Raw genomic sequence first — 56,824 nt, forward strand, 5'->3', positions numbered from 1 at the left:
TACATCCGGACCGCACGCTCACGCAACTCCAGCGGGTACTTCCTCGGTGCAGGCATCGTCTGGGCTCCTCTCGCAAAAACCCATCTGACCCTCTGCCTGTGGCGGGCCTGTCGCAGAGGCCTTTCGAAGGCTTCGAGCGCGGCGCATGGGTCAGCTGCCCGGATCTCCCGGACAGCCAGTCGTAGCTCATGACCGTGTCGTGCGGGTTTTTGCCGGCGGCCCGCTCGCCGGGCACGGTCTCGGGGGGCAGCGGCCAGACACATCCGCCCTCCGGGACCGCCCGGCCGGTGCCGCCGGTCATCACAGAACTACGGGCGGACCTGTTTTTTGACAGTCCTCATGAGGGCTTCACGTGGCGTTGTCCAGACCGACGAACAGCTTCGCGATACGCCACTGGTGTGCGGTGTGCTGCAGCGTGAACGTGTAGAAGCCGGTCGTGACCACGCTCGCGTTCCCGCCTGCGTTCGACGTCAGCATCAGGTAGGCCCACACCACTGCCGTGCCGGCGTCCGCACGGCGCAAGACGATGTTGACCAGGTTGTGCCTTCGCTGATCGGTTTGTTCTTTTGTTGCCTCTCGCACCAGGTCGACAATCGCCGTGCGTCCGACGAATGCCTGCTCGACCTCACCGGCGATCGACAGCGTCATGGTGGCGTCCTGAGTCAAGACGTCCTCCAACTCCACCAGATCTCCGTGATCCAGGGCGAAGGTGTAGCGCGTCAGCGTCTGCTGGAGGGCGAGCTGCTCTGCGGGGCCGAGGTCAACCTCTCCCACAGGTGTTGTGTTGAGGTGGCTGCTTCCCCAGCCGAAAGCCGCAGTTGTTGTCATGTCAGGCCTCGCTTGTGCTGTGGATGTCGGGTGAAGGACAGGGGCGGAGCGTGTGACGTGAGGCAGGCGCCGGCCGGCGCTGTATGCGGCGCTGTCGGGTATCAGAAATGTGATCGTTTTGGCGATGTCCTGCCGGGGACGAGCCGGCCCGTCCGGCCGGCTCGGTTCGCCGCGGCCGGCATCGTGATCACTGGTTTCCGGACGCGTCACCAGGTCTTGGCGGTGGTGTCCCGATGGTTACCGGTGTCCTGGGGTCGGGCGCCGCACGCGTTGCGCGGGAACGGCTCGTTCCTAATCGACCGTGAGCACGATCTTGCCCTGGATATGTCCCTGGGCGGCGCGCTCGTGCGCGGCTCGGGCGTCCGCGAGCGCGAAGGTGCTGTCGATCGCGACGCGGATCTTCCCCGCGTCGAGCAGGCTCTGCAGTTCGGCGAGCTGCGCGCCGCTCGAGCGGACCTGGGCGGCCGTGACCGTGACACCCAGCTTCGCGTTCTCCTCGTCGTCGAACTGACCGAAGTACACGGGGTAGAGGGACCCGCCGCGCTTGAGGGTGCGCAGGAAACGCCTGCTGTCGGGACCCCCGACGGTGTCCAGGACAAGATCGATGTCGCGGACGGCTTCCTCGGGCCGCTCCTTGGTGTAGTCGATGAACTCGTCGGCGCCCAGCTCGCGCAGGAACGTCTCGTGGGCGCCGGAGGCCACGGCGATGACACGGGCTCCCTTCCACTTGGCCAGCTGGAGAGCGAGGTGTCCCACGCCGCCGGCAGCGCCGTTGATGAGGACCGTGCTCTCGCTGCTGAGTGCCGCCGGGCGGTGCTGGGCCTCTTGGAACGGTGAGGGGTGGCTGTGCCCGAGCTCGATCAGGAACTGCCACGCTGTCAGCCCCGACATGGCCAGGGCGGCAGCGTGGACGTGGTCGATGCCGGCCAGTTTGCGGGTGAGGTCGGACGCCGGCGCGGTGACGTACTCGGCGTACGCGCCGCTCTGGAGAACGGTGGGGAAGCGCAGCAGGCCGACCACTTCGTCTTTGACCGTGAAGCCGTTGACGTCGGCGGCGACGGCTTCCACGACGCCTGAGACGTCGGTCCCGGGAATCAGGGGGAGAGGCATGGGGGGCTTGAGCTCGGCGGGCACGTTGGGCATTCCCTCACGTGCGTACCAGTCCGGGGGGTTGAGGCCGATCGCGTGCACGCGGACGAGCACCTCGCCCGGCCCCGGTTCGGGAACCTGCACCTCCTCATGACGAAGCACTTCGGGACCGCCGAACTCGTGCAGCCGGATCGCCCTCATCGTGTGTGTCGGCATTGTTTTCTCCTGCCCCTGCCCGGGGATAGACTTATTCGGATCAGCGGTCCAGGTATCCGAACCACTGACCCGAATATATGAACCACTGATCCGGATAGTCAAGAAGGGACAGGGACAGATGCGGGCCGACGCCAGGAAGAACCGCGACCACCTGCTCGTAGTCGCGGGCGCCGCCATCACCGAGCAGGGCGTCGACGTATCGCTGCGCGACATCGCACGCAGGGCCGGTGTAGGGCTCGCCACGCTGCTCCGTCACTTTCCGACGCGCGAGGCGCTGCTCGATGCCCTGCTCCGCACGAGCTTCGACGATATGACGGCAAAGGCAGCCGAACTCGAGACGTCGAGCTCGCCCGAGGACGCTCTCGTTGCGTGGCTGCGCGACTGCGTCGCGTGGACGACCGAGTACCGGGGCGTGACCGTGCTGATGGCAGCCGCCATCGACGACACCGAATCCGCACTCCACGCCTCGTGCGTCACCCTGCGTGCAGCCGGTGCGCGGCTCCTCACCCATGCCCAGGCCGCGGGCGTGGCGCGAACCGATATCGATGGCGCCGATGTGTTCGCGCTGATCTCCATGCTCGCCTGGCTCGGCGATCAGCCTTCGCTCGCGCCACGCGCCGATCACCTCTTCGAGGTTGTCGCGAGCGCGATTCTGACGAGCGCAGGCAGCAGCCATGCCGAGGGGGAGCGCCGCCCTCAGAGCCGTAGCGAACATGGCCACCGGGTCCGGCCCCCACAGCGCGCCGCCACCGCGGCCACCACTGCCGACGGCCCGTGAACCGGAGCCGGGTCCATCAGCCACGCGTCGCGTCACGAAGCGTGTCCCCGGACGCGGCGGACGCTTCCCATGCCCACCCCGCGTGTGCCGTACCGGAGGCAGAGGAGCGCGGCGGACCACGAGCCGTCAGCCGTGTTCGTCCCGCTCGCCGGTCAACTCGGGTACGTAGGCGCCGACATCGTCCTCCGCGTGGCCACCATCGGCAGGGACGGCCCCTGGGCCCTTACGCCGCGTCGTCGAAGTAGTGGCCTTCCTCGATGTCGGCGAGCAGCCCGGGGTGCGCGGGCACCCAGCCGAAGCGCTCCCGGGTCAGTGCGCTCGACGTCGGGTTGTCGAGCGACACCAGCGGGGCGAGCAGACCGAAGTGCCGGCCTGCCTCCTCGGCCGTCAGACTCACCGCCGGAAGCCTCAGCCGGCGGCCGATGGCCTCGGCGATGTCCCGGAACGGTATCCCCTCCTCCGCGACCGCGTGCACCGGCGTACCGGGCGAGGCAGACTGCACGGCCAGCAGGAACAGGGCCGCCGCATCAAGCCGGTGCACCGAGGGCCAGCGGTTCGATCCCTCGCCGACGAAGGCGGACACACCCGATGAGCGGGCGATAGCGATCAGCATCGGGACGAAGCCACGCGCGTCCTCTCGGCCGTGCACGGTCGGCGCCAGCCGCACCGACGACGCACGCACCCCGCGCCCGCCCATGGCCAGGACGGACGTCTCGACCGGGAGCCGGAGAGCGGCGGCGTCGGGAACGACGGGGGTCTCCTCGGTCAGCAGCCGTCCCGGCGTGCGGCCGATGACTCCTGAGGTGACCACGAAGGGCTTGCCGGTCTGCTCCAGCACCGAACCGATCGTGTCCACGGCGTTCAGTTCGACCCGCGCGCGGGCAGCCGCGTCGGTGGTCTCGGAGATGTGCTGGTTCGCGGCGAAAACCACGCCGTCCGCCCCCGCCGCACCAGCCCGCAAGCTGCCCAGGTCCCCGAGGTCGCCTCGGTGCACGGCGACGCCGGCCCTCGCCAGAGCCGTGGCGGAGGCATCGGAGCGGGCGAGACCCACGACCTCGTGGCCCGCTCGGAGCAGCTCGCCGACGATGGCCGATCCGACGTATCCCGTTGCTCCTGCGACGAAAATCCGCACAATGAAAATCCTCCGTCAGCTATCGGGTCGACCCGGCACTCCACCGGGGCGGGCTGATACGTCGACGGTAGGCACCGGAGGAGCGCGGCGTCCAAGATCTGTTCCGCACCGCCTGATACGGATCAGGTATCACGGGCTACGATGCGGGAGTGTCCGTCGTTCACGTGGCCCCAGTCGACTTCGACCTTCGCCTGGTGCGGTATTTCACGGTCGTGGCCAAACACGGCAACTTCCGCCGTGCGGCGGCCGAGTTGCGTCTTGCGCAACCCTCGTTGAGCCGGCAGGTCCAGAGCCTCGAAAAGCGGCTCGGCGTCCGCCTGCTCGACCGCACCACCAGGGGCTGCCACCTCACCGGAGCCGGACAGGCATTCCTGCCCCAGGCGGAAGCGCTCCTGCGCTCTGCGGAACTGGCCGCGGCGACGACCCGTGCGGCCGCGGAACCCGGCGCCGTCACCCTCGGGTACGTCGGTGGACTCATCATCACCGCCGCAGTGCGCGAGTTGCGCACAAGCCATCCCCGCGCCGAGGTCGGCACCCTGCACCTGGACTGGAGCGATGTCCACATGGCACTGCTCGACCACCGTGTGGACGCGGTCGTCGCCCGGGAGCCGTTCCCGGCCGACCGGCTGCGGGTGACGCGCCTGTACCAGGAGGGCCGGGTGCTCCTGGTACCGGCGACGCACCGCCTCGCGGGCAAGGAGTCGGTCACCCTCGACGACTTCGCCGACGAACCCCTCATCCGCTACCCGGACCCCGTCTACGACGCCTTCTGGCGCCTCGACCCCCGCCCGGACGGACGCCCGGCGCCCGATGGCCCGCTGGTCGGGGCGCACGCCGACAAACTCGAAGCCGTGGCCGGCGGCCAGGCCCTCGCCCTGGCACCGGCCGGCGAGGGGAACAGCACGCCCAGGCCCGATCTGGCGGCCGTTCCCGTCCGGGGGATCGAGCCGTGCAGCGTCGTGATCGCGACCCGTACCCGCGAACGCAACCGTCTGGTCACGGCCTTCCTGGAAACAGCCGGATCACATCTCACCGGTCGCGAGGAAAAGGGCACTCCCCGAAGCTGATCACTGATCGGGCTTCTGCCGCTGCCCGACCGCCCGATCAGGCCGCCCCGCGTCCGCGACTGCCTATCCACAGCTGGGTCAGGCGACCGGTCACGGGTCGGCGCATACTCGGGTCCATGAACGGAAAATCGCCGCTCGGGGACTTCCTGCAGACGCGGCGCTCCCAGCTTCGCCCGAGGATGTCGGGGTGCCCACCTACGGGAGCGGCGGCGTGTGCCGGGGCTGCGGCGCGAGGAGTTGGGCGATTCAGTGCTTCACCCTGGAGCATAACAACGGCGCGCTCTTCGACAAGTACCACGACACGACGACCATGCGTACGGTGCTGGACGCCCAAGCAGCGACCGACCTCGGCACGCTGCTGACCCACGCCTCGGCCGAGGTGCGGGAGTTGTGGCAGGCACACCGCCTCGACTCGGCGGAGGGCCATCCGGTGTGGCTCGCATCGCGCTCGGCCTCCCCGGCGGCCAAGATCCCTGCGGACCCGTCGGGATGGAGCGCGACCGGCCTGCACACCGGCGCACCGGGTACAGTCGGATGTGGCGACCGCAGCGACTGGAACGCGTTCGACCCCCTGAGCGACCCGCTGCGCGACGTGCCGGTACGGGTCCGCCAGTCACCTGCCCGTCGGCCCTTCTCCTCCTTGAGGACCTACCGATCCCTGGCCGCAGTCCTGCACACCGAACGCGGCGACGTTCACCTCGCCCTGCGTCCCGACGAGACGGCGTTCGTGTTCCAGCCGCTTGAGCGCCTCGCGGACGGGGGTGCGCCCGAAGCCGAGTTCGGCGGCGATCCGGTCGTCGTCGACGGGTTGCCCGGGACGGATCCGGAGGGTCACGAGGCGGTCCGCGATGGCGCGATAGGCCTGGTCGGCCAGCGTTCCGGGTCGCCCGGCGGCGGAGGTCGTCGACGTCACGCTCACATCCTCCCTTGACGCGGCCCGATCCATCCTCCTAGCGTATCGCGACGCGGCAGTTGATATATCAGTCTCCTTTCAGTCTCCCATCAGTCGACGACCAGTGGCCGTCCGGCCTCGTTCGAGGGAGTTCCCATGACTGTCCACACCCCCGGCCCGCACCTCTCGGCACAAGAAGGTCCTCGGTGACGCGCCGGTACGCCGACGTTCCCGCCGCGCCCGGTGACGTCCCTCCCGAGCTCCCGGTCTTCCTGTGGCGCAACCCCGACCCCAGGCCGTCGTACGACGTGGTCGTCGTCGGCGCCGGCGGGCACGGCCTGGCCACCGCCTACTACCTCGCCAAGAACCACGGCGTCACCGATGTAGCGGTCCTGGAGAAGGGCTGGCTGGCGGGCGGCAACATGGCCCGCAACACCACCATCATCCGCTCCAACTACCTCTGGGACGAGAGCTCCGGCATCTACGAGCACTCGCTGAAGCTGTGGGAGACCCTCGAGGAGGACCTCGACCACCCGATCCTGTTCAGCCGGCGCGGCGTACTGAACCTCGCCCACAGCCTCCAGGACGTCCGCGACAGCAAGCGCCGCGTCCACGCCAACCAGCTCAACGGCATCGACGCCGAGTGGCTGGAACCGGCGGAGGTCGCCAAGGTCTGCCCCATCGTGAACGTCTCACCGGACGTGCGCCACCCCGTCCTCGGCGCGACCTACCAGCCGCGGGCCGGCATCGCCAAGCACGACTACGTCGCCTGGGGCTTCGCGCGCCGCGCCGACGAGTACGGCATCGACCTGATCCAGGACTGCGAGGTCACCGGCATCGACGTCGACCACGGCCGGGTGACCGGCGTGCGGACCACCCGAGGCCGTATCTCCGCCGGAAAGGTCGCCCTCGCGGCAGCGGGCCACTCCTCGGTGCTGGCCGCCATGGTCGGACTGCGGCTGCCGGTGCAGAGCCACCCCCTCCAGGCGCTGGTCTCCGAACTCCTCGAACCGGTGCACCCCACCGTCGTCATGTCGAACGCCGTCCATGTCTACGTCTCCCAGGCGCACAAGGGCGAACTCGTCATGGGCGCCGGCATCGACAGCTACAACGGCTACGGACAGCGCGGCTCCTTCCACATCCTGGAAAGCCAGATGGCCGCGGCACTGGAGCTCTTCCCCGTGTTCGCCCGCGCCCACATGCTGCGCACCTGGGCGGGCATCGTCGACGTCACCCCGGACGCCTCACCCGTCGTCGGCCTGACCCCCGTCGAGAACCTGTACCTCAACTGCGGCTGGGGCACCGGCGGTTTCAAGGCCACCCCAGGCGTCGGCTGGACCTACGCGCACACCATCGCCACCGGCGAACCGCACTCCTACAACGCCCCCTTCACCCTCGACCGGTTCACCACCGGCGCCCTGGTCGACGAGCACGGCGCGGCCGCCGTCGCCCACTGACCGCCGTCCCGGCCAAGGAGACCGACATGCAGCTCATAGCCTGCCCCTGGTGCGGTGAGCGCGAGGAGACCGAGTTCCACTACGGCGGGCAGGCGCACATCGCCTACCCCGAGGACCCCCAAGCGCTCGACGACGAGCAGTGGGCCCAGTACGTGTTCTTCCGCGACAACCCCGAGGGACCGTTCGCCGAGCGGTGGGTGCACGCGGCCGGCTGCCGGCGCTGGTTCGACGCCGTGCGCGACACCGCCACCCACGAGTTCCTCGCGGTCCACGGCAGCCGCGCCCGCCGCACCCTCACCGGGACCACCGGCACCGCACCCGCCGCACGCCGGCGCAAGGGCCAGGAGACCAGCCGATGACCAACGCGTTCCGCGCCCGCGGCCACGGTCACGTCGACCGCGACACCACCCTCTCCTTCACCTTCGACGGCCGCACCTACAGCGGCCACCCCGGCGACACCCTCGCCTCGGCGCTGCTCGCCAACGGGGTGCACCACGTGGCGAACAGCATCACGTACGGAAGGCCGCGCGGTGTCCTGGCCGCCGGCGTCGAGGAGCCCAACGCCCTCGTGCAGATCGAGGCCCCCTTCCCCGAGCCCATGCTCACGGCCACCACCGTGGAGCTCCACGACGGCCTCGTCGCCCGTGGCCTGTCCGGTCGGGGCCGCCTGCGCGCCGCGCCGGACCCGGCCCGCTACGACACCATGCACGCCCACTGCGACCTGCTCGTCGTCGGCGCGGGCCCGGCCGGACTCGCCGCCACCCTGACGGCCGCCCGGTCCGGAGCCCGGGTGATCCTCGTCGACGAACTCCCGTGGCCCGGGGGTTCGTTGCTCGGCAGCCGGGAACTGCTCGACGGCCGGCCCGCGACCGAGTGGGTCGGCGACGTCGTCGCGGACCTCGGCACCTGCCCCGACGTGCGGGTACTGCGGCGCACCACGGCCTTCGGCCACTACGACGACGGACTCGTCCTGGCCCTGGAGAAGCGCACCGACCATCTCGGCGCCGCGGCGCCCGCCCGTGTCTCGCGCCAGCGCGTCTGGCGCATCCGGGCCCAGCAGGTCGTGTACGCTACCGGCGCCTACGAGCGTCCGGTCGCCTTCGACGACAACGACCGCCCCGGGATCATGCTGGCCGGTGCGGCGCGCACCTACCTCAACCGCTTCGGCGTGCTGCCCGGACAGCAGGCCGTCGTGTTCACGACCAACGACAGCGCCTACCCGGCAGCGCTCGAACTGGCCGACGCCGGGGTGCGCGTCGGCGCGGTGATCGACGCCCGTGACGCCGTGCCCGCGCACTGGCGCACCGCCTGCGCCGAGCGCGGCATCGAACTGCGCGCGGGTCATGCCGTCACCGGAACCAGCGGCGTCGCACGTGTCTCCCGGGCCCATGTCGCCCCCTTCGGGCAGGGCCGGCCCGGCGTCCGGCAGGGCATCGACTGCGATCTGCTGCTCGTCTCCGGCGGCTGGAACCCGGCCGTGGCCCTGTTCGGCCAGGCCCGCGGCACCCTCCGATATGACGCCGGGATCGGCGCCTTCGTCCCTGACCGGGACCTGGACGGCGTCCGCGCTGCGGGATCGGCCACCGGGACGTTCACCCTGTCCGGGTGTCTCGCCGACGGCGCGGACGCCGCCCGGCGGGCCATGTCGGCGCTCGGCGTGACGGCCCGGACGGTCGGCCTGCCGGCCACGGCGCCGCTGCCGCGGGCAGCGCCCACCCGGGTGATGTGGCGGGTGCCGAGCCCGCGGGACGGGCGGGACGGCGCCCACCAGTTCGTCGACCTTCAGCGCGACGCACTGGTCTCCGACGTACTGCGGGCGATCGGCGCGGGCCTGAGATCGGTCGAACACGTCAAGCGTTACACCACCATCGGCACCGCCCACGACCAGGGGCGCACCTCCGGTGTGATGACGTCCGGCATCGTCGCCGAGGCACTCGGTGTGGACATCGCCGACCTCGGCACCACGAGCCCGCGTCCGCCCGCCGTCCCGGTGGCCTTCGCCGCCTTGGCGGGCCGCAACCGCGGGGAGCTGTTCGACCCGGTCCGCGTGACCGCGCTGCATCCCTGGCACGTCGAGCGGGGCGCCCTGTTCGAAAACGTCGGCCAGTGGAAGCGACCCCGGTACTACCCCCGGGCGGACGAGTCCATGGAGGAGGCCGTGCTGCGCGAGTGCCGGGCCGCCCGCACCGGCGTCGCCGTCATGGACGGCTCCACCCTCGGCAAGATCGACGTGCAGGGCCCGGACGCCGGCGTGCTGCTGGACCGGCTCTACACGAACGTGATGAGCAACCTGAAGGTGGGCCGGATCCGCTACGGCGTGATGTGCGGTGTCGACGGCATGGTCCTCGACGACGGCACCGTCACCCGCGTGGCCGAGCAGGAGTTCCTGCTCACCACGACCACCGGCAACGCCGCCAGGATCCTCGAGTGGATGGAGGAGTGGCTCCAGACGGAGTGGCCGGACCTGCGCGTGCACCTCACCTCCGTCACCGAGCACTGGGTGACCATCCCCCTGGTCGGCCCCCGCTCGCGCGAGGTGCTCGCCCTGGCGGCCCCCGGGCTGGACGTCGACAACGACGCCTTCCCGTTCATGTCCTGGCGCGACGCGGACGTCGCCGGCGTCCCGGCGCGCGTGTGTCGCATCAGCTTCTCCGGCGAACTCGCCTACGAGATCAACGTCCCCGCATGGCACGGCATCGGCGTCTGGAAGGCCCTGCTCGAGGCGGGCGACCCGTTCGGCATCACCCCCTACGGCACCGAGGCCATGCACGTGCTGCGCGCCGAGAAGGGCTACCCGATCATCGGCCAGGACACCGACGGCACCGTCACCCCCCAGGACCTGGGCATGTCATGGGTGGTGTCCAGGAAGAAGCCGGACTTCATCGGCAAGAGGTCCTTCACGCGCCGGGAGAACCAGCGCGAGGACCGCAAGCAACTGGTGGGACTGCTGCCCACCGACGAAGGGGTCCTGCTGCCCGAAGGCGCCCAGATCATCGCCACCAGCGACATCCCGGCGCCGCCGGTGCCCATGCTGGGCCATGTCACCTCCAGCTACCGCAGCGACGCCCTGCGGCGCACGTTCGCCCTGGCCCTGGTGCGCGCCGGAACCCGGCGTATCGGCGACACCCTCTACGTCCCGCTGGACGGCCGGACGATCCCGGTGACCGTGACCGACCCCGTGCTCTTCGACAAGGAGGGAACCCGCCGTGACGGTTGAGACGCCCACCCGCTCCAGCCCGCTCGCCGCGTGGCGGGACACCCTGGCGCAGCTGCCCACGGGAGTGCGGGTGCGCGAACTGCCCTTCCTGACCCAGCTCACCCTGCGGGTGGAGCCCGGCAGCAGCGCGGCCCGGACCGTCGAGGCCGCCCTGGACATCAGGTTGCCGGGCCCCGTGCGCGCCGAGACGGCCGACGACGTCACGGCACTGTGGATGGGCCCGGACGAATGGCTGCTGATCGCGCCGGACGGGTCGGCCGGCGACCTCGTCGGCCGGCTGCGCGCGGCGATCGGCGACGAGTTCGTCACCGTCACCGACGTCTCGGCGCAGCGCACGACGCTGGCGCTGTCCGGGCACCTGGTCCGCACGGTGCTGGCCCAGGGCTGCGCCGTCGACCTTGATCCGCGGGTGACGCCCGTCGGCTCGTGTCTGAACACGCTGCTGGCGCAGGGACCGGTCACCCTGGTCGTACGCGGCGAGGCGGCCTCCGGCGTCTGGCTGCTGGTCCGCTCGTCGTACGCGTCCTACCTGGCGGCCTGGCTCGTCGACGCCTGCACGGAATACCGGGGTTCGACGGATCGGCAGCAGCGCACCGGAGCCGCATGAAGGACCCGTGTGCCGTTCCTGCCGGGGCATGGCCGCGACCTCGAAAACCGATGGACCGAAAACCGGTGGAACACCGCCACTGTGCTCAACTACCGTGCGGCTGAACCCAGTCGTCTGATGAAGGACATGCCGTTGTACACCCTGTGAGACCTCCCGAGAGCTGACTCGTCGCGCGTCGCGCCTGTGCGCCGCGCTGCTTCCTGCTGCGGACTTCTCACTGAAACCGGTGTACCTTTGTGCTCAATAGCTGGGTGGTCATGCCGACCTGCCTGCCGACCGTTCTCCGCCGTTGCCCTGCATGCGCGTCCGCGCGCTTCCGGGCGAACGGAAAATTCCGCGTCAACGCGAACCACAAACTCCTCGATGCCTGGCTCCTCGTGCTCTGCACCGGGTGCGGGGACACCGCGAAACTCACGGTCATGGAGCGGGTGCACGTGCGCTCCGTACGACCTGAGCTGCTGGACCGGATGCATGACAACGACCCCGGGCTGGCAGCCGAGTTGCTCCAGGATCCGGCCGTGCGGCGCCGCAACCGCATCGCCCTGGACTGGGCGGGCGCCTGGCGCCTGGACACCGGCGGAGCGGAACACCTGGACCGCGAGGTGATCGACGTCTCGGTCCGCTTCGCGGCGCGGATCCCGGTCCGGCCGGTGCGCCTGATCGCCGAGGGCTGCGGTCTCTCGCGGGCCGAGGCCGAGAGACTCGTCACGGAGGGGAGGCTCGTTGCGGCGGTGCGGCTGAGCGGCAGGCTCTCCGGCGACTTCACCTTCACGCTCAAGCGCTGAGCCCTTCTCGGGCACCGGGGCCCGTCCGGCAGGATCCGCTGGACGGGCCCCGGGGCGCATGGTGATCGAACGCGGTGGCGAACGGCCGCTCGTGACGTCCGGCGGCGCAGGGATCAGAGGTTCAAGCGGGTTTCGATGCCGTCGAGCAGAAAGGTCAGGCTGGTCTCGAACTGCTCGTCCATGTCAGGTCCGGACGGTGACCTCATCCAGCGGGCGAGGAGTTCGTGGCCTCCTTGTTCCGCCAGCCCCCGGGCCGCGGTGACGGCCTCGGTGAGCCGCTGGGGGCTGTCGAGGCCGAGGCGGCGCCGCATGGCGTGCTCCTCGGCCACCTGTTGCGCGCTGCCCAGGACGTGACGATCGAGCAGCGCCACGCAGGCGAAGGCCTGGTCCAGCTCGGCCCCGTGTTCCACGAGGGCACGGAGTTGGCACTCGGTGCGGCGCATCATGTGCGGGCCCAGCGGGGGGCGGGTCGGGGCGAGCCGCGCGTACCACATGTGCCGTTTCGCCATCGCCCAGGTCTCCAGCGCGACAGCGCGCAGGTCCGCCCGCCAGTCGGCTCCCGGTGCGTGCGGCAGCGGGATCTCCGCGGTGGCCGCGTCGAGCATCAGGTCGACGAGTCCGTCCTTGCTCAGCACATGGCGATAGAGCGCCATGGGCGTGTACGGGCCGAGCCGCTGGGCCACCGCGGACATCGTCAGCGCCTCGGTGCCGCCCTCGTCGGCGACGGCGATGGCCGCCCGCACGATGTCCTCGCGCTCCAGCGGGCTCTGCCGGCGCCTCGGCGCGGCATGGGTCCAGATCAGCGGTACGCCGGACGTCCCGGCCGACTGTCGTGCCTCTCCTTCTTCCACCCGTTCAGCTTACGCCATCAGCTACAGTTTATGACGTATACGCAAGCAGAGGCGAGGAGAGTGCGATGGAACACGACGCCGCACCGGCCGGTATCCGGCTCGGCATCGGCCGGGGAATCAGCTATGGACTGTTCGGCGAGCCGGACGCCTTCGTGCCGCAGATCCGGGCGCTGGGCGGCGCGGTGGTCCGGGTCTACGTGTACTGGGGGCAGGTCGAGCCGGAGCCCGGCCGCTACGACTGGACGGCGGTCGACGCGATCCTCGACCAGCTGGACCCGGCCGCCGAGACCTGGATCACCGTCTGCTCCAGCTCGCCGTGGGCCACCCGGACCCCGTCCAGGTTCCTGCCGTCGTCCCCGGCGCACGACGACGCGCGGTACGCACGCTTCGTCGATCGTCTCGTCTCCCGCTGCCGGGGCCGGGTCGCGTACTGGCAGTGCAACAACGAGCCCAGCAACACCGGCCTGCTCTGGCATGGCACCGCACCCGAGTACGTGGCCCAACTGGCCGTCTTCGCCCGGGCCGTGCGGGCGGCCGACCCCGCTGCCCGCGTCGTTCTCGGCGGCTGCGGCTACGACGTCCTCTCCAGTCCGCCGGACAGCCCCGCCCGGGCGTTCTTCGACCATGTGGTGCAGCACGGCCGCGACGACTTCGACCTGTTCTCCGTCCACCTGTACGGCGACCCGCACGACATTCCCGCCTACGTCGAGGACGTTCGCGCGATGATGCGCCGCCACGGCTATGAGCGACCCGTACTGGCAGGCGAGTACAACGGCCCGACGCTCTTCGAGTTCCCCGACGCGCAGGCGGCGTTCCAGCAGGAGATGACCGCGGCCTTCACCGCGCCGGCCCCCTCGTCCCCGGGTGCCGAGGCGGAGCCGCCGGACCGCCGCACCATGCGCGCGCTGTACGACCGCGCGGACGACCTCCCGGACACTCTGCGGATGTTCCTGGACGACTGCCCGCCGGAGCTCGCTGCCCGGCGGGACCGTATCAACTGCCGGCAGATCGTCACCCGCAACATCCTCGCCCTGGCCGCCGGTGTCGGCCGCACGGTGTGCTGGAACCTCGCCCCCGAGATCCCGGGCTACCGCGACCGGCTCAACCTGATGGGCTTCCTCTTCGGCAAACTCGCACTGCTCGACTACGACGGACCTGAACTGACGGTTCGTCATCCGTCTGCCCAGACCTTCGCGCTCCTGGCCGCACAGCTGCGCGAAGCGGTCCAGGTGCGCCGCCTCGCCGCCGGACACCCCCGCGACCTCCACGTCTTCGAGGTGGAGCGGCGGGGGCGCGCGGCCCTGGAGGTCCTGTGGCGGGCCGGCGACGTGTTCACCGGCGAGGAGCGGCCCGCCACTCCCGTCGAGCGCCCCTGGCCGCATGCCGACGTGCATGCGCTCGATGCCTTCGGCACACCGGTGCCGGTGGAACGCGACGGCGCGCTGGTCCGGCTGCCGGTCTCGGTGACACCGGTGTTCCTGTCCGCCGAGCCGGCAGCCGAGCCGTCCGCGTAGAGCAGGTCAGGCGAGTCCGGGGAGCCGGTCAGAATTGTTCGACGAAGTACGGTTCGACCGTCATCCAGCCGTTGCCCGCGGCCCCGTTCAGCCTGCCGGAGGAATTCTTCGACAGGGTGTACCAGGAGTCCACGTAGTCGGGGTCGTCGGTGAACCAGGAGTCGGGCATCGCGTTCAACAGCGCGTTCACCAGGGGTATGTAGGTTCCCTGATCGGTGACCGTGAGCAGGGCCGTGGTGAGCGCCTGGGCCAGCGCCTTGTAGTTGGTGCCGTCGTCGTCCTCCATCAATACGACGTCGGCGAGGTTGTACTTGTAGTTCGACCAGTTGACCAGGATCTGGTTCGGGTAGTAGACGGTGCCGTCGTCGTCCAGGTACGGCATGTCGACCGAGTCGACGCGTGCTTTGCCGTCCAGTCCGAAGCCGGTGACGAGGGAGAACATCTCCGCTCCGCCCTTGAACCAGGGCTCCTCGTCGTCCTTCACCTCGATGCCGGTGACCTTGGTGGCCCACCAGCCCGCCGTGTCGAGGCCGCTCGGCTGTCCGTCCGGCAGCCGGTCGAGACCGCCGGCGGACAGCGTGTTGCGCAACACCGTCATTCCGGCCCGGTGAGCCTTGGAGACGTCGATGTCCAGGACGTAGAGCGGCTGTTCCGGCACCCGGGCGGTGTCCACGGTGTGTCGGTTGCCCTCACTGTCGTAGGCCGTGAGGGCGGTGGCGTGGTCGTCGGCCGCCGCGACGGCGACCCAGGGCACGGTGTCGGCGCTCAGACGCGCACGCATCGACGGCGCGCCCAGCCGCACCCGCAGCAGCGATCCCGTCGACTCGGGCAGCCCCTTCAGGGCCGTGATGCGCCGGTCGGCGGCGGAGACCGAGGCCCGCAGACGGCCGCCGTCCGCATCCGCGGCCCGGCCGGCCAGCGCCTGCAGATCCACCTCGCGCGTGGTCAGCGTGGCCGAGCGCACCTGGGCCCGCCACCGCGGATCGCGGAGCGAGGAGGACAGTGAGCGCGCGACCGCCTCCTCGACGCCGTGCACCTGTGCGGGCGAAGAGGGCGAGGCCTGGTCGGCGGGGCTGGCGGCCGGCGTGGCGACCGCCGGCTGGACGGTGCCCGCGAGGACGGCCGCCAGCATCCCGCTGACCAGGATGCGGCGCCGTCTGCATGCTCTGCTCATCATGCTCCTTCTGCTGGTTCGGCGTGTCATGCATGCGATGGGCGCATGTGTGACACGGACATGACATTCCTGGGTGCAGGCGGGACCGGAAACGGTTGCGCCTGTGTGCGGGGTGGGCTGGGTGATCTCCTGCGGGGAGTCGTCGCCTATGCGGAGTCGTCGTGGGCCGAGCGCGCCCCGGCGCACTTCAGTGAGCCCAGCGTGATCTCCTCGGTGTCGCGCAGGTACGCTTCGGCCGCGCGCCGCGCCTCCTCGTTCTGCCGGCCCGCCACGGCGTGCACCACCGGCGCGAGCCGCCTCGACGCCTCCGCCGCGTCCTCGAACGGCGCCCGCAGGGCTTTCCGCACAGGGAGGTAGGCATTGAACAGCGTGTTGGTGAGCAGCGGATAGACCCGGTTCCCGGTGGCCCGTGCCAGTTCCCGGTGCACCTCCGCATCGGCGAGCTGTGCGGTGTCCGCGTCCGGGGCCGCCCCCACCCGGCGCAGCAGTTCTTCCAGTCGCCGGGCCTGCCGCGCCGTGCGCCACACCGCCGCCCGACCGGCGATGAGCGTCCCGATGTGCCGTCGTACCTCGAAGATCTCCCTCAGCCACGCGGGGTCCTGTGCCGCCAGCAGCGGGAGCAACTCGGCGCCGCCGAGCCGCAGATAGTCCAGGATCCGGGTGCCGATGCCGTGCCGGGTGCTCAGCAGCCCCGTCTTCTCGAGCCTGGTCAGGGCGTGTTTCAAGGTGGTGCGTGTGACGCCGTACCCGGCGGCCAGTTCCCGCTCGGGGGGCAGCAGCGAGCCGGGTTCGCGCGTGCCGCTGAGGATGTCCTCGCGCAGCCGGGCCTCCAGCAGATCGACGACGGATCTGCGGGGAATGCTCTCGACGGCCACGGGGACCTCCAGACCTGCGGTCGGCGGTGCGACGACTGGTTGGTTCAGTGGCTCAGCCACTGCCTCAGTGAAGCAGCCTTGTGGTTGTCCGGTCAACGCCCTTGCAACGGTGGTTAGTTGCTCACCTCCAGGGTCGTTCCGGCGTCCGGTCCGGATGCGCGACCTTGTCGTCGCCGACGCCCGGCTTGCCGTCGTACCGCGCCGCGACATCGACTCCCGCCAGCGTCTCGACGTCCGCGAACCCCAGGAGCCCTGGGCGCGCGGCCCGCACGGGTGTCGGCAGCTATACGATCCAGCCCTGCAAACACTCCGTGATCGCGGAGAGAGCAGCTCCGGCTTTGACCTGACGCGTCAGATCACGGACTTGTTCAGGATTGATGGCGACCTTCAAGCCGCACGCCACCAGGTAGGAGTAGGCTGCCGCTGTGGCGAAGAGTGCGTTGTTGCGCTCCAGGGCCGGTACATTGACAAGCTGCTGCAAGAGGACTGCCGCACGCTCGACAGGGGTTGGGTACACGGGTACGCCGAAGATCTCTGCCTCGATGCGGCTCACCGCGGCCGTCAGTGATCCCCAGTCGGTGACCTGCGGATCCCCAGGTGTCTTCTGCTCGGCGATCATGAGAAGCCAGGCGAGGTCGATGAGGATCGGGCTCGTCGTTCTGGGCTCGGCTGCCGGTTCGGATGCTACGGCCGGTTCGGGGCTTGGAGTACTGGGGCCGGTGTCGCGTCCGAGGCGGATCAGCAGTGACTGCCCGACGTACGCGAAGGGTTGTGGCCGGGCCGCAGGCGTGGGTTGCCGGGAGGATGCCATCAGCCAGGCGGGAAAGTCGGGCGAACGACCCACCAGATACTCCATGTGCTCGCCGACACGGCGGCTGCACGACAGCAGTTCTGTCGTGGGAACCGTGTCCAGCAGTAGGTCCTTGGCCTCGGTGGTGAAGTCGAAAAGGCGATGCCTGATGTCGGCCGACGGCTGCGCCGCATCGGGAACGGGGGCCAGCAGGCCGCTGAGGAAGACTTCGGCCAGGGCGGCGGTGTGGCGGCGGCCGGGGAGACAGGAGTGGACCAGTTGCATGACGGGCACGGTCAAGGGCGCCATCGCTGAGAGGTAGGCGGCGAGCCGTACGGATTGGGGGGAGGCGGTGCGGGTGAAGGCGAGCGGCGAGGTGGTGGAGTCGGCGCTCGGAGAGGTGGGGGTGCCACTGCGGGGTTCCCAGATTCTCAGCGGCACGGGTTGGCCGAGGGTGGTGACCGCACCGGCCCATGAGGCGAGTCCGGGTGGGGTCAGTTCGAGCACGGGGATGGGGACTGTGGTGAATCGCGAGACCGCTGGTGGCAGGATCGGATGGGTCACCTGCCAGTCGGTGTTGGGGGCTCCGGCGCGTGGCGTTGCGATGTGCCAGGTGTCTGCCGTGATGCCGGTGCCCGCCCACAAGGAGCGCGGCAGGACATGGATCAACGCGGTGGGACCCGCGGTGGCCCAGCCCTGCAGTACGGTCTGCATCCGGCCGTCTTGCCAGGCCGGGGCTGTTCCGTCGGTGACGACAATGACCATGGTGCGTCCGGAGGGATCTGTCACGCACTGTGGGGACAGCGTCTGAGCGTCGCAGCCGGCCCATGGGCGGGTGAGAGAGACGGACCGCGAAGACTGCGAATGTCCGTGGCGCACCTGATGGACTTCGATCCGTCGGAAGGCGCCGCTGCGTTCGAAGAGGGCGCGGAGTTCGCCGAAGTGGCGTTCCCACAGCAGCATCGAGTCCGCGCTGTCGATGATGAGCGCCAGCCGTAGCCAGCGTTCTGGCCGGGGGCGTAGGACGACTTGAGGTACGTGGGTCTCGGCCTGGGCTTCAGCGGTGGCTTCTTCGGCCAGCTCGGTCGCCCAGGTGCTGGGAATGCGGCGCTTGAGCGGGCGCAGCGCACGACCGAAGGCGAGGTCGCCGCCGAGGGCTCTCAGCCCGGGGACTCGCAGCTCAGGGTCCTTACTGTTCCCGGTGGGCCGGGCGCCGGTCAAGGGTACCGGGCTTGCCCGGTCCGTACGTGTCTCCGTGCCGGGGGATGGAGGATCGGCAGCGGGATTGCTCGCTGGGGACGGCGGGGTGGGCGAGATGCGGTCACCGGGGGCGGCAGGAAGGCGTTCGGTGGAACAACCCGCGGGTTGCCGCTTGGCCCACTGCTCGGCCAGCAGTGTGTCCGGGCCCTGTGGCAGGCGGGAGAGCAGCCACAAGGTGTCCAGGAGTTCCTCGTCGCCGAAGGGGACACCGGCGCTGCTCAGAATCTGTTGCAGCTCCCGGAACATTGCTCACCCTCCCGCATTGAGCCTGTGCAGCACGGTCTTCAGCAAACCTTCCGGATCGTCGAGGCGCAGCCCTCCCAGACGAAGGAAGACGGCGTTGAGCAGTTGGTCGGTGGCGAGTTCCCCGACCGCGCGCCGTGCTATGAAGGTCTCCACCAGATCGCCCGCGGCGGCCAGTGCGTCCTCGCCGAGATGATGACGGATGATCTCCATGAGCTGCGTGTCGTTGGGATCGGCCAGGTGCAGGGGCAGGCAACGACGCCGAAAGGCCGGCGGGAAGTCACGCTCGCCGTTGCTGGTGATCACCACGACGGGAAACTGCGTGCACGTGATGTAGCCCCGCTCCACGGTCGCGCGTCCACCGTGGTCCGCGGTAAAGACTTCGACGGTCGGCTGTGTTTCGGGCAGGCGGGACAATTCGGGGATCTCGAAGCTGCCGTCCTCGAACGCCGTGAGGAGATCATTGGGAAGGTCTACGTCTCCCTTGTCGAGTTCGTCGATGAGAAGGACACGGGGTTTGCCGGCCGGCACCAGCGCAGTGCCGAGCGGGCCAAGTCTCACGAAGTCGCCGATCGGCGGCGGCACCTGGCTGTCGGTACGGGGAAGATTGCTTTCCTGGAGGCGGCCGATGGCGTCGTAGCGGTACAGCGCGTCCTGGAGTGTGGAGCGGCTGTTCACCGACCAGCGAAGGACCTTGCCCAGATCCAGTTCGTCCGCGATGGCCTGGGCGAGTGAGGTCTTGCCGACGCCGGGATGGCCGGTGACCAGCAGCGGGCGGCGCAGGTGCAGAGCGGCGTTGACCACTTCGGTCTCGGGGCGCCCGATCACGTAGCCGGTCCGGCGATCCGGTGGGGTCTCGCTCTCCTCGTCAAGGGTGGCGGTTCGGGCGGCACCGAAGCGGCGCCAGGGTGGCGCCGCGGGAAAGGAAACGCCGGTACGGTGCTCGCCGGTGCCGCGGAAGATCTGCCATGGGGTTTCCTCGACCGGGGCGGAAAGGTCGCCGCCATCGGAGTCGGGTTCGGCCTGGCTGGTCATCGCATACTCGCTTCGTCGCTTGCGGACTGAGGGGGCACTGCCGAGGCAGGAGGCATGTGCCGTTCGGGGTCGTCCAGGAGGAGAGCCGGCCGTACCGGGTGCCCTACAGGGTCTTCACAGACTTTCGCCCAGTACCTGCGGACACGCTCGGGCAGCTCAGGAATCGTGCCTTCGGGGTCGAGCGGCCCAAAGTGGGTTTCGGAGACGGCCTCGGAGGCGTCGTGATCCCACAGGATGACGGGGTAGCCGAGATGCAGGGCCAGCTGGATCATCCGCGCGCCGTCGTCGCGGCCGGCGCGCACGACCACACGGGCGACGTCGTGATCCTCTTCCAGCCTGCCGTAGGCGCGCTGCCCCTGGGCATGTTCCTGATCAAGGTAGACCGCCTTGCCGTCCGCACGGCCGTTCCAGCGTCTTTCCAGCCTGGCGCGGCGGTCGTCTTCGCGCGCAGCGCTGGCCAGCGGGGCGCAGCGCAGGGCGATCCGGCGGCGCACGGCGAGAAGCAGAGGAACTACATGATGTGTGTCGGCACCGTTCCAGGTGTGCACGGGAACGGAGAGCATGTCCCCGGCCTCCAGCACGATTTCCACCACCGGTGCTTGCGCGTCGCTGACCGACAGCGATCTGATGGCGTGTTCGATCAGCCGGACGGCTTGGGCCGGGGCGAGCGGGATTCCGTTGTCGTCGTGCGAGTGCCGGGCGAGTTCCCCGGTCCCCGGGTCGGACCATACGACGCAGGTGAACATCTGTGTGGCAGGCTCGGGGTAGATCTGCACCACGACGCGCGGGCCGGTACGGGATTCCTTGAGCGATCGGGCCCATGAATGAGCCCTCGCGCGAAGTGCGTCGAGAGTCTCGGCATCCACTCCGAGCCGTTGTGCGACGTGCCGGCCCCACGCATCCAGTTGCCGGCACCATCCGGGATATTGCTCGAAGACTGCGGCAAGGTGCTGGGTGAAGCGGATGACGGCAGGGGTGGTGCGTGTTCTCCGATCGGTGTGGCTGTTTCCGCCCGGATGTCTTTCGAGGTTCTCCACATACGCCAGGAGCTGTGCTCCGCCCATCGTGCCGACGGTGTCCATCTGCACTCCGTTGCCGCCGGGCAGGATGTGCTGGGTGATCGCGGCCACCGTGGCTGGAGACATCTCGGGGGCCCTCGTCAGCAGTTCACGCAGGTCTGCGTACTCGCCCACGGACAACAGGCCCGGAGGAACATGGGCGAGAGCCAGACCACGGAACGGCTCTGCGGTCTTGGATTCGCCATCTGCCGACAGCATGGCGATGAAGGTGGCCATTGCGCGGGGGGTGCTCAGCAGCACCTCGGCAAATGTTTTGATGGAGTAGCCATCAGCGAGTCGAGCAGCCCCGCATGCCCGCGCCACCCGCGCAGCATGCACCTTGAGCTGTCCCCTCTCGGGGAACATGGATTCCAAGACTCCCATGACTTCCAGCCGGGCTGTGGGGTCGATGGGTGCCGCGTAGGTTTCCGTGTCGTCCTCGGTGCCGTCGAGTGTGAGGTAGCGGCAGGTGACCGGGGTCTGCACGGGTCCTCCGGCCGCACACCGCTGCGCGAAGTGCAGTCTGACGTCGTGGTGAAGTGCAGACAGGTCCGGGCGCAGATCAGTCGCGTTCTGTTCCAGCCACTGCAGCAGCATCGTGGAGAACGCGCCGCTTTCAGTCAATTCGTCCTGCTCGGCTGCCTGCCCGTCGCGGGAAGCGTGCAGCAGGAACTGCTGAGCCGTCTCACGGCGCGGTGGAGGGAACGGCACGACGACCGGAGCACTCTCCCCACCGTGCTCCTCCACGAACGTGGCACAGGCGTCGAAGAAAAGGACCTGCTGTCCAAATCCGGAAGAGGCCATCTGCGTGAGGGAGAGCCGCAGTTCCTCCACATTGAGACAGAGCTTGTCCTCGGCGGAGGCATCGGGGTGGAAGAGCAGTCGGCCGCCCTCTCCGAGAACGCCATGACCGCCCCAGTAGACGTACAGCAGACTGCCGACCGCCTGCTTGAGATCTTCGATGAAGACTCTTCTCACGTCATTGAGCGAGGCCACCAGGCGGTAGTCGAACCCTGCTCTGGCGGCAGCCGCCTCGAGGGATGCCCGGCTTTCCTCCATAGGTGACAAAAGAAGCCTGATGTTCTGCGGCGGCACCCCTCCACGGTGCAGCCACCGTGCGAAGCGCAGAGCGTCCTTGCCGGCCCCGGGCAGACTCCAATCGCGCGGGGCCCGCGGGTAGCGCTCCAACCCGACCACGACAGCGTGGATGTCGGTGGCCTCGACGCGGTTCAGCCCAGCCATGTGCGGACGGCGTCCCAGACCGTGCTGTTGGTCCAGTAGGCGCTGTGTGCGAAAGGGAAAGGCTGGCCGTTGCTGACTTCCATGTCACTGGCATGCAGCGGAAACACCTTCGCCGCACGGTAGGCCAGCAGATCCCACGGATCGTAGATGTTCAGCCAACGGCGCGGGAAGTGCTCTGGCAGGGTCTCGGGGTGTTCAACGGAGGCCAGAGCACCGCACTCGTAGAAGAACGGCGCCTGGGAACCGACCGTGATCAATTGATCGACCCGTCTGCCGAGGTCTTCCATGGCAAGCAGGTCCACACACGCCACACCCCCCAGACTGTGGGCCAGCACCGTGACCGACTCCCCGGGTGCGTGCTCGATCGTGCGCCTGATGAGCTGTCGTACCCCGTCCCCGCGAGCTTGATAGCGGAGGATGTCCCCGGTCATCGGCAGCACGCCGTCGCTGAGAGAACCACGCTGGTTCGCGGCTCGCCGCGTCAGGGCCCGCAAGGCGGGTTTGACGGCAGCTTGCCGAACCTTGCCGGGTAGTGCCCGGCTCTGTGCATGCAGGTCGGAACTGAGCATGGAGAGCAACGCATCACGGGCAACGCCGTCCACCGCATCAGCTCCGCGGTCGGCCGCCATCGACAGAGCAGCGGCCACGATCGCACGGGCCACTGCATGCCTGTGCTCGTAACCGCTTTCGTCGACTGTGGCCGCAGCGTCACGCAGCTCGGGTGACGCCTGCACTGCGCGCAACGCCTCAGCAAGATCATCGAGCAATCCGAATCCGCGGAAAACCGCCACGGCATCGGTGGAAGGGCGAAAAGCCTGAATCGCATCGAAGAACCTGCGGGAGGGCGGAGTTCCTCGTCCCATGCCCGACCTGGAGGCCGGCTTCAGACCAAGCAGCCGCAACTCGTAGCCGAAGTCTGCGTAGAGTACTCCCCATACAGCGATGTCCTCGTCATCGGCTTCAGTCTTGCCGCCCCCCGAGACCCTGTAACCGGGAACCGAAGCGCCGCCGCAGACGAACTTCGCGCCCTCCGCGGCCCCCCAGAAGCAGCCACGCACCTCGCGGTCGGGCTTGTCGAGTGCGGCCCGCACCACGTCGAGTGTCGCGTTGTACGACGTGGCACGCACCCCTGTGCCGTGCACGAAGACGATCGAACGCTCCATGGGCCCCCGTCCCCACGTGTGATGGTCACGCTCAGAAGAGCACCACACCACCGCCTGATCCGATGGTAGCCACTTCGCTCTCGAAATCAGCCAACTCCTGCAGACCCGTTCTCGTCCTACCGAATTCCGCACCATGCCGGGCTGACCGGACCCGATGCACGGCGCCTGCGGCGACCGCGCGATCACTGCCCCGCCACGCGTACGACCGCCGGGCGTCCCGATCCAGCGGAGCGCGTACGCCCCGGCCCGCACCGCGGGCCTCCTGGTGATCGCCGGAGCTACCGGGACATCGCATGGACAGGTGATGCCCGTGCCGGTGTGAAGAAGGCGTCGCCCGAGTAACGGTCCGACGGCCCCGGACGCATCGCTCGATCACGTCACCATCACGACGCGAGATGTCCGGAGGCCAGGCACCGCCGTGAATCACTCGGTGCGGCCGTTGACCCGCCGAAGTGGGCCGAGAAGAATTCATGAGCAGGCGAAAGCGGCCGGCGCCGGAAATGACGGACCACTGCAATCCCGGAGCGGGGCAGAATGATGAAGCCCTTCGTGCCTGAATTCAAATTCCGTCCGCAGCCGCAGCCCAGCCTGTGGCTCACCCGACACCGTCTTCTGCGGAGGCTGGATGCCGCCTCCGCACCGATCGTGGTCGTCTCGGGGCCGGCCGGGTCGGGCAAGTCGTCGCTGCTGGCGGAGTGGTCGCGGGACGCTCGGGCCCGGGGCGAGTGCGCATGGCTCAACCTCGACGCCCGGGACAATGAGCCGGAACGTCTCTGGGCGGGCGTCACACGGGTTCTCAGCGAGACGCGTCCCACCGTTCCCGGGCCGTCCGCCCTCCCTGCCGGAGTCGCGGCCGCAACCGCATCCGCAGCGGCGGACCCGGGGCCCGGCGCCCCGGTGCGCGGCCTTCCGTGGGACGTCACCGACGGGATCTCGACCCTGATCCTCGACGGCCTCGAACTCCTCACGGACGAGGAGACACTGCGGACCGTGGCCGACTTCGTCACCTGGCTTCCCCCGGGACTCCGAGTCGTCATCGCGACCCGGCGGGTGGCCGGCGGTCCGATACCGGCCCTGCGCGCCCGGGGCAGCGTCGCCGAATTGGGACCCGACGATCTGCGTTTCACGCCGGAAGAGGCGGAGCGACTTCTCGGAGGTGGGGGAGCGGGCGTCGATTCGCCGGTGCCGCCCGGGCGGCTCGCGGACCTCTACGCCGTCACCGAGGGGTGGGCGGCGGGTCTGGGCCTGGCGGCGCACATGATGGCCCGGCCAGGAGCGGTTCCGGGGGGAACGGAAGCATTCACCCGGGTGGAAGGAGCCATCTCGGACTATCTCCGGGCCGAGGTCCTCGACCGCCTGACCCCACGGCAGCGGGAATTCCTCGCGGACGTCAGCGTGCTCGACGAACTGGCTCCCGGACCGTGCTGGGCAGTGACCGGCGAGGCCGGGGCCGGCGCCCTGCTGCGGCAACTCGCCCAGGCGGTTCAGTTCCTGGTGCCCCTCGGGCCCGGACGGGAGAGCCATCGGCTGCACCCCGCTCTGCGCTCCGTCCTCGCCGAGACCGTGGACGCCGAACGGCCGAGTGGACCGCTGCACCTGCACCAGGCCGCCGCACGCTGGTTCGAACAGCAGGGGCAGACATCGCGCGCGGTCCGGCACGCGGTTCTCGGCGCGGATCCCACGACCGCGACCTCGGCGGTTCTGCGGGCATGGGAGGGCGCGGTGGCCGCCGGGCGCCACGCGGACGTGGGGCCCTGGCTGGAGCAACTGCCCAAGGAGCTGATCGCGGCGGACCCCAGGCTGTGCGTCGTCGGCGCCATGACCGCGCTCGCCGCGGGAGACGTGGAGTCGGCCTGCCGGTGGCTCGATCTGGCCGACGCGCGCCGTCCCGGGACCGTCACCTTCGGTGCGGCCTCCGCAGGGATGGACACGACGGCCATCGTGCGGTCGGCGGTGTCGTGCTCGCGAGGGGAGATCCTCACGGCCGCCCGGCTGACCGAGTCCGCCGCCACCCAGTTGCGGGGGCCGGGTCCTGTGACGAGCTGGCGGGCGCTGGGATGCGTCACCCGTGGTCTTGCCCTGATGTGGCACGGAGACTACGAGCAGTCGCAGAGCTGGCTCGGCGAAGCGGCTCGCAGCGCACGGGCCTCGGGTCATGCGCTGGTGCTGGTGCGGGCACTGGGGGCCCAGGCCGCCTGCGCCGGACTCTCCGGACGGCCGGCACACGCCAGGACCCTCGGCGCACAGGCCCTCGAAGCGGCGGAGGCAACAGGTCTGAGCGGCCACTTCGTGACCGCACTGGCGCATGTCGGCAGCGGGGGCGCGTCATTCCGCGCCCACGCCCTGGACGAGGCGGACCGATCGCTGACCCATGCCGAACGGGCCCTCGCCGGCACCGCGCGGCCGGGCGGCGAACCGCACGCCCGCGCCCTGTGCCACCTGCTTCGATCACGACTGGAGGACCGGCGCGGGGACCGCGACGCGGCACGGGCGGCGATGCGCAGCGCCGTGCTCACCGCCACGGGGTGCGAGTCCCCGGGGGTGCTCGGCACGCTGCTGTCCGCGCCGTCGGACGCCCCGAAGGCCGTGGTCACGGCATCGAAGGTGTCCGGGGACCAGGAGCCGCAGGAACTGTCGGCCGCCGAACGCCGCATTCTGCGGGCGTTGTGCGGTCCGCTGACCCTGCGCGAGATCGCCGCGGAGCTGTACCTCTCCCACAACACCGTGAAGACCCAGGTCAGGGCGGTCTTCCGCAAGCTGGACGCGCACAGCCGTCCCGGTGCCGTGGCACGGGCCCGTGAACGAGGGATCATTTAGCGCCGCAGCGTGGGGCGGGGCCCGGAGACCACCGCGTATCACCCGGGTGATTGCCCGGCCGGGGCGCGCCGGTCACCCCGTCGGCGTCCACCATCGGGTCGTTCCCTTCCCGACGACCGGAACGACCCCGACGACCTCGAGGAGCCTGACGTGCTGCGAACCGGCAAGGACTACCTGGCAGCCCTCAACGACGGCCGCAAGGTGTGGGTGGGCGACGAGCTCATCGACAACGTGGCCACCCATCCCAAGACGCGGGCGTACGCACAGCGCATCGCGGAGTTCTACGACCTGCACCACCGCCCCGACCTGGCGGACGTCATGACGTTCGTGGACGACGAGGGCCGGCGCCGGTCGATGATGTGGTTCCAGCACCGCTCCAAGGACGACCTGCGGCGCAAGCGCCGTTACATCGAGACGGTGCTGCGGGAGCTCGGGGGCGGATCCACGCCCCGTACCCCGGATGTCAACAACTACGTGCTGATCACCTACGTCGACGACCCCGAGCCCTGGAGCAGCCAGTCCGTCGGCACGGACGGCCGGGACCTGACCGAGGGGATCATCGACTTCTGGAACCTCGTCCGGGACGGAGACCTGAACACCACGCCGGCGTTCGTCGACCCGCAGACGGACCGGTCCCGGGAATCGGCCCAGGCCGAGTCTCCGGCTCTTCGTGTCGTCGCCACCTCGGAGGAGGGCATCACGGTGCGGGGCGTGAAGGCCATCAGCACCGGAGCGGCCTTCGGCGACTGGATCCACATCGGAGTGTTCTTCCGGCCGGGCATCCAGTCGGAGCAGGTGATCTTCGGCGCCGTCCCCACGAACGCCCCGGGCGTGACCGTCATCTGCCGTGAGAGCAATGTCCGGGACGGCGAGGAGCAGGAGCACCCCCTCGCTTCGCAGGGAGACGAACTCGACGCCGTCCTGCTGTTCGAGGACGTGTTCATTCCCTGGAACCGTGTGTTCCACATCGGCAACCCGAAGCACGCCTCGCTGTACCCGCAGCGTGTCTTCGACTGGCTGCACTACCAGGCGCTGGTCCGGCAGATGGTGCGGGCCGAGCTGATGCTGGGGCTGGCCCTGCTGATCACGGAGCACATCGGCACCTATCAGCTGCCGCCGGTCCAGACCCGGCTGGCGAAGTTCGCCGAGTTCCACCAGACCCTGAAGGCCCATGTCGTCGCCTCCGAGGAGGAGGGCTTCACGACTCCGGGCGGCCTCTACAAGCCGAACGTCCTGATGTTCGACTTCGGCCGCGCCTTCTACCTGGAGAACGTCGGCACCATGGTGAACGAGATCATCGACCTGGCGGGCCGGGCGTCGCTGATCTTCCCCACGGAGGGACAGTGGCAGCGCCCCGAACTCGGGCCGTGGCTGCGGGCGCTGCAGACGGGCCCGGTCGGGCGGCCGCACGACCGGATGAAGATCAGCCGGGTGATCCGGGACCTGTTCCTCTCCGACTGGGGCAACCGGATCGCCGTGTTCGAGAACTTCAACGGCACTCCGCTGCTGGCCATTCGGACTCTCACCATGAAGCGGGCCGAGCTGTCCCCGAACGGGCCGATCGCCGACCTGGCCCGCCAGGTGTGCGGGATCGAGCTGCCCCGGGAGGACACGCAGGACACCGAGTACATGGCGCAGGCGGACTACGCACGCCGACAGGACGCGTCCTGACCGTAGCAGCGCGCCCGGGGCCGGGACCGACACCGTCGGTCCCGGCCCCGGGCCGTATGGTCCTGCCGGGCACCGCCCGGTCGCCGAGGTCGCCCCAGGCTCCTCCGGGTCGACGCGCGCGACGGGGGAGTGCTGCGTCGTGCCGGGGTGAGCACCGGACCGGCCGCACCGATTCACCCGGGTGATCGGCGGGTCAGGCCTTCGGCGGGTCCCCGGCCTCGCGCTCCACGAGCAGCCGGGTCAGTTCGACCCTGGTGTTGATGCCCAGCTTCGTGAAGATGTGGCGCAGATGGGTGTTGACGGTGTGGACCGACAGATACAGGCGTTCGGCGATGGCCCTGTTGGTGAGTCCCTCCGCGACCAGCGGCGCGACCCTCAGTTCCGACTCCGACAAGCTGTCCCACCCGGACGTGGCCGCCGGGCGGTGCGGTCCGGGAGCGGCCCGCACACCGAGGTCGCCCAGCCGCCGCCGTACCCGGTCGTGGTCGCGGGAAGCCCCGCATCGCCGCAGCAGGACCTGTGCCTCCCGCAGCTCCTGGACGGCCTCGTCGACGGCGCCCTCGCCGGCGAGGGCCTGGCCCAGGTCCTCGTGGGCGGCCGCGAGGGCCGGGACCCGGGGTCCCTGCCGGTAGTCCCGGACGGCGGCCCGGAGCAGCTCGGGGCTGCCCTCGACGAGGCCCTGGACATGAGCGTGGACGGCCCGGGTGACGACGTGTGTGCCTCCCTCGGCGGCGATGCGTCGCGACACCTCGAGGATCGCCTCCGCCGCCTCCCGCTCGCCGCCCCGCAGCGCGATGCGCGCCAGCCGGGGCCAGTGGCCGGGCGGTACGGACGGCAGCCACGCCGGACCCGTGCCGAATCCACGGGTGAGCGCGGCCGCCTCCCGGGAGCGGTTCTCCGCGTCGAGCAGAGCGGCCTTGGCCAAGGCCAGCCAGGGACCGTGCGGGGGGTTCGCGATGCCGGCCGTCGCCTCGGCGGTCCGCAGCTGCGTCCGGGCCTGGGACAGGTCTCCGCGGCGCACGGCGACATCGGCGAGCACCGCCCGCGCCAGCGGGACCGCGCGGGTGATCTCCAGTTCGTCGGCGACCGCCAGGCACGCCTCCGCCTCGACGGCCGCGTCGTCCAGGGCACCGCGTTCGAGCAGCACGAAGGCGCGGTGGACGTACCAGTGCGGAAAGGACCAGCCGAGCCCCATCGCCTCGGCCTGGCGTCGGCCTTCGCGCAGGGTCCGTTCGGCCTCGTCCAGGCGGTCCGTGGCGGTCAGGACCGTGGCGAGCCACAGCGCCGGTACCCGCGGCGGGCGCAACCGTATGGTGTGTGGTTCGGCGTCCGACCGCTGCCGGGCCTGCTCGGCGAGATCCACGGACTCGGACAGCCGGCCGCGGTAGAACGAGATCTGGGACTGGAAGACCATCGCGCTGACGACCACCGCGGTGTCCCGGCTCCTGCGGGCGCCCTCGACGAGCATGCCGCCGATCGCCTCGGCCGAGACCAACTCGCCCGTCGACACCAGTCCCGTGCCCTGCGTCTTGAGCAGCTGGGTGCGCAGGTCCTCGCGCAGGCCGGGCAGCGCGAGCGCGAGGCGGGTGTGCGCCATGGCCGTCGCGTCGTCTCCCGTCGCCTGGTGGATCTCGGCCGCGACCAGATGCAGGGCGGCCTGCTGTGCGGCGGCCAGGTCCTCGGAGAGCGTGCTGTTCACCAGGTGGAGGGCTTCGAGGATCCGGTGGGTCCCGGTGAGCTGGTACGCCGCCTCGGTCAGTAGCTCGATCCTGCGCGGGTCGCTCGGCGGCAGCCGGTCCGCGGCGTCGAGCGCGAGGTCGGCGGCGGCCTCGGGCACCGTCGCGGCGATGTCGCGCACCGCCCGCAGCAGTGTCCGCATCGCCTCCCGGTCCAGTGGCCCCCCGCCCAGCACGACGTGCCGGATCACCTCGGCCGACGGCGCGCCCGCGGTGCCCAGAAGCTCTCCGGCCTCCCGGTGCAGAGCCGATCTCATGGGCCGGGGCAGCTCCTCGTACACGGCGCGGCGCACCAGCTCGTGCCGGAAGGCCACACGGTCGCCGTCCTCCGCCAGCAGTTCGGCGCTCAGCACGGCGCCGACCGCGGGCAGGAGCGTCGCGACCCGGCGGTCGAGCATCCGGGCGGCCGTCGTGAGGTCGAAGCTCCTGCCCAGCACCGAACCGATCTGCAGCAGCCGCATCGCGTCCTCGGGCAGTTCCCCGAGTCGCCGGTGGACGGTGCGCCGGAAATCGGCGGGGACGGGTGGGCCGCCGGTGAGCGGAGCCTGGCCTCCGCTCCGCTCCAGCGCTCCCAGGAGCTCGACGACGAGGAAGGGGTTGCCGTGCACGTCCCGCAGGAGCGGAGCGAGCCCGGACTCCGGGGCACGTCCGAGAAGGTCTGCGGCGATCTGCGTGATCGCCTCCGTGCCGAGGGGCCGCAGGACGAGCCGCGTGGCCCCGTTCTCCTCCCAGTGGTCGCGTGCCCGGCGCGCCAGGGACCGTTCGCTGGCGGTCTGCATGCCGAAGATCCACAGAATCCGTGAGCCGGCCAGCCGCTTCGGCAGCGCGCGCAGCGCGGCCAGGGTGGTGGGGTCCGCCCACTGCACGTCGTCGACCACGACCGAGACCGGGGCCCGCCGGACCAGGCGCTCGAGGATCTCCGCGATGCGGTCGAGGACCCAGAACGGCTCCTCGGGGACCGCCTGTTCCAAGCCGTCGCGGTCGGCCTCGCCGGTCTCCCGCAGCGCGGCCAGCAGCGAGGACTGCGAGGCGTACTGGTCGAGTTCGTCGGCCTGGACACGGACGACCTCGAAGCCCTCCGCGCGACCGATCCGCACCGCTTCCCGCAGCAGCCTCGTCCTGCCAACACCCGGGGCGCCTTCGACGAGCAGGCACCGGCCACCGCCGTCGCGCACGGCGGTGTGGGCCTGACGCAGGACCGCGAGCTCGCGGTCCCGGCCGCGGAGGGGGGAGGCCGTCATCACCCTCGGCCCGTGCTGTCGGGAGACCGGTCGGTGATCCTTTCGTTCCGCATGGGTCCAGCATGCCGGATCCACCGCGCCGGGCGCTGCACACCGTCCCGGCTTCACCCGGGTGACAACGCCTCGCCGGCACCCGCCCGAGCGAGGGTGCGGGCCGTTCCGGAGGCGTGCGGCGAGCGCACCGCCGTCCCCCGCGAATCACCAGTTCATGCGATGTGACCGGGAGCCGCCTTGCCCACACTGGCGATGTCGGGCGATGTGCGTCGGTCCCGTAGGACATCGAGCCCGCCCTCTTCCGTTCCCGAATCCCTTCAGAGGTGCCCATGTCTCTCGTACTCGACTCCGCGGCCCAAGACCTTCTGTTCCGTGACGCACGCACGGCCAACGCGTTCACGGACGAGCCGGTGACGGACGAACAGGTGCGTGCCATCCACGACCTCGTGAAGTTCGGCCCGACCTCCATGAACCAGCAGCCGCTGCGTGTCGTCCTCGTCCGGTCGGACGAGGCCCGCGGACGCCTTCTGGAGCACATGGCCGAGGGCAACCGGGCCAAGACCGCTTCGGCACCGCTCGTGGCCATCCTCGCGGCGGACTACGAGTTCCACCAGGAACTGCCGAGTCAGTTCCCGCACTTCCCGCAGGCCAAGGACGTCTTCTTCGCCGAGCGGCCGGCGCGGGAGGAGTCCGCGCGGCTCAACGCCGCCCTCCAGGTGGGGTACTTCATCGTGGGGGTCCGCGCCGCCGGACTCGCGGCCGGACCCATGACGGGCTTCGACGCCGAGGGGATCGACAAGGAGTTCTTCCCCGACGGTGAACACGGGGTCCTCGCCGTGGTGAACATCGGCAAGCCCGGCGAGAACGCGTGGCAGGCGCGCCTGCCCCGACTCGCGTACGACGAGGTCTTCACCACCGTCTGATCCTCGGCCGGTGCGGCCACGCACCAGCCGCGCCCAGGACAACACGGCATGCGGCCGCCGCCTCGAGGGAGGCGGCGGCCGCATGCCGTGTCAGGACGCGTGCTGAGCGTCCTCGGGCCGTGCGGGGGCCTCGGCGCCATGACGTTCGGCGTACCAGAACTGTGCGGCGACGCCCAGGAGGTAGGCGGTCGTGCTCACCGCACCGACCGCCGTCCACAGGAGCCATTGCGAGAGGCAGGAGGCGAGCAGCCGGCACAGCAGCATCCCGGCGCCCGCCGACGGCAGGTGCAAGGCCGCCCAGAGCGGAGTCGGTCCCGCGGCCCGCGGGCCGATCGGCCGGCGCAGGCCGCCGGCGGCGCACGCGCCCACGGCCACGAAGGACAGCGTCGCCCCGATCAGGAGTGCCACCGCGTCCACGGCCCGCGGCTCACCGCGGACCGCCGATGTCACCGCGGTGGCGGTCCACAGGGTCAGCGTGTAGCCGTAGGGGGTCGCGCTGCCGGAGACGACCGCCTGGAGCTGCCGTCGGTACCCGGGTACCGGCATGTCGAGCACCTCTCTTTCGCCGCGCCGGACGCGGAGCGCTGGGAAACGCCTCGCGGGCGGGTGGACGGACGGTGCCGTCCGTCCACCCGCCCGCGAAGCCCACGGTGGTGTGCGGCTTTCGCCCACCGGTCAGCGGCCGCCCACGGACGCGGTGTCCCGGGGCGCACGCCGCATGCTGCGGAACCCGCCCGCGAAGTACAGGAGCGGACGCGCCTGTTCCCGGTGCTCGAAGTGCTGGGCGTCGCCCACGAAGATGGTGTGGTCGCCACCGGGCAGCGCCGCCGCGACGTCGCACACGACGTAGGCGATGGCCTCTCGGAGAACCGGTACGCCGTGTTCCGAGTGGAAGTCCACTTCGGCGAACTTGTCGGGTTTGGAGACGGCGAAGTTCATCGCCAGGTCCTCGCTGCCCTCGCCGAGGACGTTCACCGCGAACCGTCCGGCGCCGGTGATGGCCTCACACGTGTACAGGTGACTGGCGATGCAGACGATGAGCTGGAGCGGGTCCATCGACAGGGACGCGACGGCGCTCGCCGTCATGCCGATCGGGTCGTTCCCGTTGTGCGTCGTGATCACGCTCACGCCGGTGGCGAGCCGGCCCATGGTGGCTCGGAACGCGGCGGTCGGATCGAGGGGTGCGGGCATGGGTGCCTCCGTGGAAGGCTCGGCTGGCTGCCGAGGAACGGTGAAAGAGCGTGTGGACGTCCGTCGGCTGACGGAGAGCGTCGGTCGCGAGCGTGTTCGGGGGCCGGGACCGGCCGGCTCGGTGTCCGGGCCGGCCCGGTGCGCCTTCGCGAGCACGTGGCCGTGTGTTCCTGGAGCGTGCTGTGCCGGCGGGCCCAGGACGCGGATGCGGTGTCCCGCCCTGGGCGCCGGGCGGTCAGCGACGGGGCAGCGGATCCAGGACGAAGGTGTGCCGCATGGCGGTGTACGCCTCGTCCGTCGACTGCTGGTGCGGGCCGGTCCCCGCGGCGTAGGTGGTGAATTCGGCGACGAGCGACTGCTTGACGCCGAAGACGGGATCCTGGTCGAGGTAGTGGTCGTCCGAGGGGAACAGCATGGTCGTCACCCGTTGGTATCCGGCCGCCTCGATGACCAGGTGGATGTGGGCGGGGCGCATCAGCGGGCGTCCGGTCGCCTTCATCAGCTCGCCCACGGTGCCGTCTCCGGGAATCGGATAGCTGGCGGGCCGGACGGAGCGGAAGGCGAAACGTCCCTCCGCGTCCGTCCGGAACAGGCCGCGCATGGCGGGCTGGGTCAGCCCGGGAACGTCCACGTCGTAGTGGCCCGATCCGTCGCTGTGCCAGACGTCCACGGCGGCTCCGGCCACCGGTTCGCCCCGCTCGTCCAGCACCAGGCCGTCGAAGAAGAGGGGAGCCCCGGCGAGTCCGCCGGAGATGTCGTCCCCCGACTCGCTCGAGGGCCGGTCCTCCCGGAAGAAGGGACCCTGCACGCTGTTCTCCGTGGCCGTGCCGTCCCGGCGGTGGTTGATCGCGTCGACGAGCATGGTGATGCCGAGAACGTCGGACAGGAGGATGAACTCCTGGCGCTGCGGTGAGCACAGCTGCCCCGTCCGGGTCAGGAAGTCCACACCCTGGGCCCACTCCTCCTCGGTCAGCCCGACCTCACGGACGAAGTCGTGCGCATGACGAACGAGTGAGCCGAGAATCCGTGCCACCCGCGGGTCCGCGGTCGCGGCCATGGCCGCGATCACTTCGCCGGTGATGTTCGTGCTGTCCAGGTCTCGCATGCATCTCTCCCTTGCTGTGGTTCGCCACCGCGGACCACGGGCCGCGGCAGGCGGGCGTTCTTCGAGGTCATTGGGTCGGTGCGGTCCCGCGCCAGGCGCGGGTGAGGATCCCGGTGGCGGCGAGCCGGTCCACCGGGCGGGGGTTCCAGTAGCCCTTCTCCAGCACGAGGTCGACCGCCGCCTTAAGGCCCGACTCGGGCATGCCGAGTTCGCGCAGCGACCGGGGGACCCCGAGCCGCCCGGCGAACTCCCACAGGCCGGTCGCCGGGTCGGCGGCGGACAGCGCCGCGCCGATCCGGGCCATCGCCCGCGGCGCGGCCGGCGCGTTGAACGCCACGACATGCGGCAGTACGACCGCGTGGGTCTCGGCGTGCGGCAGTGCGAACGTGCCCCCGAGGACGTGACAGATCTTGTGGTGCAGAGCCATGCCGACCGTGCCCAGACAGGCCCCGGCCAGCCAGGCTCCGTACAGTGCCCCGGCGCGGGCCTCGACGTCGTCCGGTCGCTCCACGACACCGGGGAGGTGGGCCGCCAGCGCCGTCAGCGCTTCTCCGGCCATGAGGAAGGCGAGCGGATCACCGTCTTCGGAGTAGAGGGCCTCCACGGCATGGGCGAGCGCGTTGAGTCCGCTGGCCGCCGCCATGTGCGGCGGGAGTGTGACGGTGAGGTCCACGTCGTAGACCACGGTCTTCAGCCGCACTTCGGGCAGGCGACGGGTCGTCTTGCGTTCGCCCTCGGTCTCGCCCAGGATCGGCGACATCTCAGAGCCCGCGTACGTGGTCGGAAGCGCGATGTGGGGGAGCCCGGTGCGTAGCGACACCGCCTTGCCCAGCCCGATCGCCGACCCGCCGCCCACGCTGACCAGGCAGTCGGCCCGCAGGGCCGTCACGGCACGGACGGCCGCCCGGGTGACGTCCGACGGTGTGTGCATGGCCGCTTCGGCGAAGACGCCGGCGGCCATGTCGCCGAGTGTCTCCCGCACCGCGGCCGCCTGGGCGGCCTGACCGGGTGTGGAGAGCACCACCGCCCGCTCACACCCCAGGGCGGCGACCTCCTTCCCGATGCGCAGCCGTGTGCCGCTGCCGAAGACCACCCGGGTGATCTGCCCCTGGTGCACGAACCCGTCCATTGCCCTGCTCCTCAGCTCGCTCCGCCACATCCCGCCCGTCACCTCCCGCACACGGCGGTGGTGACGGGTGCAGCCGCCGACGCACCTCGTCGGCGGCAGGCGCGACCGGCACACCTGGCCGGCCCGCCGAGGAGCCGACCGGGAGGTGCACGGGGGCCTTCCCGGTGCCATCGGACGGACGCGAACGCCGCGGCACCCACGAGGGTGTGGTGGACGCGGCCCCGTCACCCGCGGGCGACGGGACCGCCGACCGCGCTGCGAGCACGGCCGGCGGCTTCGCCGCCGCGGTGTACGTGCCGCGGACTCCGCCGTCCGTGACGTCCGGGACTTCGTAGGTGCGCCGGCCGTCCGCCGACACCGTCAGTTTCGATGTGACGGCGCAGGGCGCACATCGCATGAACTGGTGATTGGCGCCTTGAACCGGGTGCGGGGTGCGGCCTCGTCGCGATGGCGCACGAGGGCATGGCCGCGGACCGGTCTTCGCGGTGAGGGAGGTGCGACGGCGGGCGAGGAGCAGCCGCTCGCCTCTGCGTGAGCGCTCCACGGGCAGGACGCATCGCGCGCACAGCGGCGGAATGCGCCCCCGGCTTCATGGAGTTCGTGCTGCTCGGTCGGGATCCGGACGATCCGCGAGCGGCACGCCGGCGCCGCGTGGTCCGCTCGATCGGGGGCGGGCAAGCCGGTGAGGAGCGGTGGAGGTGACTCTCGTCCGCTCGTCGAGGTCCGCGAGCTATCGGGGAACTCGGTCAGGGGTTCTGCGAGATCGCCGGCCGCCGCCGGCGACACGAACATGCCCGGGGTGGCCCCACCCGCCGGCGGAGGCCACCCCGGGACTTGCTCACTTCTGCCGTGCGAGCCAGTCGGCGAACGTGGTCTCGGCGATGTGCGCGCCCGGCCCCGGCAGGAGCGTGGCCTCCTGCAACTCGGCACCCCAGTAGCGCGCCTGCGCGTCCGTGACGACCTTGCGGGGATCGTTCCCGGCGGTGAGTCCGGTGCGGATGAAGTCGCCGAGCTGGAACGCCTCGGGTCCCGCGACCTCCACGACGCCGTTGACCGGGGCGCCGACCGAGGCGCGGGCGACGGCCGCGGCCACGTCCTCGGAGGCGATGGGCTGGATCCCGGCGGCGGGCACGCGCACGGTGCCGTCCTCGGTCATCCCGTCGGCGAGTCCGTTCACGAACTCGAAGAACTGGGTGGCGTGGACGATGGAGTAGGGGATCCCCGACGCCTTGATCAGCTCTTCCTGGAGCTGCTTGGCGCGGAAGTACCCGCTCTCCTGGAGGCGCTCGGTGCCGACCACCGACAGCGCCACGTGGTGGGTCACGGCGGCTTCGGACTCCGCCTTGAGGACGTTGGAGGTGGAGGCGCGGAAGAACGCCATGACCGCCTCGTCCTCGAACGAAGGGGAGTTGGAGACGTCGACCACGACCGACGCGCCCCGAAGGACGTCGGCCAGACCCTCGCCCGTCAGCGTGTTCACGCCGGTGCTGGGTGCGGCGGCGACCGCCTCGTGTCCGTGCTCGCCGAGTCCGGCGACCACCTTGGAACCGATGAGCCCGGTTCCACCGATCACTACGACCTTCATGACGGAGTTCCTCCCGGTGTTGCCCGATGTCTGTCCTAGGAGTGACAGGGCACCGGCTCCACCTGTGACACGCGGTCGGAGATTCCGCCGCCGCCCTCGGTGGCCTATTCGGCGAGTTTGCCCTCGGTCGAAACCTCCTGCATCAAGGAGGAGATCGCGTCCGGGATCGCGGGGATGCTCTCCCGGGTGATGCCCGTCGTCGGGGACCACACGAGATTGACCCCCAGCGTGGGATCCAGGTCCGGATAGTCGCTGCGGTTGTGACAGCCGCGGGTCTCGCGGCGCTCCAGCGCCGCTTCGAGGGTGGCCCGGGCCGCCAGGGCGGAGGACTTGAGGTCGAAGGCGTGCGCGAGGTCCTGGTAGCCGGCGATGTCCGGGTGGACGCCGATGTCCTCCATCCTCTTCTCGATCTCCGCGAGCTCCGCCAGCCCGGTGCGCAGACCCTGCTCGTCGCGTACGACTCCCGCGTGCTCGGTCATGGTGTTGCGGATGGCGCGCTGCAGGGCGCGGACGTTCTCCCGTCCGTCAGCCCTGAGGAGTTCGTCGATCTCCGCGCGGGCCTGTGCCACGGCCGACGCCGACCGCGGCTGCGCGGTCAGGGACTCCGAATAGGCAGCGGCCGCCTGCCCGGTGATGCGGCCGAAGACCAGCAACTCGATGAGGCTGTTCCCGCCGAGGCGGTTGGCGCCGTGCAGTCCGCTGGAGGCCTCACCGATGGCGTACAGGCCACGCACGTCGGTGCTGTGGTCCTCGGGCCGCACCCACACCCCGCCCATCGAGTAGTGCGCGGTGGGCGCGATCTCGACCGGTTCCCGCGTGATGTCCAGCATCTGGAGGTCGAGAAGCGTCTGATAGACACGGGGAAGCCGGGTCATGATCGTCTGCCGTGGCAGGTGGGAGACGTCGAGCCAGACGCCTCCCTTGGGCGTGCCGCGCCCCTCCTTGATCTCCGTGTAGGACGCAAGGGCCACCCGGTCGCGGGTGGACAGCTCCATACGGTCGGGGTCGTAGCGGGTCATGAACCGCTCCCCGAGCGCGTTGCGCAGGATCCCGCCCTCACCGCGGGCGGCCTCGCTGACCAGGGTGCCGGCCGCGCTCTCCGGCTCGAGGATGCCCGACGGGTGGAACTGGACCAGCTCCGGGTCGCGCAGTCGGGCTCCCGCCTCCACCGCGAGGCGGAAGGAATCGCCGGTGTTCTCGTCGCGCCGCGAGGACGTGCGTCGCCAGATCCGGGTGTGGCCGCCCGCGGCGAGAATGACGGCGTCGGCGTGGATCAGGTACCGCGTTCCGTGCGTGAGGTCGAAGCCGTAGGCACCGAAGACGGCGCCGTCGTGCACCAGGAGGCGGGTGATGTAGACGCCGTCGAGCACGGGGACGCCGAGCTGTTCCGTACGGCGGACGAGCGTGCGCTGGATCTCCAGACCGGTGTAGTCGCCGGCGAAGGCGGTCCGCCGGAACGTGTGCGCGCCGAAGAAGCGCTGGGATATCCGGCCGTCGTCCTCCCGGGCGAAGTCCATGCCGAAGCGCTCCAGATCGTCGATGCCCTGGGCGGCGCCCTGGGTGACGATCTGGACGGTCCGTGGGTCGGCCAGCAGATAGCTCTCCTTGAGCGTGTCCGCCGCGTGCTGCTGCCAGGTGTCCTCGGGATCCATGGTGGCGAGCGCCGCGTTGATCCCTCCGGCCGCGAGTGCCGTGTGGGCGTCGTCCTTGGGGCGCTTGCCGACCGCGAGGACGTCGACTCCGGCCTCGGCCAGTTCGATCGCTGCTCGCAGCCCGGCACCTCCGGTGCCGATCACGAGCACCATGGTGGAAAGACGTTGTTCGACGAGAGCCACGGTCCACTCCAATGGTCGGGGGGGTGTCAGTCAGTACGACCGGGACCTCCCGGGATCTGTGACACCCCCCGGTCGGGGCGGCCGGACCGTCGCACAGGCCGTTCGTCAGGCGGGCAGGCGTCGCGGGACAGACCCGGGCGGCCGGGCGCGGCGAATCACACGTTCATGCGATGCGCTCCGGTGCCGCCCCCGTACACCCTGGTCACGTGGCCGAAACGATGTACCGCAAGTCCCCCGGGCCGAGTGACCTGGAGGCGGCTGTCCCCGTCTTCGTGCAGAACCGGGCTCGTCTGTTCGGTATCGCCTATCGCGTGCTGGGCAGCGCCGTCGAGGCCGAGGACGTGGTCCAGGAGGTGTGGCTGCGCTGGCAGAAGACCGACCGCTGCGCGGTGGTGTGTCCCGAAGCCTTCCTGTCGAGCATCACGACCCGCCTGGCCATCAACGTCGCGCAATCCGCGCGCGTGCGCCGGGAGACCTACGTCGGTCCCTGGTTGCCCGAGCCCGTCGACACGAGCGCGGATCCGGCGATGGGCGCGGAGCGCGCCGAGTCCGTGGAACTGGCCCTGCTGCTGGTGCTGGAGAAGCTGAGCCCGACCGAGCGTGCCGCGTACGTACTGCGCCAGGCGTTCGACTACGCCTATCCCGAGATCGCCGAGATCCTTCAGCTCAGCGTCGCCAACGTGCGGAAGATCGTGAGCCGCGCCGGCAGGCGTCTGTCGGCCGAGCATCGGGAGAGCGTGGACACGGCGGAACACCGACGCCTCCTGGACGCCTTCGTCTCAGCGGCCCGAACGGGGGACATGGCCGCACTGGAAGCGCTGCTCACCTCCGATGCCGTCAGCCTGTCCGACGGCAACGGCATCCGCGGCGCCGCTCGTGTACCCGTGCTGGGCCGCGCTCGCGTGGCGAACCTGGCGACCGCCACGCGGCGGTTCTGGAGCGGCGCGGACCTCAGGTCCGTCGAGGCCAACGGCCGTGCCGGAGTCCTGATCCACCGAGACGGCGAGCCCATCACGTTCCTGACGACAGCCGCTTCCCGGAAGGGCATCCACACGGTCATGTGGGTATGGAACCCGAGCAAGCTCGCAGCCTTCCTGGGATCCCACCCGTGCAGCGCGACGGCTCCCGTGGTCCCGTCGCGACCGGCCGCCGCGCATTGGCTTTCAAAGACGTACGGCGACGGCCTCACATGGTGACACCGAAGGCGTGACCACGGCCTTCGACAGCGCGCCGGTGATGCGGAACGCACTGGCCCGCTCACCGCCCGGGCGGCGCGGCCGAGGAGCTCCTGGAGCGTGCGGGTTCGAAGCCGCCGAACGGGCGGATCGCCATCGGCACCATGAGGCTGCTCAGTCGCTCAGCAGACGCCGCACCAAGGGCAGCAGCTCCTGCGGGTCCGCCGCCGCCAATTCCTCGAACGCACCGGCGCCGCGTCCCAACACCACCCCGATGAACGCGGCCGTCGCCACCTCGGCCCGCAGCTGCGGCCGGTCCAGCCCCTGCTCCGCGAAGGCCTCCTTCAAGGGAGCGACCATACGGAGCTGGAGTTCCTCGCGTGTCGCGCGCTCGACGGCCGTGTCGTGGGGACGCTGGACCGCGGCCTGGAAAATAGGGCCCGGACCCCGCTGCCCGACGCGTTCGAGTACTTCCCGCACCCGCTCGGTACGGAGCAGGTCCAACGGCATGTCGTCGCCCACCTCGGCCCGCAAGACGGCGATGAAGAGCTGACTCTTGCCGCCGAAGTAACGGGCGATCAGGGCCTGGTCGAGCCCCGCGCGTTCACCGATGTCCCGCACGGTCGTGCGTTCGAACCCGCGCTCGGCGAGCAACTCGCCCGCGGCCTTGATCAATAGTTCTCTGCTGCGCGCCGCGTCCCTCCGGCGTGCGGGCTTCTCGGCGCCCATCGACGTGACGTCCCTCCTTCTGCCGTCTGCCCGACCCTGCGCAGCCGACTCTGCCACGGCTCGGTCGCCTCCGGCGCGCCGGACGTCGCACTCCTCGCATGCGGTCGCTCACCAGGCGCCCAGGTGAGGCCGCACGGACGTGAGCCGTGTCACGGGGACGGCAGTACCTACGTCCCCGCCTAGTAGTGGCGAGCCGCTCGGCTGCCCCGGATTCGGGGCGCGATCGCCGGGCCTCCGGGCGTGTCACTACTAGCCGGCTTCGTGGCGACCGCTCACCGGCGCGGCACGTCATTCCCCTACAGTCGCGTATGTCAGCGATTGCTGACTTAGCGGGCCGGAGGGGGGCCCGCCAACCTCCCTCGGGAGCCTCACCAGGAGATGTGGCCGTGCAGCAAGACGCCTATACACCCGACACGCCCGACACGGGCCCGGACAAGGGCCGGCACCGGGCGGGTGCACGCACCGACGCGGCGCCCGTGCGGCGCGGCCTGACCGGGCCCAAGGCGGTGCTGGCCCCGGTCGTCACCGTGCTCACCATCGGACTGGTGTTCGTCGCTGTCTTTCTTGCCGCCTTCCACACGCCCAAGGCCCACCGACTGCCGGTCGCGGTGGCCGCCCCGGACCGCGCGGCGGCGCTCTTCGACGTGCGGTTGCAGCGGGTGGCGCCCGACGCGTTCCAGGTCGAGCGGTACCGGGACGAGAACGCCGCCAGATCGGCGGTCGAGCACCGCAAGGCGTACGCGGCCTACCTCGACACCTCCGGCCCGCCCCGACTCCTGTACGCCGGTGCGAACGGTCTGGCCGTCAAGGCGATGATCGCGCCGCTCGGCCATGCCGCGAACCCCGGGGGAAGCAAGGTGCGGGTGCAGGACATCCTCCCGCTGTCCAGGGGGGACAGCCGCGGCATGTCCGTCTTCTACGCCTCTTTCGGGCTCGTCCTGGCGGGATTCCTGTTCGGCCAGATGACGTACCAACTGGCGCCCCGGCTGTCCTTCGCGCAACGCGTCCTCAGCCTCACGATCTTCGCGGTCGTGGGAGGACTGGCCACCGCACTCATCGCGCGGACCGTCTTCGACGCGATCCCGGCGTCCTTCGTCGCCCTGGCCGGCGTCATCGCCCTGATGGCGGGCGCCGTCGCGGCCGGAACCGTCCTGCTCATCCGCATCTTCGGGCCGCTCGGCGTCCCACTGGGCTCGATCTTCATGCTGGTGATGGGCAACGCCACGAGCGGCGGGGTCCTGCCCCCGTCCTTCCTCCCCGGGTGGCTGCAACCCCTGGCCTCGGTGATGCCCGCCGGTGTCGGAGTGCGGGCCATCAACGGGCTGGCCTACTTCCACAACGACGGCGTCGGGGACGGCGTGACGATCCTCTCCGTCTGGGTGGCGTTCTGCATCGGGGCCATCTTCAGCCTCGACCAGATCGCCGCGTCGACGGCCATCGTCCACGTCGCCCATCGAGGCAAGCCCACCCGTGTGGGCGTCTGACGCCTCCGCGGCCCGCATCCACGCCGGCCGGTTCCGGGCACCTCGTGGGGGTGCGCCGTCCCGCCCTCTACGGCGGTCCCGCTCCTCCGCGTCTCACGGCCGAGCGGGTTCGTGTTACCGGCGTCACACGGTTCGGGTGTCACACATGCCGGGCTGTCCGGTCAGTAGTGCGTAACGGCAATTCTGCTAGGAAGGGTGAAGAGCCATGGATCCGCGTCTCAACTACTACGGCAATTCCGTCGGCGGCAAGGTGCTGAAGCACCTGGTCTCGGCCAGCAAGGTGCTGGCGGGTTCGACGCTGCCGGCCACCGTTCAGCACCTGGTGGAGATCCGCGCCAGCCAGATCAACGGCTGCGGCTTCTGCACCGACATGCACACCAAGGAGGCCATTCACGCCGGGGAGACCTCGGTGCGGCTCAACCTGGTCGCCGCCTGGCGAGAGGCCACGGTCTTCACGGAGGCCGAGCGTGCGGCACTGGAGCTGACCGAGCAGGGTACCCGTGTCGCGGACTCGGCCGGCGGGGTCGCCGACGAGGCCTGGGAGGCCGCCGCGAAGCACTTCGACGAGGACCAGCTCGCCGCCCTGACCTCCCTCATCGCCATCATCAACGCCTACAACCGCATCAACATCGTCACCCGGCAGCCGGCCGGCGGCTACAAGGTCGGCATGTTCGGCTGAGTCGGGGCACTTGACCCGGCCGGACCTGCCCGGTCCGCCTCCCCGCCGTCCCGACCTCCGGCGGAGAGGCGGCCTCCGGGCACCGCCCGGCGCACGGGGGCGGGACGAGTATGCACGGATCCCAGGAGGTGCAGCACCATGCAGGAAATGAATTCGGACGGCGGCTTCGGTCCCAAGATGCTGGCGGACATCAAGCCTCCCTTCATCCCCGAGGGCGCCTCGGCGATGATCACCCTCGTCGAGTGGCCTCCCGGCGACCCCGGAATGCCCCCTCATCGCCACTCGGGACCGGCCTTCGGCTACGTGCTCGAGGGCGCCATCCGCTTCGAACTCGAAGGTGAGCCGGAGCGAGTGATCAAGGCCGGTGACATCCTGTGGGAGCCCGGCGGTGACAAGATCCACTACCAGAACGGCAACGCCCTGTCGGACGCGCCGTCCAAGTTCGTCGTGGTCATGATGTGCGCGCCGGGCCAGCCGATGTACACGGTGGTCGACGAGCAGGAGCTGGAGCAGCGGGCCCACCTGCGTGCTCCGCGGCCCACCGACTGACCTCCGGGCGTGGACGGACCCGCGGCGTCCGGACGGATCAGTGGCCCGCTCGCGTGGGAGGTCCGCACGGGGAGCGAGGGCGTACGCGAGACATGAGAGGGCGACGGTCGGGGGGAGCGCGACCGGCAGGAACGCAATGTTGCTGCCGGTCGCGGCCGTTCTGGACGCGTGCGATCGTTCCGTCGTCCGGCAGCGCGAAGTACCCAATGCTTAGCGGCAGTTGACGTGCATTCAACCGCACGGCTCAAACGGGTTCCGCCTGCGATGTCATGACGCCCCGTCACCACGACAAGGCCCCGCGCGTTCACTTCTTGAAGCTCGTCGGGGGGATTGACGCCACTCCAGGATGCGAGGTTAATTCCTTGGTGCCGTTCATGGGAGCGCTCCCAGAACTGCCGTGAACGGGCACGGCCACCTACGTATCCGAGGAGCCATCCGCATGACCGCACGCGACCGTGCCGGAAGCACCGGAACAACCGGCAGAACAGGCCGAACCGGCGGACCCCGCCGCCCGCTCACCGTCGCCGCGGCAACCGCCGCGCTGGCCGCCACCGCGTTCGCCGGCGCCCCCGCCCAGGCCGCGGCGCCGGCGCACACGGCGCCGCCCGTCTCCCTGTACACCCCGGCCGCGAACCCGGACGCCGACCGGCAGATTCTGGACCTGGTGCGGCACCGGCAGCTCAAGGACGCGGCCGGCGTGCTGGCCATGACGCTGACCCCCCAGGCCGTGTGGTACGGCGACGGCACACCCGACGAGGTGCGGGCGTCGGTGCACAGGACGGTCGCGAACGCGGCCCGGCACCACGCGCTGCCGGTCCTCGCGCTCTACAACATCCCGGGCCGGGACTGCGCCCAGTACTCCGCCGGCGGCGCCGCCGACACCCCGCAGTACAAGGCGTGGATCGACGCCGTGCGCGCGGGCATCGGCAACCTGCCCGCCACCGTCATTCTGGAGCCGGACTCGCTCGCGCTGCTGCCCTCGGACTGCGGCCAGGACGACGCGCAGGGCAGCAGGACCACCGAGCGCTACACGGAGATCCACTACGCGGTGGACGCCCTGGAACCGCTGGCCGGGACCAAGGTCTACCTGGACGCCGGGCACAGCGGCTGGCACAGCGTCAACGACATCGTGCCCCGCCTGGTCGCCGGCGGCATCGACGACGCCACCGGCTTCTTCCTCAACATCTCCAACTACCGCTCGGACAGCGAACTGGCCTGGTACGGCAAGCTGATCTCGTCGTGCCTGAGCCACGTGTCGGCAGGCGGGTCGGCGGCCGACTGCCCCAACCAGTGGTGGCCGGTGAACGACGCCCAGGCGTGGCTGGACGCCAATGTGCACGCGGCGCCGTCCGCCATGAAGCACTTCGTCACCGACACCAGCCGCAATGGCCAGGGCCCGTGGACCCCGCCGGCCGGTGTCTACTCCGACCCGCAGGACTGGTGCAACCCGCCCGGCCGCGGCGCCGGCGCCCGGCCCACTCTCAGGACGGGGGACCCGCTGGCCGATGCCAAGCTGTGGGTGAAGATCCCCGGCGAGTCGGACGGGCAGTGCACACGCGGCACGGCGGGCCCCGACGACCCCGAGCGCGGCTACCAGGACCCGGCAGCCGGCCAGTGGTTCCCCCAGCAGGCCCTGGAACTGGTCCACAACGCCAACCCCCCACTGCTGCGCCGACCGTGACCGGTGGACGACGCCGCCACGTGCCTGGTGACGGACGGCACCGGGCACACCGGAGCGCCGTGCCGCCGCCTGTGCCACATGCTCGAGGGGCCGCCGAGCGGGAGTCTCAACAAGACGCGCCGGGCACGTGCCGTACGGCCAGCAGGGCCACGTCGTCGTCGTTGTCCGGAGGGCGGGCCCGCTCCAGCACCTGATCCGCGAAGGTCTCCAGGGGGCGGTGGGCCAACGACGCGGCGTGCCGGCGCAGGCGGCCCAGACCTTCGTCCAGGCCGTGGTGCGGGGACTCGATCAGGCCGTCGGTGTAGAGGAGCAGGGTTGCCCCGGGGGGCAGCTCCACCACGGCGTCGGGACGGACCTGTTCGGGCATGACGCCCAGCAGGACCCCGTGGCCGTCGGTCAGATAGCGGGCCACGCCCTCGTGGGTGACCAGCAGCGGAGGCGGATGGCCGGCGTTGGTCCAGGAGAGCTCGCACCGGCCGGCACCGTTCTTGGCCATGCGGAAGAAGACCAGTGTGGCCATGGAGACCTCCGCGATGTCTCCGATCGCCTGGTCGAGCCATTCCACGATCTTGCTCGGCGGTCTCTGCTGGGACTGCGCATATGCGCGGAGCATGTTGCGCAGCTGGGACATGCCGGCCGCCGCGTCGAGGTCGTGCCCGACGACGTCGCCGATGGCGAGCGCGGTGGCGCCGTCCGGCAGGGTGAACGCGTCGTACCAGTCGCCGCCGACCTGGGAGGCGTCCGGAGCGGGCAGGTAGCGTGCGGTCATGTGGTAGCCGAAGGTGCGCGGGAGCTTCGGCAGCAGATGGCGCTGCATGGTCTCGGCGACCGCGCGCTGACGCTGGTAGAGACGGGCGTTCTCCAGGGCGAGGCCGGTGCGGCGCGCGATGTCCTCCAGCAGGGCGGCATCGGCCGCGGTGAACCGTTCGGGCTGGTCGGCGCGGCCGAGGGTGAGGGCCCCCAGCATGTCGTGCAGGCTGCGGATGGGGACCACGACGGCCGAATGCATGCCGGTCGCCTCGAACAGCTGCCGCTGCTCCACCGCGATGCCGGAGTCGGGCGGCCCCTGGTAGGTGTCGGGACCGGCGAAAGAGGATGCCACGCCGCGCAGAGCACGCGAAAGGGGCATCGGGGAGTCCTGCGGCACCGGCGGCATGGGCCCCTCGAGGTCCTGCCGGAACGCCACGGTGCCGCCCTCGGCGTGGGCGACGGCCCAGCGGCACACGTCGTCCTGTTCGCTGAGCAGATCGATGACGACCCAGTCGGCGAGGCGGGGGACGACCAGGTCGATCAGGCGGCGCAGCGCCTCGCGGACGTCCAGGGTGGAGGTGAGAAGGGTGGTCGTCTCGGCGAGCAGCGCCAGCCGTTCCAGCTCCGAGAGACGTCCGCCGGACGGCAGGCTCTCGGCCGGCCCGGGGCGCCCGGCGGAGCCGAAGAGAACGACCGTGGCCGACGGACCGCGTCCGGCCGGGACGTCCGGGCTCCGCGACGCCTCCGGTGGCGGGTCTGCCGTGGCGTCCTCATCGATGTCGCAGGGAACGGTCTGCCAAGTCACCTGGAGCAGCGTGCCGTCGCCGCGCTCGAACCAGGCGTCGTCACCCCGCTGCGATCGGCCACAGAGCATGCCCTCGCGGAGCCGGCACTGGGCCCTCGGCACGGGTCGCCCACGGTTGTCGCGATGCAGCAGGTCGTGGGCGTCCTGGCCGACGAGGTCCGAGGCGGAACGGGCCAGGAGCCGTGCGCCGCACCCGTTCACGGCGACGATCATGCCCCGATCGTCCACCAGGTAGGCACCCGTACCCAGTGTCTCCAGGGCCCTGGCGACCAGTTCCTGCGGACCTCCCGAGCCCGCCATGGCGTGCCTCCCGTCTCACGAAGAGAGCACCTCGGCAGTTCCTCTGCTGCCTTCAAGCTTCCCTCGCGAGCATGGGCGATGCCCGCGAGAGGGGCCGCCGCGTTCCTGGCCGGCGCTCGGCACGGCGTCCGATGCCGAACCCGTCCCGCCTCCACGACGAGCCTCCCGGCCACCACCATCGCTCCGAACCCGGTCCGGGCGCGACCGCTGCTGCTGCATCGGCATCACCGACGCCACCGGGTCGGGGGACCGCACCACCGGCCGACAGGCCGGTCACACCGGATCGGTGTGACCATCGCCCAAGGACGACATGGCGACTTCGCGCCGTCACCACACCTGGCAGGAGGACCGATCGATGAGCCTCACCCTCAAGCGTCTGCTCGGCGTCACCGCGGCGGTGACCACGGGCGCGGCGGCCCTGTTCGGCACCGGCGCCGGCACCGCCGGAGCCTACGGCGGCGCGCACTGCGAACGCGCCGAACAGGACATATGGAGCGACGGGCCGAGCCGCAACCTGACCGCCCACCGCTGCAGCATTCCCTCTTCCGGGCAGCGCTGGTACACCGTCCACATCGACACCCTCGTGCAGAGGCACTACGCGGGAGACACGCTGGACGGACGGATCGACCGGAGCCGGACCCGCCACAACGCGACCATCCGGTGCCTGGGCCACCTCTCCGGAAACGGCTCGGTGAACTGGTTCGGATGCCCACCCGTCTGACACGCACGTCCAGCGCAGGTCCTCGCGGCGGGCCGGGCCGCGCGCCGGCTCGGCAGAGCTGAACGAGCGGCCCTGGCCGGGTCCGGCAGCGCGACGGCGACGCGGCCTCCGCGCTCCACGGCCGCGACGAGGACCCGCACGCGTTCACCAGCTGATGGAGGCCGCGACCGGCAGGTGGTCGCTGCCGGTGGCCGGCAGCACCCAGGAGTTCTCGGGCGTCACGCCCCGGACCAGGATCTGGTCGATCCGCGCCACCGGGAACGTCGCCGGCCAGGTGAAGCCGAAACCCTTCCCGGCCTCGTTCTGGGCCGAGCGCATCCGCGAGGTGATGCCGGCGAACGCGCGGTCCTCCATGGTGCCGTTCAGATCGCCGAGCAGCACCACCCGCTGGTTCCGCTCGGCCGCGACGGCCTCGCCGAGTGCCTCGGCACCGCGGTCCCGGCTCTCCGTCCAGAAGCCGGTCCGGGGGAACACGCGCACCGATCCCAGGTGGGCCACGTACACGGCCAGCGGGCCCTTGTCCGTGGCGACCGTGGTGCGCAGCGCGCGGGCATAGGTCATCTTGACGGCGACCGGCTTGGTGTCCGCCAGCGGCCCGTAGTCCGTCTTGATGTCGACCGGTCGGGTGTCCGACAGCGGCAGCCTGCTCCACAAGCCGACCGTACCCAGCACCGTGTGGTACGGGTACGCGTTGGCCAGCGCCTTCTCGTAGGTGCCCCGGGCCTGCTCGGTCAGTTCCACCAGGGCCAGCACGTCCGCGCCGGAGCCGGCCAGGTCGCGGGCGGTGCCGGCCGGATCGGCGTTGGCGCCGCCGACGTTGTGCTCGGCCACGGTGAGGTCGCCGCCCGGGTGGGTCTTGTCCCCGAGCAGGGCGCCGAAGAGGTTCAGCCAGACCACGGCCGGCAGCAGCAGCGCGAACACCGCGGAGGCGGCGCGACGCCACAGCGCTCCGGCCAGCAGCACGGGGATGAACAGCCCGAACCACGGCAGGAAGGTCTCCACCAGGCTGCCGAGACCCCCGCGGTCGGTGATCCGCGCGTGCAGCAGCATGAGCAGACCCAGCAGCAACGCCAGCGAGGCGAGCATCGGGCCGCGCTTCCAGGGGTCCGGCCGGGAGACGGCGGACATCGCCCTGCGGATGCCCGCGCGCCAGGCCCCGGTAGGGCCGCCCCGGTGCGTGCCCGCGCGCCCGGCAGCGGCGGCGGTGCCGGCATCCCGGGGGCCTGCGCCGTCCTGCCCGGTCTCCGCCGTGTCGGCCTGGACGGCCGTCACTCCTGGCTCGTTGCCGGTCACTGGTCCGCCCTCAGGTCCCGGGCCGGGCCGGCATACGTGTCCGGGGAGCCGTGAACGATCGCCGTCGGGTCGACGGCACGGAGCCGGCGGGCCCGGTGGGCCGCCATCGGTGCTGAGGGTGTGGTCTGGTGCATGCGGCCAGTGAAGGCGGCGCGGTGTTGCCTACGCGTATGCATTTTTCGATACACCGGCGATATGTGCCCGCTTGTAGCATCACGTACATGCGTGTGTTGATCGTCGAGGACGAACCCTATATGGCGGAAGCGATACGGGACGGGCTGCGCCTGGAGGCGATCGCGGCCGACATCGCGGGTGACGGCAACACCGCTTGGGAACTACTGAGCGTGAACACATACGACATAGCCGTTCTCGACCGTGACATTCCCGGACCCACCGGCGATGAGATCGCCGAACGCATCGTCGCCTCCGGAAGCGGCATGCCGATCCTGATGCTCACCGCGGCCGACCGTCTCGACGACAAGGCGTCCGGTTTCGGACTCGGCGCCGACGACTACCTCACGAAGCCTTTCGAACTCCAGGAACTCGCACTCCGGCTCAGAGCACTCGACCGCAGACGTGCCCACAGCAGGCCGCCCGTGCGGGAGATCGCAGGGCTGCGGCTGGACCCGTTCCGCCGCGAGGTCCACCGCGACGGCCGGTACGTCCCACTGACCCGCAAGCAGTTCGCCGTGCTTGAGGTCCTTGTCGCCGCCGAAGGCGGTGTCGTCAGTGCCGAGGAACTCCTGGAACGCGCCTGGGACGAGAACGCCGACCCCTTCACCAACGCCGTGCGCATCACCGTATCGGCACTGCGGAAGCGTCTCGGCGAACCCTGGATCATCGCCACCGTGCCGGGCGCCGGGTACCGCATCGACACTCGACCGGAGGCCGTGGACGAGCCGCGGTTCGAAGACCGGGGAGCATGACCGTGGACAGGGCGCCCGGGGTGAGCGTTCGCCTCAAACTCACCCTCAGCTACGCCGGATTCCTCATGCTGGCCGGAGTCATGCTGCTGGCGGCGGTGTGGGCGTTCCTCCTGCGTTATGTTCCCGATCGCGCGATGCTCATCAACCCCGATGACAAACTCGACGGAGTCTTTCCGGTCCGGTCCGTCCTCCTGGAGATCTTCGCTCCGCGGGCGGCCGCGGTCGTGGCGTTCCTGCTGGTCTTCGGTCTCCTGGGAGGCTGGATCCTGGCGGGCCGCATGCTCGCCCCCCTGACCCGCGTCACCAACGCCACACGCATGGCCGCGAACGGAACGCTCGCCCACCGCATACGGCTCCCGGGCCGCAAGGACGAGTTCCGCGAACTCGCCGACGCCTTCGACACGATGCTCGCCCGGCTCGAGGCGCACGTCGCCGAACAGCGGAGATTCGCGGCCAACGCCTCTCACGAGTTGCGCACTCCGCTTGCGGTCTCGAAGACGCTTCTCGACGTGGCCCGCGCCGATCCGAGCCGGGTCGACGGCGAACTCATCGACCGCCTGCACGCCGTCAACTCCCGGGCGATCGACCTCACCGAGGCACTGCTCCTGCTCAGCCGCGCCGACCAGCGGTCCTTCGCACGAGAACCCGTCGACCTCTCCCTCGTGGCGGAAGAAGCCGCCGAGACACTCCTCCCGCTCGCGGAGAAACGCGGCGTCACCATCGAGACCAGCGGCGACGTCACCGCCACGGTCGGATCGCGGGCGCTCCTGCTGCAACTGGCCATGAACATCGTGCACAACGCGATCGTCCACAACGTGCCCGAACAGGGCACCGTGCGGGTCAGCACCGGTGTTCGCGGCACAACCGTGTTCCTCACGGTCGAGAACACCGGCGAGACGCTCACCCCGGAACGGGTCTCGACACTCACCGAACCGTTCCAGCGCGGCACCGAGCGCGTGCACACCGACCATGCGGGTGTCGGGCTCGGCCTGACCATCGTCCAGACCATCACCCGCGCACACGACGGACAACTCACCCTCACCGCGCGTCCCGCGGGAGGGTTGCGCATCACCGTGGAACTGCCGGCGACGGTCCCGCCCACCGACGAATGACGAATGCCCACCAGCGCCCGCCGTCCCGTACCCCGGACGCACGGGTGAGGCACGAGCCCGGAACGTGAGGCACCGACCCGGAACGGCCTCGTCCTGCTCGCAGCCGTGGACCGTGGGTTTCGTCCTGGAGAATCCGAACCTCACGGTCACGCAGTGGTGACCGGGCCCGAGAGGGGCCCCGTGAGGTAGTGCTGGAGGACGGGTCCGACGGCCGCGGCCAGGGTCTGGGAACTGCTGGACGCCAGCGGTTCCACGCCCACGATGTGCCGGGCCGTCATCAGGCCCACGATCTGGGAGCCCGCCAGCGCGGCGCGCAGCCGGGCGTCGGGTGAGCCGATGCCTTCCGCCAGGGGCAGCAGCAGGGCCTCGGTGACGCGTTCGCGGATCTGGCGGGCGGCCAGTTCCTCGGAGGCGGCCGCACGGATCAGCCCGGTGATCTTCTGCTGCCCCTCGGCCGTCTCCGTCTGGCCCAGGACGCGTGCGGCCAGCCGGTGACCGATGCTCTCGCGCGGCCCGCCCAGCAACTCGGCGAGCAGTGGCTCGGGCTCCAGGGGCAGGGGGGCGGCCTCGGCGAACAGCCGCCGCTTGGGCCCGAAGTAGTGGGACACCAACGCCACGTCGGCGCCGGCGTCGGCCGCGATGCCGCGCAGCGTCGTGCGGTCGTGGCCGAGATCGGCGAAATGGCGGCGGGCGGTCCGGAGGATGGCCTCCCGAGTGCCGCTGTCGCCGGGGCGCCGTCCGGTGCGGGACGGAGGAGTCATGCGGGGCCTCCTGGCGGGTTCGGACGGTTGACAGCAGGAAATTCATCTGTCCGGTGCTCGCGGCGCGACCGCGCGGAGCAACGGGCGCCGACGGCGTCCCGCCGGGCCGGCCGGGCGGAGAAGGCCGACCGGACCGACGGGACACGGCCTTGCGGACCCCCGCGCGCATCAGCGACCGGGCGGCTCGGCCGCGCCGCTGCCGCTCGGTCCGCCTCGGTGAGCGCACCGCCCGGCTCGCGGTGCGGGCGGCCGACGCCCCCGCCCCGAGCGGCCCACCAGTGCCCCGAGCAGCGCAGCCTTCCGGGAACGGGTGACAGCGATGGGCCGGGGTACCCACGACCTGTGACCCAGGAGTGAGGAGGACCCATGGGGATGATCAGCAAGACGGCAGTACAGGCCGTGGCGACCAAGCCGCTGCCGACCGCGAAGGCCGCGGCGAAGGCCGGGCAGGCCGCCGCGAGAGCCGGGAAGGCTGCTCCCGCGTGGCCCCTGGCGGTCGCACGAGAACTGGGCCGCGAGGATGCCGTCGAGGTGCTCACCCGGCAGCACCGGCAGATCAGGCTCGGCTTCCTGCGCGCCGCGTTGCCGGGCCCGCTCCGCCGCCGGAACTTCGAGCGGCTGATGCGCCTGCTGGCCGTGCACGAAGCCGCCGAGGAGGCACACGTGCACCCGGTCGCCCGCCGAGCGCTGCAACACGGCCGCGAACTGGCCGCCCGCCGCCGACACGAGGAGAAGGAGGCGAAGCGGTTGCTGGTGGCTCTGTGGCACACCGGGCCGAACGGCCGCGGGTACCTGCGGCGGCTGAACGAGGCCCGCCGCGCGGTCTCCCGGCATGCGGCGCGGGAGGAACGGGAGGAGTTCGCCGCTCTGCGCACGGCCCTGAGCGCGTCCCGGCTGCGGATGCTGGGCGCCGAGGTCAAGCTCACGCAGGCGTACGCGCCGACCCGGCCGCACCGCTGGGTCAACAACGAGGCCACGAACAAGCTGGCCGCGCCCCTCCTCGGCCCCTTCGACCGAGCCCGTGACGCCGTCCGCCACCGCGTGGCCTCCTGACGGTCGCAGGATCGGACGCTGCCGCAGGCCGGCCGGCGTTCCGTCCCCCAGTGACCGCACGGGGCCGAACCAACCTGTCCGTCGCGGCACTCGCCTCTCGCCGCGCTGCCCGAGAGCGGCCACTGCCGCCGACAGGCTCGTGTCGCACGAGCCGGTGTGTGCCGAGGCGGACCCTGACACCTGAGTGTGGGGCGCCGTGCTGAGTGTTCCGCTGGCCGTGCTGGCCGCGATCGCCAACGCCCTGGCCTCCGTGCTGCAGCGCAAGGCCGCGCGGGAGCGCCCGGAGAGCGAGAGCCTCAACTGGCGGCTGGTGTGGAGCCTGCTGCACCGGCCGATATGGTTCGGCGGCGTCGCCGCGATCATCGCCGGCTTTCTGCTGCAGGCCGTGGCGCTGGGCAACGGCCAGTTGTCGGTGGTGCAGCCGGTTCTCCTCCTGGAGCTGCCGGCCACTCTCGTGCTGGCGTCGCTGGTCTTCGGCAGCCACCTCGGTGTCCGGGAGTGGACGGCATCGGTGGCGATGATCGCCGGCTTGGCGGGGCTGTTGTACTTCCTCTCCCCGGCTCACGGTTCCACGGCCCACGCCACCGCGCTCATGTGGGCGCTCGCATCCGGGCTGAACGTGCTGGTGGTCGGTGCTGTGGTGGCATGGGCCCGCCTCACCGGCGTCGGCGCCCGCAAGGCGGCGCTGCTCGGCGTGGCGACCGGCTGCGCTTTCGGCTTCACCGCCGCGCTGATCAAGGGCGTGACCGTGGAGTTCACCCACGGACTGGATGCCGTGTTCACCAACTGGCAGCTCTACGGGATGATCGTGGCCGGAGCCGGAGCGATGTTCCTGCTGCAGTCCGCGATGCGGGCGGGTCGCCTGCTGGCCAGCCAGCCCGCACTCACGTTGTCCGACCCGGTCGTCGCGATCCTCTGGGGCGTCCTCGTCTTCGGCGAAGCCGTCCGTGGCGGCCTCTACATCGTTCTGTCGGTCGTGGCGGCCGGCGTGGTGGCCGCCGCCGTCGTGGTCCTGACGCGTTCCCCGCTTCTTGCCGGTCAGGCCGGGCAGCAGGAACAGCAGGACGCCGGGGCCGGTCCGGAGGCGGAGCCGTGAGGCCCGGTCCTGGGCTCACGGGGCCTGGTGGCGATGCGCACCTACCCCGCGACGGAGCCACCGCCAACGCGCCGGTACGGGCCGTCGGCCACCGTCCGCACCGACAGGCGGCCGCAACGCACAGCGGTGGCGGGCCGACCCGTAGGTGGCCCGCCACCGAAGGGCTGCCTCGCGCCGGCCGCTACCGGCGGCCCCTCGACGCGCTTTCTCACGGCCACTGCTCGAGCCGCGGCTGCTCCGCCACGCTGCGGCGTGCGCGCCGTGCACGCGGACCGTACGGCAGCTCCCGGTCCTATCGAAGCGGCTTGCGCGCGACGCCGATGGTGAGGCCCATGGCGATCAGTCCCAGCAGTGCGATGACGCCGCCGGTCCAGCAGTTGTTCCAGATGATGCCGGCCCGTGCGCCGTGGGTTGCGGTGACGACCCACGGAGAGATCACCAGCCAGATGCCCAGCGGTGCGACGGCCCACGCCACGCGGAACATCCGCTCCGGGGCGAGGGCCATGCCCAGTCCCATCAGGCCGACAGCGATGCCGACGATCAGGTTGTTGACCGTGATGTCCGACTGCCCCGAGAAGTGCACCACCCACGGCGAGATCGCTGCGTACACACCTGCCAGAAGGATCAGCCCTTCGACGGCGATCACCCTGCCGCTGGACGCCGTACGCTCCAGCCGCTCGCGCATTTCCGCCATCTCCGGGTGTGCGGTCATGCCGGAGGCGTGCTGCTGATACGACATTGCTGTCATCTCCTCTCCATGGAGATGCATATGTTCTCTTTATGCCGATTATCCGTTATCGGGCCGTTGACTCAGCCTTCCGTGACCCTTCCATGTGACGTGCATCACTGGCAGGGGTCTGACGTCATCGCGGACCTGTCGCCGACCTCCTCGCGGTCGGGTCAGGCCAGGTCCGAGCCGCGCAGCAGGAGTTGCGCCACCGCGATGCCGGCCACCGCGATCGCCGACCGGAACGGCCACCGGCTGTGGGCCACGGACGGCAGAGCCGTACCGGCGATCGAGATGATCCCGGCCGCCGCCGCCAGGACCCAGTCCGAGATCGCCACCGCCCCGGACGGTCCGGCGGCCAGCACCCCCACGGCCGTCAGCATCACGAAGGGGGCCAGCCAACGGCAGGCCGGACGGCCCAGGCGTTGCGGCAGCCCTCGCACACCGGTCGCGAGGTCGGCCTCGATGTCCGGCAGCACGTTGACCACGTGCGCGCCCACACCCAGCAGCGCTCCCGCCGCCACCGCCCACCAGGCGGGCCCGGAAGGTGACGGCGGACCGAGGGTCACGAAGGCCGGCAGCGAGCCGAAGCCCACGGCATAGGGCAGCGGCGAGAGCACTGTGCGCTTCAGGCCGAGGTTGTAGACCCATCCGGCGGCCACCATGCCCGCCAGGTGAGCCGTCGCCGCGGCGGCACCGCTCAGCAGTGACAGGGGGACGCACAGGGCCAGGGCTGTCCCCGCCGCGGCCGCCGCCGCGCGGGGCGGAAGCTCTCCGGTGGCCGCCGGCTTGTCACGTCGTCCGCAGGCCGTGTCACGCTGTGCGTCGGCGGCGTCGTTGCACCAGCCGATGGAGAGCTGACCGGCCAGCACTGCCGCGGCGACGGCCGCCGACCCCGCCGCCCCGCGGCCCGCCGCGACGGCCAGGGCGGTCACGAACACCGTCACGGCGACCGCCGGCTCCAGATGGCAGGAACGCAGCAGCGCCGGGAGACGGGTGGTGGTGCGGGCGAGAACACCAGATGGGTGGAGAGACACCTCTGCACGGTAATGGGGCGTCCAGGACGAGGAAGGCATGAGCGACATGCGTGTTCCTGTGATCGTCGACCGTGTCCCTTCCACACCGCCCGCCGCGCCGTGCCGGGCGGCCGTGCCCGCCGCGGCGACCACGGTCGCCGCCGTACACACGGCGCTGCCGCCCTACCGTTACGCGCAGGACGAGCTCACCGAGGCGATCGGTGACCTGTGCCTGGCCCCGGGCGCGGACCGCGCCCTGCTGCGCCGCCTGCACGCCTCCGCGGGTGTGCGCACGCGTCATCTCGCCCTGCCGATCGATCGCTACTCCGCTCTCGGTGACTTCGGACAGAGCAATGACGCCTGGCTGGCGGTGGGCCTGGAACTGGGCGAGGAAGCCCTCGCCGGCGCGTTGAAGGAGGCGGAGCTGGTGCCTGCCGATGTCGACCTGTTGGTGTGTGCCTCCGTCACCGGCGTGGCCGCCCCGTCGCTCGACGCTCGGCTGGCCGGACGCATGGGGCTGCGGCCCGACGTCAAGAGGCTTCCGGTGTTCGGCCTGGGCTGCGTGGCGGGCGCCGCCGGCCTCGCCCGGGTGCACGACTATCTGCGCGGGCATCCCGACGACACCGCTGTGCTGCTCACGGTCGAACTGTGCTCGCTGACGCTGCAGCAGGGCGACGACTCCCGCGCCAACCTCGTCGCGGGCGCCCTGTTCGGGGACGGCGCGGCGGCACTCGTCGCACGCGGTGATCGCGGTGGCCGCACCCCCGGCGGCGGCGAGGCACGCGGGACGGCCGGGCCCTCGGTGGTCGCCACGCGCAGCCACCTGTACCCGGACACCGAACGGCTCCTGGGGTGGGACGTCGGTGCCGACGGGTTCCGCGTGGTGATCGACGCCGGTGTCCCCGGTGTCGTACGGAACCACTTCGGGCGGCACGTGCGGGCCTTCCTGGCCGAGCACGGCCTCACCACCGACGACATCGGGACCTGGGTGTGCCATCCGGGAGGTCCCAGGATCCTCTCCGCCGTGGCCGACAGTCTCGGCCTGCACATCGATGCCCTCGACCAAGCGCGGTCCTCACTGGCGACAGCGGGGAACATGTCCTCCGTCTCCGTCCTGCACATCCTGCAGACCATCCGGGAATCCCGGCGTCCCGCCCCCGGCACCTGGGGGCTGCTGCTCGCGCTGGGACCGGGACTCTGCTCCGAACTCGTCCTGCTGCACTGGTGAGTGATCCTCATGCCCTGGTACGCGCTTGTCGTCGTCGCCGTCGCGGCCGAACGCGTCGCCGAACTCCTCGTCGCCCGGCGCAACGCGGCCTGGACCCGAGTTCGCGCCGGTGTGGAGCACGGCCGGGGCCACTACCCGGTCATGGTCGCCCTGCACACCGGCCTGCTGGCCTGCTGTCTGCTCGAACCCCTGCTCGCCGCCCGGCCGTTCCTGCCCGCCCTGGGCTGGCCCATGCTGGG

At 70.8% G+C, this 56,824-nt stretch carries 48 protein-coding genes and 1 pseudogene (1 of these 49 cut by a window edge); 23 read left to right on the forward strand and 26 right to left on the reverse strand.

Going from position 1 to position 56,824, the window contains the following annotated elements:
- Positions 1-348: 348 nt before the first annotated feature.
- Positions 349-828 (reverse strand): nuclear transport factor 2 family protein, encoded by a 480-nt coding sequence (locus ACWDUZ_RS15340; protein ID WP_451632294.1) that lies wholly within the window; start codon positions 826-828, stop codon positions 349-351.
- 291 nt (positions 829-1,119) lie between these two features.
- Complete coding sequence (locus ACWDUZ_RS15345) at positions 1,120-2,133, reverse strand: NADP-dependent oxidoreductase (RefSeq protein ID WP_451632295.1); 1,014 nt, start codon at positions 2,131-2,133, stop codon at positions 1,120-1,122.
- Positions 2,134-2,251: 118 nt separating this feature from the next.
- On the opposite strand from ACWDUZ_RS15345, the gene ACWDUZ_RS15350 reads away from it, so the two are divergent.
- Entirely contained in the window at positions 2,252-2,911 is a 660-nt protein-coding gene (locus tag ACWDUZ_RS15350; RefSeq protein WP_451632296.1) for a TetR/AcrR family transcriptional regulator, read from the forward strand.
- Positions 2,912-3,134: 223 nt separating this feature from the next.
- Here the strand turns inward: ACWDUZ_RS15350 and ACWDUZ_RS15355 are convergent, their stop codons facing one another.
- On the reverse strand, positions 3,135-4,043 hold the full coding sequence (locus tag ACWDUZ_RS15355) for an SDR family oxidoreductase (protein WP_451632297.1): 909 nt from the start codon (positions 4,041-4,043) through the stop codon (positions 3,135-3,137).
- 149 nt (positions 4,044-4,192) lie between these two features.
- Here ACWDUZ_RS15355 and ACWDUZ_RS15360 point away from each other — a divergent pair, with 149 nt between their 5' ends.
- Complete coding sequence (locus ACWDUZ_RS15360) at positions 4,193-5,110, forward strand: LysR substrate-binding domain-containing protein (RefSeq protein WP_451632298.1); 918 nt, start codon at positions 4,193-4,195, stop codon at positions 5,108-5,110.
- A gap of 613 nt (positions 5,111-5,723) precedes the next feature.
- On the opposite strand, the gene ACWDUZ_RS15365 is transcribed toward ACWDUZ_RS15360, so the two are convergent.
- Positions 5,724-6,056, reverse strand: a complete 333-nt coding sequence (locus tag ACWDUZ_RS15365; protein ID WP_451632299.1) for a GntR family transcriptional regulator — start codon at positions 6,054-6,056, stop codon at positions 5,724-5,726.
- A gap of 152 nt (positions 6,057-6,208) precedes the next feature.
- On the opposite strand from ACWDUZ_RS15365, the gene ACWDUZ_RS15370 reads away from it, so the two are divergent.
- The 5 genes from ACWDUZ_RS15370 to ACWDUZ_RS15390 all read left to right on the forward strand — a co-directional run bounded on the left by ACWDUZ_RS15370 (position 6,209) and on the right by ACWDUZ_RS15390 (position 12,068).
- On the forward strand, positions 6,209-7,459 hold the full coding sequence (locus ACWDUZ_RS15370; protein ID WP_451632300.1) for a sarcosine oxidase subunit beta family protein: 1,251 nt from the start codon (positions 6,209-6,211) through the stop codon (positions 7,457-7,459).
- A 26-nt stretch (positions 7,460-7,485) separates the two neighbouring features.
- Positions 7,486-7,818: a sarcosine oxidase subunit delta gene (locus ACWDUZ_RS15375; RefSeq protein WP_451632301.1), complete on the forward strand. Its 333-nt coding sequence runs from the start codon at positions 7,486-7,488 to the stop codon at positions 7,816-7,818.
- Complete coding sequence (locus tag ACWDUZ_RS15380; protein ID WP_451632302.1) at positions 7,815-10,676, forward strand: 2Fe-2S iron-sulfur cluster-binding protein; 2,862 nt, start codon at positions 7,815-7,817, stop codon at positions 10,674-10,676. The genes ACWDUZ_RS15375 and ACWDUZ_RS15380 overlap by 4 nt, the downstream gene beginning before the upstream one ends.
- Positions 10,666-11,283, forward strand: coding sequence for a sarcosine oxidase subunit gamma (locus ACWDUZ_RS15385; protein ID WP_451632303.1), 618 nt, complete (start codon positions 10,666-10,668; stop codon positions 11,281-11,283). Before ACWDUZ_RS15380 ends, ACWDUZ_RS15385 begins: the two co-directional genes overlap by 11 nt.
- Positions 11,284-11,519: 236 nt before the next feature.
- Positions 11,520-12,068: a DUF1062 domain-containing protein gene (locus ACWDUZ_RS15390; protein ID WP_451632304.1), complete on the forward strand. Its 549-nt coding sequence runs from the start codon at positions 11,520-11,522 to the stop codon at positions 12,066-12,068.
- 113 nt (positions 12,069-12,181) lie between these two features.
- On the opposite strand, the gene ACWDUZ_RS15395 is transcribed toward ACWDUZ_RS15390, so the two are convergent.
- A complete protein-coding gene (locus ACWDUZ_RS15395; RefSeq protein WP_451632305.1) occupies positions 12,182-12,919 on the reverse strand; it encodes a TetR/AcrR family transcriptional regulator in 738 nt (245 codons plus the stop codon).
- A 65-nt stretch (positions 12,920-12,984) separates the two neighbouring features.
- On the opposite strand from ACWDUZ_RS15395, the gene ACWDUZ_RS15400 reads away from it, so the two are divergent.
- The gene (locus ACWDUZ_RS15400; RefSeq protein WP_451632306.1) at positions 12,985-14,433 is read left to right on the forward strand and encodes a hypothetical protein; all 1,449 of its coding nucleotides are present in this window, start codon (positions 12,985-12,987) and stop codon (positions 14,431-14,433) included.
- 28 nt (positions 14,434-14,461) lie between these two features.
- Here the strand turns inward: ACWDUZ_RS15400 and ACWDUZ_RS15405 are convergent, their stop codons facing one another.
- The 7 genes and pseudogenes from ACWDUZ_RS15405 to ACWDUZ_RS15435 form a co-directional block, all read right to left on the reverse strand.
- Positions 14,462-15,607: a DUF3103 family protein gene (locus ACWDUZ_RS15405; protein ID WP_451632307.1), complete on the reverse strand. Its 1,146-nt coding sequence runs from the start codon at positions 15,605-15,607 to the stop codon at positions 14,462-14,464.
- Between the two features lie 146 nt (positions 15,608-15,753).
- The gene (locus ACWDUZ_RS15410; protein ID WP_451632308.1) at positions 15,754-16,542 is read right to left on the reverse strand and encodes a FadR/GntR family transcriptional regulator; all 789 of its coding nucleotides are present in this window, start codon (positions 16,540-16,542) and stop codon (positions 15,754-15,756) included.
- A gap of 223 nt (positions 16,543-16,765) precedes the next feature.
- Complete coding sequence (locus ACWDUZ_RS15415; protein ID WP_451632420.1) at positions 16,766-17,101, reverse strand: fic family toxin-antitoxin system, toxin component; 336 nt, start codon at positions 17,099-17,101, stop codon at positions 16,766-16,768.
- A 240-nt stretch (positions 17,102-17,341) separates the two neighbouring features.
- A pseudogene (locus ACWDUZ_RS15420) lies at positions 17,342-18,778 on the reverse strand (SAV_2336 N-terminal domain-related protein); the annotation flags it as partial.
- A gap of 3 nt (positions 18,779-18,781) precedes the next feature.
- Positions 18,782-19,810 carry an AAA family ATPase gene (locus ACWDUZ_RS15425; protein ID WP_451632309.1) on the reverse strand — a complete coding sequence of 343 codons (1,029 nt, stop codon included), beginning with the start codon at positions 19,808-19,810 and terminating at the stop codon, positions 18,782-18,784.
- Complete coding sequence (locus ACWDUZ_RS15430) at positions 19,807-22,110, reverse strand: VMAP-C domain-containing protein (protein WP_451632310.1); 2,304 nt, start codon at positions 22,108-22,110, stop codon at positions 19,807-19,809. The genes ACWDUZ_RS15425 and ACWDUZ_RS15430 overlap by 4 nt, the downstream gene beginning before the upstream one ends.
- Positions 22,098-23,273 (reverse strand): hypothetical protein, encoded by a 1,176-nt coding sequence (locus ACWDUZ_RS15435; protein ID WP_451632311.1) that lies wholly within the window; start codon positions 23,271-23,273, stop codon positions 22,098-22,100. Before ACWDUZ_RS15435 ends, ACWDUZ_RS15430 begins: the two co-directional genes overlap by 13 nt.
- Before the next feature lie 549 nt (positions 23,274-23,822).
- On the opposite strand from ACWDUZ_RS15435, the gene ACWDUZ_RS15440 reads away from it, so the two are divergent.
- A complete protein-coding gene (locus ACWDUZ_RS15440) occupies positions 23,823-26,090 on the forward strand; it encodes a LuxR C-terminal-related transcriptional regulator (RefSeq protein ID WP_451632312.1) in 2,268 nt (755 codons plus the stop codon).
- Between the two features lie 150 nt (positions 26,091-26,240).
- Complete coding sequence (locus ACWDUZ_RS15445) at positions 26,241-27,761, forward strand: 4-hydroxyphenylacetate 3-hydroxylase family protein (protein WP_451632313.1); 1,521 nt, start codon at positions 26,241-26,243, stop codon at positions 27,759-27,761.
- A 193-nt stretch (positions 27,762-27,954) separates the two neighbouring features.
- On the opposite strand, the gene ACWDUZ_RS15450 is transcribed toward ACWDUZ_RS15445, so the two are convergent.
- The gene (locus tag ACWDUZ_RS15450; protein WP_451632314.1) at positions 27,955-30,738 is read right to left on the reverse strand and encodes an AAA family ATPase; all 2,784 of its coding nucleotides are present in this window, start codon (positions 30,736-30,738) and stop codon (positions 27,955-27,957) included.
- 323 nt (positions 30,739-31,061) lie between these two features.
- Between ACWDUZ_RS15450 and ACWDUZ_RS15455 the strand changes: the two genes are divergently transcribed.
- Positions 31,062-31,655: a malonic semialdehyde reductase gene (locus ACWDUZ_RS15455; RefSeq protein ID WP_451632315.1), complete on the forward strand. Its 594-nt coding sequence runs from the start codon at positions 31,062-31,064 to the stop codon at positions 31,653-31,655.
- 90 nt (positions 31,656-31,745) lie between these two features.
- Here the strand turns inward: ACWDUZ_RS15455 and ACWDUZ_RS15460 are convergent, their stop codons facing one another.
- The 6 genes from ACWDUZ_RS15460 to ACWDUZ_RS15485 all read right to left on the reverse strand — a co-directional run bounded on the left by ACWDUZ_RS15460 (position 31,746) and on the right by ACWDUZ_RS15485 (position 38,470).
- Complete coding sequence (locus tag ACWDUZ_RS15460) at positions 31,746-32,201, reverse strand: hypothetical protein (protein ID WP_451632316.1); 456 nt, start codon at positions 32,199-32,201, stop codon at positions 31,746-31,748.
- Positions 32,202-32,330: 129 nt separating this feature from the next.
- Positions 32,331-32,846, reverse strand: coding sequence for a flavin reductase family protein (locus ACWDUZ_RS15465; RefSeq protein ID WP_451632317.1), 516 nt, complete (start codon positions 32,844-32,846; stop codon positions 32,331-32,333).
- A 235-nt stretch (positions 32,847-33,081) separates the two neighbouring features.
- Positions 33,082-33,951, reverse strand: coding sequence for a dioxygenase family protein (locus tag ACWDUZ_RS15470; protein ID WP_451632318.1), 870 nt, complete (start codon positions 33,949-33,951; stop codon positions 33,082-33,084).
- Between the two features lie 67 nt (positions 33,952-34,018).
- The gene (locus tag ACWDUZ_RS15475) at positions 34,019-35,080 is read right to left on the reverse strand and encodes a maleylacetate reductase (protein WP_451632319.1); all 1,062 of its coding nucleotides are present in this window, start codon (positions 35,078-35,080) and stop codon (positions 34,019-34,021) included.
- 838 nt (positions 35,081-35,918) lie between these two features.
- Positions 35,919-36,665, reverse strand: a complete 747-nt coding sequence (locus ACWDUZ_RS15480; RefSeq protein ID WP_451632320.1) for an SDR family oxidoreductase — start codon at positions 36,663-36,665, stop codon at positions 35,919-35,921.
- Positions 36,666-36,769: 104 nt separating this feature from the next.
- Entirely contained in the window at positions 36,770-38,470 is a 1,701-nt protein-coding gene (locus ACWDUZ_RS15485) for an FAD-dependent oxidoreductase (RefSeq protein ID WP_451632421.1), read from the reverse strand.
- A gap of 248 nt (positions 38,471-38,718) precedes the next feature.
- Between ACWDUZ_RS15485 and ACWDUZ_RS15490 the strand changes: the two genes are divergently transcribed.
- The gene (locus ACWDUZ_RS15490) at positions 38,719-39,696 is read left to right on the forward strand and encodes an RNA polymerase sigma-70 factor (RefSeq protein WP_451632422.1); all 978 of its coding nucleotides are present in this window, start codon (positions 38,719-38,721) and stop codon (positions 39,694-39,696) included.
- A 153-nt stretch (positions 39,697-39,849) separates the two neighbouring features.
- On the opposite strand, the gene ACWDUZ_RS15495 is transcribed toward ACWDUZ_RS15490, so the two are convergent.
- Positions 39,850-40,404 carry a TetR family transcriptional regulator gene (locus ACWDUZ_RS15495; protein WP_451632321.1) on the reverse strand — a complete coding sequence of 185 codons (555 nt, stop codon included), beginning with the start codon at positions 40,402-40,404 and terminating at the stop codon, positions 39,850-39,852.
- A 380-nt stretch (positions 40,405-40,784) separates the two neighbouring features.
- Here ACWDUZ_RS15495 and ACWDUZ_RS15500 point away from each other — a divergent pair, with 380 nt between their 5' ends.
- From ACWDUZ_RS15500 to ACWDUZ_RS15515, 4 genes are all read left to right on the forward strand, one after another.
- On the forward strand, positions 40,785-41,888 hold the full coding sequence (locus ACWDUZ_RS15500; RefSeq protein WP_451632322.1) for an ABC transporter permease: 1,104 nt from the start codon (positions 40,785-40,787) through the stop codon (positions 41,886-41,888).
- A gap of 205 nt (positions 41,889-42,093) precedes the next feature.
- Entirely contained in the window at positions 42,094-42,567 is a 474-nt protein-coding gene (locus ACWDUZ_RS15505; protein ID WP_451632323.1) for a carboxymuconolactone decarboxylase family protein, read from the forward strand.
- Positions 42,568-42,714: 147 nt separating this feature from the next.
- Positions 42,715-43,116 (forward strand): cupin domain-containing protein, encoded by a 402-nt coding sequence (locus tag ACWDUZ_RS15510; RefSeq protein ID WP_451632423.1) that lies wholly within the window; start codon positions 42,715-42,717, stop codon positions 43,114-43,116.
- 439 nt (positions 43,117-43,555) lie between these two features.
- Positions 43,556-44,797 (forward strand): glycoside hydrolase family 6 protein, encoded by a 1,242-nt coding sequence (locus tag ACWDUZ_RS15515; protein ID WP_451632324.1) that lies wholly within the window; start codon positions 43,556-43,558, stop codon positions 44,795-44,797.
- Positions 44,798-44,903: 106 nt separating this feature from the next.
- Here the strand turns inward: ACWDUZ_RS15515 and ACWDUZ_RS15520 are convergent, their stop codons facing one another.
- Complete coding sequence (locus ACWDUZ_RS15520) at positions 44,904-46,652, reverse strand: SpoIIE family protein phosphatase (protein ID WP_451632325.1); 1,749 nt, start codon at positions 46,650-46,652, stop codon at positions 44,904-44,906.
- Between the two features lie 310 nt (positions 46,653-46,962).
- Between ACWDUZ_RS15520 and ACWDUZ_RS15525 the strand changes: the two genes are divergently transcribed.
- Complete coding sequence (locus ACWDUZ_RS15525) at positions 46,963-47,373, forward strand: hypothetical protein (RefSeq protein ID WP_451632326.1); 411 nt, start codon at positions 46,963-46,965, stop codon at positions 47,371-47,373.
- 144 nt (positions 47,374-47,517) lie between these two features.
- Here ACWDUZ_RS15525 and ACWDUZ_RS15530 read toward each other — a convergent pair whose 3' ends face one another.
- Positions 47,518-48,501: an endonuclease/exonuclease/phosphatase family protein gene (locus ACWDUZ_RS15530; protein WP_451632424.1), complete on the reverse strand. Its 984-nt coding sequence runs from the start codon at positions 48,499-48,501 to the stop codon at positions 47,518-47,520.
- A gap of 161 nt (positions 48,502-48,662) precedes the next feature.
- Positions 48,663-48,800 carry a hypothetical protein gene (locus tag ACWDUZ_RS15535; protein WP_451632327.1) on the reverse strand — a complete coding sequence of 46 codons (138 nt, stop codon included), beginning with the start codon at positions 48,798-48,800 and terminating at the stop codon, positions 48,663-48,665.
- Between the two features lie 87 nt (positions 48,801-48,887).
- Here ACWDUZ_RS15535 and vanR-Sc point away from each other — a divergent pair, with 87 nt between their 5' ends.
- Positions 48,888-49,592, forward strand: coding sequence for a VanSc-type vancomycin resistance response regulator transcription factor VanR (gene vanR-Sc, locus ACWDUZ_RS15540; protein ID WP_451632328.1), 705 nt, complete (start codon positions 48,888-48,890; stop codon positions 49,590-49,592).
- Positions 49,589-50,704: a sensor histidine kinase gene (locus ACWDUZ_RS15545; protein ID WP_451632329.1), complete on the forward strand. Its 1,116-nt coding sequence runs from the start codon at positions 49,589-49,591 to the stop codon at positions 50,702-50,704. Before vanR-Sc ends, ACWDUZ_RS15545 begins: the two co-directional genes overlap by 4 nt.
- 146 nt (positions 50,705-50,850) lie before the next feature.
- Here the strand turns inward: ACWDUZ_RS15545 and ACWDUZ_RS15550 are convergent, their stop codons facing one another.
- Positions 50,851-51,465 (reverse strand): TetR/AcrR family transcriptional regulator, encoded by a 615-nt coding sequence (locus tag ACWDUZ_RS15550; protein WP_451632330.1) that lies wholly within the window; start codon positions 51,463-51,465, stop codon positions 50,851-50,853.
- A 366-nt stretch (positions 51,466-51,831) separates the two neighbouring features.
- On the opposite strand from ACWDUZ_RS15550, the gene ACWDUZ_RS15555 reads away from it, so the two are divergent.
- Together ACWDUZ_RS15555 and ACWDUZ_RS15560 are read left to right on the forward strand one after the other, a co-directional pair.
- The gene (locus tag ACWDUZ_RS15555; RefSeq protein ID WP_451632331.1) at positions 51,832-52,518 is read left to right on the forward strand and encodes a hemerythrin domain-containing protein; all 687 of its coding nucleotides are present in this window, start codon (positions 51,832-51,834) and stop codon (positions 52,516-52,518) included.
- A gap of 196 nt (positions 52,519-52,714) precedes the next feature.
- Entirely contained in the window at positions 52,715-53,614 is a 900-nt protein-coding gene (locus tag ACWDUZ_RS15560; protein WP_451632332.1) for a DMT family transporter, read from the forward strand.
- Between the two features lie 292 nt (positions 53,615-53,906).
- On the opposite strand, the gene ACWDUZ_RS15565 is transcribed toward ACWDUZ_RS15560, so the two are convergent.
- Both ACWDUZ_RS15565 and ACWDUZ_RS15570 read right to left on the reverse strand, forming a co-directional pair.
- Positions 53,907-54,353 (reverse strand): SPW repeat protein, encoded by a 447-nt coding sequence (locus ACWDUZ_RS15565; RefSeq protein ID WP_451632425.1) that lies wholly within the window; start codon positions 54,351-54,353, stop codon positions 53,907-53,909.
- Positions 54,354-54,514: 161 nt separating this feature from the next.
- Positions 54,515-55,378, reverse strand: a complete 864-nt coding sequence (locus ACWDUZ_RS15570) for a UbiA family prenyltransferase (protein WP_451632333.1) — start codon at positions 55,376-55,378, stop codon at positions 54,515-54,517.
- 46 nt (positions 55,379-55,424) lie between these two features.
- Between ACWDUZ_RS15570 and ACWDUZ_RS15575 the strand changes: the two genes are divergently transcribed.
- A complete protein-coding gene (locus tag ACWDUZ_RS15575) occupies positions 55,425-56,585 on the forward strand; it encodes a type III polyketide synthase (protein WP_451632426.1) in 1,161 nt (386 codons plus the stop codon).
- Positions 56,586-56,594: 9 nt separating this feature from the next.
- Positions 56,595-56,824: the 5' portion of an isoprenylcysteine carboxyl methyltransferase family protein gene (locus ACWDUZ_RS15580; RefSeq protein WP_451632334.1), read on the forward strand. It continues 322 nt past the right edge of the window; the window shows 230 of its 552 coding nt (coding positions 1-230); the start codon lies at positions 56,595-56,597; its stop codon lies off the right edge, out of view.

It is taken from the genome of Streptomyces sp. NPDC003393, from assembly GCF_053589015.1.

Bases quoted from the DNA above. Each gene is read 5' to 3' on its own strand.
- ACWDUZ_RS15555 (WP_451632331.1), top strand. From the start codon at position 51,832: ATGGGGATGATCAGCAAGACGGCAGTACAGGCCGTGGCGACCAAGCCG.
- ACWDUZ_RS15575 (WP_451632426.1), top strand. From the start codon at position 55,425: ATGCGTGTTCCTGTGATCGTCGACCGTGTCCCTTCCACACCGCCCGCC.
- ACWDUZ_RS15450 (WP_451632314.1), bottom strand. From the start codon at position 30,738: ATGACGGCCTCCCCCCTCCGCGGCCGGGACCGCGAGCTCGCGGTCCTG.
- ACWDUZ_RS15375 (WP_451632301.1), top strand. From the start codon at position 7,486: ATGCAGCTCATAGCCTGCCCCTGGTGCGGTGAGCGCGAGGAGACCGAG.
- ACWDUZ_RS15520 (WP_451632325.1), bottom strand. From the start codon at position 46,652: ATGGCGGGCTCGGGAGGTCCGCAGGAACTGGTCGCCAGGGCCCTGGAG.
- ACWDUZ_RS15515 (WP_451632324.1), top strand. From the start codon at position 43,556: ATGACCGCACGCGACCGTGCCGGAAGCACCGGAACAACCGGCAGAACA.
- ACWDUZ_RS15430 (WP_451632310.1), bottom strand. From the start codon at position 22,110: ATGGCTGGGCTGAACCGCGTCGAGGCCACCGACATCCACGCTGTCGTG.
- ACWDUZ_RS15530 (WP_451632424.1), bottom strand. From the start codon at position 48,501: ATGTCCGCCGTCTCCCGGCCGGACCCCTGGAAGCGCGGCCCGATGCTC.
- ACWDUZ_RS15505 (WP_451632323.1), top strand. From the start codon at position 42,094: ATGGATCCGCGTCTCAACTACTACGGCAATTCCGTCGGCGGCAAGGTG.
- ACWDUZ_RS15415 (WP_451632420.1), bottom strand. From the start codon at position 17,101: ATGATCGCCGAGCAGAAGACACCTGGGGATCCGCAGGTCACCGACTGG.
- ACWDUZ_RS15435 (WP_451632311.1), bottom strand. From the start codon at position 23,273: ATGGAGCGTTCGATCGTCTTCGTGCACGGCACAGGGGTGCGTGCCACG.
- ACWDUZ_RS15400 (WP_451632306.1), top strand. From the start codon at position 12,985: ATGGAACACGACGCCGCACCGGCCGGTATCCGGCTCGGCATCGGCCGG.
- ACWDUZ_RS15485 (WP_451632421.1), bottom strand. From the start codon at position 38,470: ATGGTGCTCGTGATCGGCACCGGAGGTGCCGGGCTGCGAGCAGCGATC.
- ACWDUZ_RS15460 (WP_451632316.1), bottom strand. From the start codon at position 32,201: ATGCCGGTACCCGGGTACCGACGGCAGCTCCAGGCGGTCGTCTCCGGC.
- ACWDUZ_RS15365 (WP_451632299.1), bottom strand. From the start codon at position 6,056: ATGGATCGGGCCGCGTCAAGGGAGGATGTGAGCGTGACGTCGACGACC.
- ACWDUZ_RS15465 (WP_451632317.1), bottom strand. From the start codon at position 32,846: ATGCCCGCACCCCTCGATCCGACCGCCGCGTTCCGAGCCACCATGGGC.
- ACWDUZ_RS15340 (WP_451632294.1), bottom strand. From the start codon at position 828: ATGACAACAACTGCGGCTTTCGGCTGGGGAAGCAGCCACCTCAACACA.
- ACWDUZ_RS15565 (WP_451632425.1), bottom strand. From the start codon at position 54,353: ATGTCGTATCAGCAGCACGCCTCCGGCATGACCGCACACCCGGAGATG.
- ACWDUZ_RS15535 (WP_451632327.1), bottom strand. From the start codon at position 48,800: ATGCACCAGACCACACCCTCAGCACCGATGGCGGCCCACCGGGCCCGC.
- ACWDUZ_RS15545 (WP_451632329.1), top strand. From the start codon at position 49,589: ATGACCGTGGACAGGGCGCCCGGGGTGAGCGTTCGCCTCAAACTCACC.
- ACWDUZ_RS15475 (WP_451632319.1), bottom strand. From the start codon at position 35,080: ATGGACGGGTTCGTGCACCAGGGGCAGATCACCCGGGTGGTCTTCGGC.
- ACWDUZ_RS15350 (WP_451632296.1), top strand. From the start codon at position 2,252: ATGCGGGCCGACGCCAGGAAGAACCGCGACCACCTGCTCGTAGTCGCG.
- ACWDUZ_RS15425 (WP_451632309.1), bottom strand. From the start codon at position 19,810: ATGACCAGCCAGGCCGAACCCGACTCCGATGGCGGCGACCTTTCCGCC.
- ACWDUZ_RS15455 (WP_451632315.1), top strand. From the start codon at position 31,062: ATGTCTCTCGTACTCGACTCCGCGGCCCAAGACCTTCTGTTCCGTGAC.
- ACWDUZ_RS15525 (WP_451632326.1), top strand. From the start codon at position 46,963: ATGGCGACTTCGCGCCGTCACCACACCTGGCAGGAGGACCGATCGATG.
- ACWDUZ_RS15380 (WP_451632302.1), top strand. From the start codon at position 7,815: ATGACCAACGCGTTCCGCGCCCGCGGCCACGGTCACGTCGACCGCGAC.
- ACWDUZ_RS15480 (WP_451632320.1), bottom strand. From the start codon at position 36,665: ATGAAGGTCGTAGTGATCGGTGGAACCGGGCTCATCGGTTCCAAGGTG.
- ACWDUZ_RS15495 (WP_451632321.1), bottom strand. From the start codon at position 40,404: ATGGGCGCCGAGAAGCCCGCACGCCGGAGGGACGCGGCGCGCAGCAGA.
- vanR-Sc (WP_451632328.1), top strand. From the start codon at position 48,888: ATGCGTGTGTTGATCGTCGAGGACGAACCCTATATGGCGGAAGCGATA.
- ACWDUZ_RS15550 (WP_451632330.1), bottom strand. From the start codon at position 51,465: ATGACTCCTCCGTCCCGCACCGGACGGCGCCCCGGCGACAGCGGCACT.
- ACWDUZ_RS15345 (WP_451632295.1), bottom strand. From the start codon at position 2,133: ATGCCGACACACACGATGAGGGCGATCCGGCTGCACGAGTTCGGCGGT.
- ACWDUZ_RS15405 (WP_451632307.1), bottom strand. From the start codon at position 15,607: ATGAGCAGAGCATGCAGACGGCGCCGCATCCTGGTCAGCGGGATGCTG.
- ACWDUZ_RS15510 (WP_451632423.1), top strand. From the start codon at position 42,715: ATGAATTCGGACGGCGGCTTCGGTCCCAAGATGCTGGCGGACATCAAG.
- ACWDUZ_RS15470 (WP_451632318.1), bottom strand. From the start codon at position 33,951: ATGCGAGACCTGGACAGCACGAACATCACCGGCGAAGTGATCGCGGCC.
- ACWDUZ_RS15490 (WP_451632422.1), top strand. From the start codon at position 38,719: ATGTACCGCAAGTCCCCCGGGCCGAGTGACCTGGAGGCGGCTGTCCCC.